The 56,517-nt window shown below is 68.6% G+C and carries 51 protein-coding genes and 1 tRNA gene (2 of these 52 only partly in view); 24 read left to right on the top strand and 28 right to left on the bottom strand.

The genetic code is table 11. From position 1 onward, the window contains the following. Both MF270_RS02305 and MF270_RS02300 read right to left on the bottom strand, forming a co-directional pair. Positions 1-495, bottom strand: partial view of a DMT family transporter gene (locus tag MF270_RS02305; RefSeq protein ID WP_238364228.1) — the 5' portion only. Its footprint begins 411 nt before the window's first position; the window shows 495 of its 906 coding nt (coding positions 1-495); it begins with the start codon at positions 493-495; the stop codon falls past the left edge of the window. Between the two features lie 76 nt (positions 496-571). Then, positions 572-1,165, bottom strand: a complete 594-nt coding sequence (locus tag MF270_RS02300) for a LysE/ArgO family amino acid transporter (protein ID WP_238364334.1) — start codon at positions 1,163-1,165, stop codon at positions 572-574. Positions 1,166-1,230: 65 nt separating this feature from the next. Between MF270_RS02300 and MF270_RS02295 the strand changes: the two genes are divergently transcribed. After that, positions 1,231-1,929, top strand: a complete 699-nt coding sequence (locus MF270_RS02295; protein WP_238364227.1) for a dienelactone hydrolase family protein — start codon at positions 1,231-1,233, stop codon at positions 1,927-1,929. A gap of 113 nt (positions 1,930-2,042) precedes the next feature. Here the strand turns inward: MF270_RS02295 and MF270_RS02290 are convergent, their stop codons facing one another. Continuing rightward, complete coding sequence (locus MF270_RS02290) at positions 2,043-2,783, bottom strand: YebC/PmpR family DNA-binding transcriptional regulator (RefSeq protein ID WP_238364226.1); 741 nt, start codon at positions 2,781-2,783, stop codon at positions 2,043-2,045. A gap of 200 nt (positions 2,784-2,983) precedes the next feature. Here MF270_RS02290 and MF270_RS02285 point away from each other — a divergent pair, with 200 nt between their 5' ends. After that, positions 2,984-4,756, top strand: a complete 1,773-nt coding sequence (locus MF270_RS02285; protein ID WP_238364225.1) for an SLC13 family permease — start codon at positions 2,984-2,986, stop codon at positions 4,754-4,756. Between the two features lie 16 nt (positions 4,757-4,772). Here MF270_RS02285 and MF270_RS02280 read toward each other — a convergent pair whose 3' ends face one another. The 5 genes from MF270_RS02280 to mgtE form a co-directional block, all read right to left on the bottom strand. After that, positions 4,773-6,551, bottom strand: a complete 1,779-nt coding sequence (locus MF270_RS02280) for an SLC13 family permease (RefSeq protein WP_238364224.1) — start codon at positions 6,549-6,551, stop codon at positions 4,773-4,775. 47 nt (positions 6,552-6,598) lie between these two features. After that, positions 6,599-7,513 carry a DMT family transporter gene (locus MF270_RS02275; protein WP_238364223.1) on the bottom strand — a complete coding sequence of 305 codons (915 nt, stop codon included), beginning with the start codon at positions 7,511-7,513 and terminating at the stop codon, positions 6,599-6,601. Continuing rightward, positions 7,506-8,327: a TIGR00282 family metallophosphoesterase gene (locus MF270_RS02270; protein ID WP_238364222.1), complete on the bottom strand. Its 822-nt coding sequence runs from the start codon at positions 8,325-8,327 to the stop codon at positions 7,506-7,508. The genes MF270_RS02275 and MF270_RS02270 overlap by 8 nt, the downstream gene beginning before the upstream one ends. Before the next feature lie 437 nt (positions 8,328-8,764). After that, complete coding sequence (locus tag MF270_RS02265) at positions 8,765-9,319, bottom strand: 5-formyltetrahydrofolate cyclo-ligase (protein WP_238364221.1); 555 nt, start codon at positions 9,317-9,319, stop codon at positions 8,765-8,767. Further along, complete coding sequence (gene mgtE, locus MF270_RS02260; protein ID WP_238364220.1) at positions 9,316-10,713, bottom strand: magnesium transporter; 1,398 nt, start codon at positions 10,711-10,713, stop codon at positions 9,316-9,318. Before mgtE ends, MF270_RS02265 begins: the two co-directional genes overlap by 4 nt. Positions 10,714-10,928: 215 nt before the next feature. Between mgtE and guaD the strand changes: the two genes are divergently transcribed. Beyond that, positions 10,929-12,215: a guanine deaminase gene (gene guaD / locus MF270_RS02255; RefSeq protein WP_238364219.1), complete on the top strand. Its 1,287-nt coding sequence runs from the start codon at positions 10,929-10,931 to the stop codon at positions 12,213-12,215. Beyond that, a complete protein-coding gene (locus MF270_RS02250; protein WP_238364218.1) occupies positions 12,215-13,426 on the top strand; it encodes a hypothetical protein in 1,212 nt (403 codons plus the stop codon). The genes guaD and MF270_RS02250 overlap by 1 nt, the downstream gene beginning before the upstream one ends. Here the strand turns inward: MF270_RS02250 and MF270_RS02245 are convergent. The 3 genes from MF270_RS02245 to MF270_RS02235 form a co-directional block, all read right to left on the bottom strand. Then, positions 13,423-14,757, bottom strand: a complete 1,335-nt coding sequence (locus tag MF270_RS02245; RefSeq protein WP_238364217.1) for an 8-oxoguanine deaminase — start codon at positions 14,755-14,757, stop codon at positions 13,423-13,425. The two genes, MF270_RS02250 and MF270_RS02245, sit on opposite strands and share 4 nt — an antisense overlap. A gap of 90 nt (positions 14,758-14,847) precedes the next feature. Continuing rightward, complete coding sequence (hisN, locus tag MF270_RS02240; protein ID WP_238364216.1) at positions 14,848-15,654, bottom strand: histidinol-phosphatase; 807 nt, start codon at positions 15,652-15,654, stop codon at positions 14,848-14,850. A gap of 59 nt (positions 15,655-15,713) precedes the next feature. Continuing rightward, complete coding sequence (locus MF270_RS02235) at positions 15,714-16,085, bottom strand: helix-turn-helix domain-containing protein (RefSeq protein WP_238364215.1); 372 nt, start codon at positions 16,083-16,085, stop codon at positions 15,714-15,716. 381 nt (positions 16,086-16,466) lie between these two features. Here MF270_RS02235 and MF270_RS02230 point away from each other — a divergent pair, with 381 nt between their 5' ends. Then, a complete protein-coding gene (locus tag MF270_RS02230) occupies positions 16,467-17,432 on the top strand; it encodes an NADPH:quinone oxidoreductase family protein (protein WP_238364214.1) in 966 nt (321 codons plus the stop codon). 366 nt (positions 17,433-17,798) lie between these two features. Here the strand turns inward: MF270_RS02230 and MF270_RS02225 are convergent, their stop codons facing one another. Continuing rightward, positions 17,799-18,677, bottom strand: coding sequence for a LysR family transcriptional regulator (locus tag MF270_RS02225; protein WP_238364213.1), 879 nt, complete (start codon positions 18,675-18,677; stop codon positions 17,799-17,801). A gap of 129 nt (positions 18,678-18,806) precedes the next feature. Here MF270_RS02225 and MF270_RS02220 point away from each other — a divergent pair, with 129 nt between their 5' ends. Together MF270_RS02220 and MF270_RS02215 are read left to right on the top strand one after the other, a co-directional pair. Then, entirely contained in the window at positions 18,807-19,010 is a 204-nt protein-coding gene (locus MF270_RS02220; protein WP_238364212.1) for a YjiS-like domain-containing protein, read from the top strand. Positions 19,011-19,186: 176 nt separating this feature from the next. Then, positions 19,187-19,924, top strand: a complete 738-nt coding sequence (locus MF270_RS02215) for a Bax inhibitor-1/YccA family protein (RefSeq protein WP_238364211.1) — start codon at positions 19,187-19,189, stop codon at positions 19,922-19,924. Positions 19,925-19,985: 61 nt separating this feature from the next. Here the strand turns inward: MF270_RS02215 and MF270_RS02210 are convergent, their stop codons facing one another. After that, a complete protein-coding gene (locus tag MF270_RS02210; protein ID WP_238364210.1) occupies positions 19,986-20,552 on the bottom strand; it encodes a hypothetical protein in 567 nt (188 codons plus the stop codon). Positions 20,553-20,859: 307 nt separating this feature from the next. Between MF270_RS02210 and MF270_RS02205 the strand changes: the two genes are divergently transcribed. Then, positions 20,860-21,273, top strand: a complete 414-nt coding sequence (locus MF270_RS02205; protein WP_238364209.1) for a globin family protein — start codon at positions 20,860-20,862, stop codon at positions 21,271-21,273. 12 nt (positions 21,274-21,285) lie between these two features. Here the strand turns inward: MF270_RS02205 and MF270_RS02200 are convergent, their stop codons facing one another. Next, the gene (locus MF270_RS02200; protein WP_238364333.1) at positions 21,286-21,816 is read right to left on the bottom strand and encodes a MarR family winged helix-turn-helix transcriptional regulator; all 531 of its coding nucleotides are present in this window, start codon (positions 21,814-21,816) and stop codon (positions 21,286-21,288) included. A 255-nt stretch (positions 21,817-22,071) separates the two neighbouring features. Between MF270_RS02200 and ectA the strand changes: the two genes are divergently transcribed. From ectA to MF270_RS02185, 3 genes are read left to right on the top strand one after another with little or no spacing between them, the layout of a single operon-like run. After that, positions 22,072-22,575 carry a diaminobutyrate acetyltransferase gene (gene ectA, locus MF270_RS02195; protein ID WP_238364208.1) on the top strand — a complete coding sequence of 168 codons (504 nt, stop codon included), beginning with the start codon at positions 22,072-22,074 and terminating at the stop codon, positions 22,573-22,575. A gap of 54 nt (positions 22,576-22,629) precedes the next feature. Next, positions 22,630-23,925: a diaminobutyrate--2-oxoglutarate transaminase gene (gene ectB, locus MF270_RS02190; RefSeq protein WP_238364207.1), complete on the top strand. Its 1,296-nt coding sequence runs from the start codon at positions 22,630-22,632 to the stop codon at positions 23,923-23,925. 4 nt (positions 23,926-23,929) lie between these two features. Further along, positions 23,930-24,319 (top strand): ectoine synthase, encoded by a 390-nt coding sequence (locus MF270_RS02185; protein WP_238364206.1) that lies wholly within the window; start codon positions 23,930-23,932, stop codon positions 24,317-24,319. Positions 24,320-24,679: 360 nt separating this feature from the next. Here the strand turns inward: MF270_RS02185 and MF270_RS02180 are convergent, their stop codons facing one another. Next, positions 24,680-26,116, bottom strand: coding sequence for a pyridoxal phosphate-dependent decarboxylase family protein (locus MF270_RS02180; RefSeq protein ID WP_238364205.1), 1,437 nt, complete (start codon positions 26,114-26,116; stop codon positions 24,680-24,682). A 151-nt stretch (positions 26,117-26,267) separates the two neighbouring features. Here MF270_RS02180 and MF270_RS02175 point away from each other — a divergent pair. From MF270_RS02175 to MF270_RS02145, 7 genes are all read left to right on the top strand, one after another. Continuing rightward, positions 26,268-26,344: transfer RNA gene (locus MF270_RS02175), tRNA-Met, on the top strand. Positions 26,345-26,460: 116 nt separating this feature from the next. Further along, complete coding sequence (locus tag MF270_RS02170; RefSeq protein WP_238364204.1) at positions 26,461-28,080, top strand: thiamine pyrophosphate-binding protein; 1,620 nt, start codon at positions 26,461-26,463, stop codon at positions 28,078-28,080. A 288-nt stretch (positions 28,081-28,368) separates the two neighbouring features. Next, positions 28,369-29,583, top strand: coding sequence for a C4-dicarboxylate TRAP transporter substrate-binding protein (locus tag MF270_RS02165; RefSeq protein WP_238364203.1), 1,215 nt, complete (start codon positions 28,369-28,371; stop codon positions 29,581-29,583). Between the two features lie 79 nt (positions 29,584-29,662). Then, on the top strand, positions 29,663-30,229 hold the full coding sequence (locus MF270_RS02160; RefSeq protein WP_238364202.1) for a TRAP transporter small permease subunit: 567 nt from the start codon (positions 29,663-29,665) through the stop codon (positions 30,227-30,229). After that, positions 30,226-31,677, top strand: coding sequence for a TRAP transporter large permease (locus MF270_RS02155; RefSeq protein WP_238364201.1), 1,452 nt, complete (start codon positions 30,226-30,228; stop codon positions 31,675-31,677). The genes MF270_RS02160 and MF270_RS02155 overlap by 4 nt, the downstream gene beginning before the upstream one ends. A 64-nt stretch (positions 31,678-31,741) precedes the next feature. Then, entirely contained in the window at positions 31,742-32,383 is a 642-nt protein-coding gene (locus MF270_RS02150) for a TetR/AcrR family transcriptional regulator (RefSeq protein WP_238364200.1), read from the top strand. Positions 32,384-32,438: 55 nt separating this feature from the next. Continuing rightward, complete coding sequence (locus tag MF270_RS02145; protein WP_238364199.1) at positions 32,439-33,572, top strand: acyl-CoA dehydrogenase family protein; 1,134 nt, start codon at positions 32,439-32,441, stop codon at positions 33,570-33,572. Here MF270_RS02145 and MF270_RS02140 read toward each other — a convergent pair. The 5 genes from MF270_RS02140 to MF270_RS02120 form a co-directional block, all read right to left on the bottom strand. Then, positions 33,569-34,342, bottom strand: coding sequence for an IclR family transcriptional regulator (locus MF270_RS02140; protein ID WP_238364198.1), 774 nt, complete (start codon positions 34,340-34,342; stop codon positions 33,569-33,571). The two genes, MF270_RS02145 and MF270_RS02140, sit on opposite strands and share 4 nt — an antisense overlap. Before the next feature lie 79 nt (positions 34,343-34,421). Then, positions 34,422-36,014, bottom strand: a complete 1,593-nt coding sequence (locus tag MF270_RS02135; RefSeq protein ID WP_238364197.1) for an AMP-binding protein — start codon at positions 36,012-36,014, stop codon at positions 34,422-34,424. After that, positions 36,011-36,796, bottom strand: a complete 786-nt coding sequence (locus MF270_RS02130) for an enoyl-CoA hydratase/isomerase family protein (RefSeq protein WP_238364196.1) — start codon at positions 36,794-36,796, stop codon at positions 36,011-36,013. The genes MF270_RS02135 and MF270_RS02130 overlap by 4 nt, the downstream gene beginning before the upstream one ends. Further along, positions 36,793-37,707 carry an acyl-CoA dehydrogenase family protein gene (locus MF270_RS02125; protein ID WP_238364195.1) on the bottom strand — a complete coding sequence of 305 codons (915 nt, stop codon included), beginning with the start codon at positions 37,705-37,707 and terminating at the stop codon, positions 36,793-36,795. Before MF270_RS02125 ends, MF270_RS02130 begins: the two co-directional genes overlap by 4 nt. 1 nt (position 37,708) lies before the next feature. Beyond that, positions 37,709-38,860 (bottom strand): acyl-CoA dehydrogenase family protein, encoded by a 1,152-nt coding sequence (locus tag MF270_RS02120; RefSeq protein ID WP_238364194.1) that lies wholly within the window; start codon positions 38,858-38,860, stop codon positions 37,709-37,711. A 214-nt stretch (positions 38,861-39,074) separates the two neighbouring features. Between MF270_RS02120 and MF270_RS02115 the strand changes: the two genes are divergently transcribed. The 4 genes from MF270_RS02115 (at position 39,075) to MF270_RS02100 (ending at position 43,132) form a co-directional block, all read left to right on the top strand. Beyond that, on the top strand, positions 39,075-40,205 hold the full coding sequence (locus MF270_RS02115) for an acyl-CoA dehydrogenase family protein (RefSeq protein WP_238364193.1): 1,131 nt from the start codon (positions 39,075-39,077) through the stop codon (positions 40,203-40,205). Next, a complete protein-coding gene (locus tag MF270_RS02110; RefSeq protein ID WP_238364192.1) occupies positions 40,202-41,179 on the top strand; it encodes an acyl-CoA dehydrogenase family protein in 978 nt (325 codons plus the stop codon). Before MF270_RS02115 ends, MF270_RS02110 begins: the two co-directional genes overlap by 4 nt. Then, positions 41,176-42,000, top strand: coding sequence for an SDR family NAD(P)-dependent oxidoreductase (locus MF270_RS02105; protein ID WP_238364191.1), 825 nt, complete (start codon positions 41,176-41,178; stop codon positions 41,998-42,000). Before MF270_RS02110 ends, MF270_RS02105 begins: the two co-directional genes overlap by 4 nt. Positions 42,001-42,061: 61 nt before the next feature. Next, positions 42,062-43,132, top strand: a complete 1,071-nt coding sequence (locus tag MF270_RS02100; protein WP_238364190.1) for a methylglyoxal synthase — start codon at positions 42,062-42,064, stop codon at positions 43,130-43,132. A gap of 297 nt (positions 43,133-43,429) precedes the next feature. Here MF270_RS02100 and MF270_RS02095 read toward each other — a convergent pair whose 3' ends face one another. Continuing rightward, positions 43,430-43,642 carry a hypothetical protein gene (locus MF270_RS02095; RefSeq protein ID WP_238364189.1) on the bottom strand — a complete coding sequence of 71 codons (213 nt, stop codon included), beginning with the start codon at positions 43,640-43,642 and terminating at the stop codon, positions 43,430-43,432. 114 nt (positions 43,643-43,756) lie between these two features. Next, positions 43,757-46,126: a Tex family protein gene (locus MF270_RS02090; protein ID WP_238364188.1), complete on the bottom strand. Its 2,370-nt coding sequence runs from the start codon at positions 46,124-46,126 to the stop codon at positions 43,757-43,759. 115 nt (positions 46,127-46,241) lie between these two features. On the opposite strand from MF270_RS02090, the gene MF270_RS02085 reads away from it, so the two are divergent. Further along, entirely contained in the window at positions 46,242-46,541 is a 300-nt protein-coding gene (locus tag MF270_RS02085; protein WP_238364187.1) for an antibiotic biosynthesis monooxygenase family protein, read from the top strand. 112 nt (positions 46,542-46,653) lie between these two features. Beyond that, positions 46,654-49,719 (top strand): calcium-binding protein, encoded by a 3,066-nt coding sequence (locus MF270_RS02080; RefSeq protein ID WP_272490641.1) that lies wholly within the window; start codon positions 46,654-46,656, stop codon positions 49,717-49,719. On the opposite strand, the gene MF270_RS02070 is transcribed toward MF270_RS02080, so the two are convergent. From MF270_RS02070 to MF270_RS02045, 6 genes are all read right to left on the bottom strand, one after another. Then, complete coding sequence (locus tag MF270_RS02070) at positions 49,709-50,878, bottom strand: acetate/propionate family kinase (RefSeq protein WP_238364186.1); 1,170 nt, start codon at positions 50,876-50,878, stop codon at positions 49,709-49,711. The two genes, MF270_RS02080 and MF270_RS02070, sit on opposite strands and share 11 nt — an antisense overlap. Next, positions 50,875-52,263 carry a bifunctional enoyl-CoA hydratase/phosphate acetyltransferase gene (locus tag MF270_RS02065; protein ID WP_238364185.1) on the bottom strand — a complete coding sequence of 463 codons (1,389 nt, stop codon included), beginning with the start codon at positions 52,261-52,263 and terminating at the stop codon, positions 50,875-50,877. The genes MF270_RS02070 and MF270_RS02065 overlap by 4 nt, the downstream gene beginning before the upstream one ends. A 236-nt stretch (positions 52,264-52,499) precedes the next feature. Next, positions 52,500-53,933 (bottom strand): mannitol dehydrogenase family protein, encoded by a 1,434-nt coding sequence (locus tag MF270_RS02060; protein WP_238364331.1) that lies wholly within the window; start codon positions 53,931-53,933, stop codon positions 52,500-52,502. Between the two features lie 46 nt (positions 53,934-53,979). Then, positions 53,980-54,753, bottom strand: coding sequence for an L-iditol 2-dehydrogenase (locus MF270_RS02055; RefSeq protein WP_238364184.1), 774 nt, complete (start codon positions 54,751-54,753; stop codon positions 53,980-53,982). After that, on the bottom strand, positions 54,750-55,754 hold the full coding sequence (locus tag MF270_RS02050) for an ABC transporter ATP-binding protein (protein WP_238364183.1): 1,005 nt from the start codon (positions 55,752-55,754) through the stop codon (positions 54,750-54,752). Before MF270_RS02050 ends, MF270_RS02055 begins: the two co-directional genes overlap by 4 nt. A 47-nt stretch (positions 55,755-55,801) precedes the next feature. Beyond that, positions 55,802-56,517: the 3' portion of a carbohydrate ABC transporter permease gene (locus MF270_RS02045; protein ID WP_238364182.1), read on the bottom strand. 115 nt of this gene lie beyond the right edge of the window; only the last 716 of its 831 coding nucleotides appear in the window; the start codon falls outside the window, past its right edge — the gene reads right to left on this strand; it ends in the stop codon at positions 55,802-55,804.

Here is a 56,517-nt window from a genome sequence, read left to right as displayed (position 1 = left end):
ACAGCCGAAGACCAGGGCGGCAAACAGCATCGCCAGGTGCCCCGCCCCCATCGCGCCCGAGCCAGGGCGCAGGATCACCAGCATGCCCACGATGGCCGCCACGACGGCAAGGATGCGGCGCAGCGCCATGCGTTCGCCAAGAAACAGCGCCGCGCCGATGGCAACGTAGATCGGCGACATGTAGTTCATCGCCGTTACGTCCGCGATCGGGATGGTCGCCATGGCGAAGAACCACAGCGCCACCCCCGCCGTATGCGTCACGCCGCGCGTCAGGAACAGCCCCCATTGCCTGCGCGTGAGCTGCGCGCGGATCACCACCGGCACGACGGGGATCATGAAGACCATGCCGATGGCATAGCGCAGGAAGGCCGCTTCGGTCGCGGGGATGTCGGTGCCAAGCCATTTGACCAGCGCCGTGACGGCCACGAACAACAGACCCGTGACGGCCATCCAGAAGATGCCCCGCACGGGGTCGCTGTGAGGTTCATCCTGCATGCCCCCGTCAAAGCGGATTTTTCGGCCCGCCGCAAGGCACGGCGCGCGGAAGTTCCGACGGGCGGAAGGCGCGGGCCTAGTGCAGGAGCAGGCCGAGGCCGATCGCCCACATGACCGCGCCCACCAGCGCGTCAAGCAGCCGCCAGGCCACCGGCCGTGCGAACAGCGGCGCCAGCAGGCGCGCCCCGTAGCCGAGCGAGAAGAAGAACACGAAACTCGCTGTCATGGCCCCCGCGGCAAACGCGGGCCGCGAGCTGGCCTGCGCTGCGATCGAGCCCAGCAGCACGACGGTATCGAGGTAGACATGCGGGTTCAGCCAGGTCAGCGCGAGGCAGGTCAGCAGCGCCGCGCGCAGGCTGCCCACCTGGCCCTCTGCCTCGAGCGCGGCGCCGCCCCGCCAGGCGGCAAGAAAGGCCCGCGCGCCGTACCAGAACAGGAACGCCGCGCCGAACAGGCGCATGCCCCATTCCAACCCCGGCACCGCCGTTGCCAGCGCGCCGAACCCCGCCACCCCGGCGGCGATCAGCACCGCGTCGGACAGCGCGCAGGTCAGGCAGATGGCAAAGACATGCGCCCGCCGCAGCCCCGCCCGCAGGACAAAGGCATTCTGCGCCCCGATGGCCAGGATCAACGAAAATCCCAGCGAAAACCCCGCGACCGCCGATTGCAGCATGTCTGCCCTTCCCTTTTGCCCGGCCCCGTTCCACCCTGCGCGCAGCAACGACAGGAGCCCTCATGCCAGAGCATATCTACGACGCCGACGGAACCCCCTGCCACGGCTACCTCGCCCTGCCGGGCGGCGACGGGCCAGCCGCCGGCGTGCTTGTGACCCCGGCCTTCTCGGGCCTGTCGGACAGCGAACGCGCCACCTGCGACCGGTTGGCGGCGCTTGGCTACGTGGCGCTGGGGGTCGATTACTACGGCCACGGCACGCTCGCCACCACGCGCGAGGAGGCCGGTGCGCTAATGGCCAAGCTGCAGGCGGACCGGGCGACTCTGGCGACCCGCATGACTGCCGCCCTCGCCGCGCTGGCTGCCATCCCCCGGGTCGACGCCGGCCGCATGGCCGCCATGGGCTACTGCTTCGGCGGCAAGGCGGTGTTGGACCTCGCCCGCTCGGGCGCCGATTTCCGCGCCGGCGTGTCGATGCACGGCGTCTACGATGCCCCGCCCTCGGGCAGCCGCAAGATGGCGCCCGCGCTGCTGATCTGCCACGGCTGGGAGGATCCGCTCTGCCCGCCCGACGCCACGGTCGCGCTGGCGCAGGAGCTGACCGAACATTGCGACGACTGGCAGATCCTGGCCCATGGCCACACCGGCCATGCCTTTACCAACCCCGGGGCCAATGCCCCCGGCATGGCCTATGCGGAAGCCGCCGACCGACGCAGCTGGGACGCTATGCTGTCCCTCTTTGCCGAAACGTTGGGCGCATAAGGGACGGTGGGCGGGGCGTCACTCCGCAGGAGTGCGCGTCGTCGCTCCGTCCCAAGGAAAACGCCCGGCACCAACCGGCGCGGGGCGTTCCCAATCCTGCAAGCACAGCCCGCTCAGAGCTGCTCCATGACCTCGTCCGAGGCTTCGAAGTTGGTGGTCACGCGCTGCACGTCGTCATCGTCCTCCAGCGCATCCACCAGCTTCATCAGCGACTGCATCCCGGCCAGGTCCAGCTCGGTGGTGGTCGAAGGCTTCCAGACCAGCTTGGTCGACGTGCTCTCGCCCAGCTCGGCCTCGAGCGCGCTGGCCACGTCGTTCAGGTCGGTGTCCGCGCACCAGATCACGTGCCCGTCCTCGCTGCTTTCCACGTCTTCGGCCCCGGCCTCGATCGCGGCCAGCATGACCGTGTCCGCATCGCCGACCTCGGCAGGATAGGTCACCTCGCCCTTGCGCTCGAACATGAAGCCGACCGACCCGGTCTCGCCAAGGTTGCCGCCGTTCTTGGAGAAGGTCGAGCGCACGTTCGACGCGGTCCGGTTGCGGTTGTCGGTCATCGCCTCGACGATCACCGCCACGCCGTTGGGGCCATAGCCCTCATAGCGGATCTCTTCGTATTCATCGCCCTCGCCGGCCTGCGATTTCTTGATCGCGCGTTCGATCACGTCCTTGGGGACCGAGCTTGCCTTGGCTTCCTTGACCGCGAGCCGCAGGCGGGGGTTCTTGTCGGGGTCCGGATCGCCCATCTTGGCGGCGACGGTGATTTCCTTCGACAGTTTCGAAAACAGCTTCGAACGGGCCGCATCCTGCCGCCCCTTGCGGTGCTGGATGTTTGCCCATTTTGAATGGCCGGCCATGGCATTCCCTCGGATCATTGCCTGATATCGCGGCCCATATAGAGCGGGAGGCCCCCCTTGTTCAAGCCAAGCCCGCGTGGCCCCCTGCGGTGGCGGCCGGGCCGCGGCGCCCCACACCGGGTGGCCAATTGCCGCCCGACATGCGTCACACCCGGGCCGGGCGCCCTTCCCCGTGGGGCCGGACACGCTATTGTCAGGGCATGACATTCGATCAAGCCTTCCTCTTCGCCCTGTTCGCCGCCGTCTTCGGAATGCTCATCTGGGGCCGCTACCGCTATGACATCGTGGCCTTTTCCGCGCTGATGGTCGGGGTGGTCGCCGGCGTCGTGCCGACCAAGGACGCCTTTTCCGGGTTCGGCCACCCGGCCACGCTGGTGGTGGCGCTGGTGCTGGTGGTCTCGGCGGGGCTGGTCCGGTCGGGCGCGGTATTCCTGATCACCCGGACGCTCGTGGACAGTTCGCGCGCCATGGGGCTGCATATCGCGATGATGGGCGGGATCGGCGGCGTGCTTTCCGCCTTCATGAACAACGTGGCGGCGCTGGCCCTCTTGATGCCCGTCGACATCCAGACGGCGCGCAAGGCGGGCCGCTCGCCCGCGCGCACGCTCATGCCGCTCAGCTTTGCCACGATCCTCGGCGGCATGGCCACGCTGATCGGCACCCCGCCCAACATCATCATCGCCTCGATCCGCGGCGAATCGCTGGGCGCGCCTTACCGGATGTTCGACTTCGCCCCCGTGGGCGGGATCGCCGCGCTGGCGGGCCTTGCCTTTGTCGCACTGGGTGGCTGGCGGCTGATCCCGGACCGGTCGGACGAGACGACCGAGGCGGGCGAGCTCAAGCCCTACACCGCCGAGCTGACCGTGCCGAGCGAGAGCAAGCTGATCGGCACCCGTGTCGGCGCGCTTTACGAGGATGCCGAGAAGGCCGATGTCGCCATCCTTGGCCTGATCCGCGACGGCAAGCGCCGCTATGGCGCGGCCCGGTCGATCCTGATCGAGGCGCAGGATGCGCTGGTGCTGGAAGCCACGCCCGAGGCGCTGGACGAGTTCCGCAGTGCCCTCAGCCTCGACTTCACCGACGAGCGGCGCGAGGAACTCTTGCGCGCCGACAGCGAAGGCCAGACCCTGACCGAGGTCGTGGTGACCGAGCAGAGCCGCCTCAATGGCCGATCGGCCCAGTCGGTGGGCCTGGCCTGGCGCCAGCGCACGGTGCTGCTGGGCATCTCGCGCCAAGGCCAGCAGATCACCCGCCACATGCGCCAGGAAACCCTGCAACCGGGCGACATCCTGCTGCTGCTCACGCCTTCCGAGACGACCCAGGCCGTGGTCGATTGGCTAAACGTGCTGCCGCTCGAGAACCGAGGGCTGGCGGTAACCCGCAACACCCGAACCTGGGCCGCCATCGGCATTTTTGCCGCTGCCGTGCTGGCGGCGAGCCTTGGCTTTGTCTACCTGCCGGTCGCGCTGGGGATCGTCGCCATGCTGTACGTGCTGACCGGGGTGCTGCCTCTGTCCGAGCTTTACGAGCATATCGAATGGCCCGTGATCGTGCTCCTGGGCTCGATGATCCCTTTGGGCGCCGCGCTCGAGACCTCGGGCGGGACGGAGCTGATCGCGGGCGCGCTGGTGTCGCTGACCTTCGGCATGCCGGCCTGGGTGGTGCTGACGGTGCTGATGGTGGTGACGATGACCCTGTCGGACGTTTTGAACAACACGGCCACGGCCATCGTCGCGGCCCCGGTGGGCATCCAGATGGCGACGACGCTGAACGTCTCGCCCGACCCGTTCCTGATGGCGGTGGCGGTGGCGGCCTCTGCGGCCTTCCTGACGCCCATCGGGCACAAGAACAACACGCTGATCCTTGGCCCCGGCGGCTACCGCTTCGGCGATTACTGGCGCATGGGCCTGCCGCTCGAGATCATCGTGATCGCCGTGTCGATCCCGACAATCCTGGTGGTCTGGCCGCTTTAGAGCCGATGAGCCTGCCTCACAGCGGCCAGATGAACGGGATCACCAGCGAGGCGACGATGCCCATCGTCAGGTTCAGCGGCATGCCGACCTTGACGAAATCGGTGAACTTGTAGCCGCCCGGCCCGTAGACCAGCATGTTCGTCTGGTAGCCGATGGGCGTGGCAAAGGCGCAAGAGGCCGCGACCATCACCGCCGCCACCAGCGGGCGCGGGTCGATGCCGACCGCGGTGCCCAGGCCGATGGCGATGGGCGTCATGACCACCGCGACGGCGTTGTTCGACACCAGCTCGGTCAGCAGCGTGGTGATCATGAAGACCACCCAGACGACCAGCGCCGGCGGCAGATCGCCCAGCAGCGGCGCCACCGCCGTCACGATCATCTCGACCGCGCCGGAATGGTCCAGCGCCGCGCCCACGGCCAGCATGGCAAAGATCATCGCCAAGAGCCGCCCGTCGATGAACGAAAATGCCTCGTCCGCGTCGATGCATCGGGTCAGCAGCACGATCGCCACGGCGAGGATCGACAGGAAAAAGATCGGCGCCACGCCAAAGGCCGCCAGCGCCACGATCCCGATCAGCGCGCCGATGGCGATGGGCGCATGGCTGCGGCGGAAGGCCCGGGCGGTGGGCTTGGACACGTCCACCAGCCCCATGTCCTGCGCCAGGCGCTGGATGTCCTCGGGCGAGCCTTCCAGCAGCAGCGTGTCGCCGACGCGCACGATCATGTTCTCGATCTGGCGGCCGATGTTCTGGTTGCGCCGGTGCACGGCCAGCACGTAGACGCCGTAGCGGCGGCGCAGGCGCAGATCGCCCAGCCGCTGGCCGATCATCCGCGCGCCCGGGGTGATCAGCACCTCGACCGTGGTGGTCTCGACCGCGCTCACCTGGTCGACGCGTTTCAGCGACTTGTTGCGCTGCAGGCTCAGCAGTTCCGTCATCTGCGTGCGCAGGATCACCCGGTCGCCCACCTCGAGCGTCACCGCCTTGAGGTCGCGCCGCAGCGACTGGTCGCCCCGCACCACGTCGATCAGCCGCACGCCCTCGCGCTTGAACAGCTGCACATCGGTGGCCTCGCGCCCGATCAGGTTCGAATCCGGCGGGATCACCGCCTCGGTGAAGAACTTCATCCGGCTGCGGTCCGACAGAAGGTCGGCCATGGAATCGCGCTCGGGCAGCAGCTTGCGGCCGATGGTCAGCAGGTAGATCATGCCCCAGGCCACGCAGACCAGACCCAGCGGCGTGATCTCGAAGATCGTGAACGGCTCGAGCCCCCGTTCGCGCGCGACGCCGTCCACCAGCAGGTTGGTCGAGGTTCCGATCAGCGTCATCGTCCCGCCAAGGATCGCCGCATAGCTCAGCGGAATCAGCAGCTTGGAGGCCGTTGTTCCCAGCGTCCGCGCCAGCTGGACGAAGACCGGGATCATCACGACCACCACGGGCGTGTTCGACACGATGGCCGAGGCCAGCAGCACGAAGCCCAGCAGCATTGCCACGGCAAGCCGCGGCCGGGTCCGCGCATAGCGGTCCGCAAGGTTGGTAAAGGCCTCGAGCGCACCGGTCCGCACCAGCGCCCCCATGACGATGAACATCGCCGCGATGGTCCAGGGCGCCGGGTTCGCCAGCACGGCCAGCCCCGCCTCGTAGGGCAGCACGCCCAGGATCAGCAGCAGCGACACGCCGGCGATGGCCACCACCTCGGTCGGGTAGACCTCTCGCAGGAACAGCAGGAACATGGCCGCGACCACGCCCAGCGTGACCCAGGCCTGCCCGGTTTGAGAGAATGCGAAAATTTCCATAAAATCTGCCTGCGTTGGTCCGACGCTTTATCTCGCAGGGCGCGGGGTCACGCAAGCGTCTCGGCGGGGCCCGGGGGGTCTTCGCCCGCGCGGGGCTGCACCAGTGCCACGCCGGTGAGCATCACGCCCAGCGCCAGCCAGACGGTCAGGGCGTAGCGTTCGCCGAGGATCAGCATGGCCCAGAGCACGCCGAATCCGGTGACAAGGTAGGCGACCTGCGCGGCAAAGACCGCGCCGGCCCGGCCGACCAGCCAGACATAGCCGGCATAGACCAGCCCATGGATCGCCGAGGACGCGACCAGGGCGCGGTCGTCCGGGCCCCAGGGCCGCGCCAGGCTGACTTGGGCGCCACTGACCAGCACAAGCGGCGCGACGATGGCCAGCCCCACCAGCGAGGCGCCAAAGAGCACCTGCACCGGGTCCAGCCCGCCAGTGCCGCGCAGCGCCACAAGGTTGCCCTCCAGCGCGTAGAAGAAGGGCGCGATCAGCGCCACGGGCAGGAAGGCGAGCATGGCGCGCTCGGGCAGGCTCGCCTCGGGCGCGGCAATGAGCGCGACGCCGGCGAGACCCAGCGCGAGGCCGACAAGGCGGGGGAGGCTGAACCGGTCCTGCCGCAGCGCCAGTGCGACCGGAAAGGCAAAGAGCGGCACCATCGAGATCACGATCGACATGATCCCCGCCGGCAGGTGCCGCGCCGCCATGTAGGAGGCGCTGTTGGGCAGCACCGTCCCCAGCAGCGCGATCATGAGGTAGAGCGCCAGGTGCTGCCGCCCGAGGTCCAGCCGCTTGCCACGGCCGTAGGTCAACGCGCCGAGAAGCAGAACCGAGATCACCAGTTGCCAGAACACCAGCCCCAGCACCGCATGGCCGCCGCTGACGGCGATCTTGGTCAGCGGCGTGGTCAGCCCCCAGCCGGCACCCAGCAGGGCAAGAATGCCCCACAGCCAGCGCCTGTCAGACATCGCCCGGCCCGGATTGCTGCAGCCGCCCGCCCTGGCGCACCATCTCGACCCGCGAGGCACGGCCCGTGCGGTCGTCGGTCTCGACGTAGATGCCCGACAGGGTCGCTTCGCCGGTCGCGGGGCTGAACCGGCCCTTGGCCATGCCGGTGACAAAGCGGCGCAGCGGCTCGGCCTTGTCCATGCCGATCACGCTCAGGTAATCGCCGCACATGCCGGCGTCGGTCAGGTAGGCCGTGCCGCCCGGCAGGATCTGTGCATCGGCGGTGGCGACATGGGTGTGCGTGCCGACGACAAGGCTGGCGCGGCCGTCGCAGTAATGGCCCATGGCCATCTTTTCGCTCGTCGCCTCGCAATGCACGTCGATGATGATGGCCTGCGCCTGCCCGCCCAGGGGGTGCGCCTTGAGGATCGATTCGATCTGGTCAAAGGGGGCCTCGAAGGCGCGCTTCATGAACACCTGGCCCAGCACCTGGGCCACAAGCACCTTGCGTCCGCGCCTGTCGGTGAACATCCGCGCGCCGCGACCGGGCGCATCCTTGGCAAAGTTCACCGGCCGCAGGATCCGGTCATCGCTGCCGATGTATTGCAGCATGTCGCGCTGGTCGAAGGCATGATCGCCCAGCGTCACGCAATCGGCCCCGGCCTCGAACAGAAGCTTGGCATGATCGCCCGACAGCCCCATCCCGTTCGAGGCGTTCTCGCCGTTCACCACCACGAAATCCAGGCCCCAGGCATCGCGCAGGGCCGGCAACCGCTCGGTCACGGCGGCCCGTCCGGCCCGCCCGACCACATCTCCGAGAAACAAGATCTTCATGGGGGAGAGTCCGTAGGCCGTTGCGCGCAAAGAGGCAAGTATGCGTGGAGGGTGGCGGGACATCCGGGGAAAAGTGGGGGCCAGCCCATCGCCATTGTCTCTCGGACCAATGGCGCGACAATGTCGACCCCCCGGGATATTTCCGGAAAGATGAAGGAGGATCGGCGCGCAAACACACAGGTCGCGCGCGGCACCCGCTGTCGGAGTGAGGGGCCAGCCCCTCACACTCCCCGGAGTTTATTGGCAAGATGAAGGGGGATCGGGGCGCCCTGGCATTCATTATTCCGCAAATACTCCCGCCGGAGGCTCTGCCCGCGCCCGGGGCGACCGGCCCGATTTTTCGGGGTCGGCCCGCCACGGGGTTCCTCCTCCCCGCGCGGGAGGAGGACAGGAGGAGGGGCCCGGCATCGTTGTCCCGCGCCAGCGGGGCCACGGGATCAGAAGCTGAGGATCTCGCGCTCGGTGACGATCATGTCGAGCGGCTGGTCCGTGGGCTCGAGCGGCAGCGCCTCCGCCTCCTGCGCCGCATAGGCAAAGCCGATGGCCAGCACCGGGCCGCGCGCGCGCAGGCGTTCCAGCGTGCGGTCGTAGAAGCCGCCGCCGTAGCCGAGGCGGTTGCCCATGCGGTCGAAGGAAACGAGCGGCACGATCAGGATTTCGGGGATCATCCAGGCGTCGGTCTCGGGCACCGAGGTGCCGAAGCCGTTGCCGCGCAGCGCAACGCCCGGCTCCCACAGCGAAAAGCGCAAGGGGCGGGCGGGACCTTCGATCACCGGCACGCCGACGAGGCCATGGGCCGCGGCTTCCTCCATAGCCGGCAGCGGAGAGATCTCTGTCCGCATCGGCAGGTAGCCGGCCAGCGGCACGCCGCGGTAGCCGGCGAGGATCTCGCTCAGGTGGCTGGCGCGGCCCGTTCCGCCCGCCTCGTGCGCGCCCTTGCGGCGGGCCAGCGCGGCCTTGCGGGCGGCGGCCTTGTCCTCTTCGAGCGTCATATCAGCACTATCGCCGCCAGGCCGAGGAAGGCGAAGAACCCGACCACGTCGGTCACCGTTGTGACGAAAGTGCCCGAGGCCAGCGCCGGGTCGATGCCGAATTTCTCGAGCAGCACCGGGATGATCGTCCCGGCCAGCCCCGCGACCACCAGGTTGACCACCATGGCCACCGCGATCACGTAGCCCAGGGTGAGCGAGCCGAACCAGATCAGCCCCACGATCCCCATGACCAGCGCGAAGACCAGCCCGTTGATCAGACCCACGGCCACCTCGCGCCGGATCACCCGCCAGACGTTGGCGCCCGTGAGGTCGCGCGTGGCGATGGCCCGCACCGCCACGGTCAGCGATTGCGTCCCGGCGTTGCCGCCCATCGAGGCGACGATGGGCATCAGCACCGCCAGCGCCACGAAGCCCGCGATGGTCTCTTCGAAGATCGAGATCACCAGCGAGGCCAGCACCGCCGTGCCCAGGTTCACCGCCAGCCAGGGCAGGCGCTGGCGCACCGTGTCGCTGACCTTGTCCGACAGCGACCCCTCGCCCACGCCGGCGAGGCGCAGGATGTCTTCCTCGTGTTCCTCGTCCAGAACGATCATCGCGTCGTCGATGGTGATGACGCCGACCAGCCGGTCCTGGTCATCGACCACGGGCGCCGAGATCAGGTGATACTGGTTGAAGGCATAGGCCACGTCGCCCTCGTATTGCGTCGCGGGGATGGTGCGAAAGAGATCCTCGGTCAGCTCTTTCAGCGGCACCTCGCGCCGGGCGCCCATCAGCTTGCCCAGTGTCACGTTGCCGACGGGCCGGTGGCGCGGGTCGACCAGCACGATATGGTAGAACTGGTCCGGCAGTTCCTCGGTCGCGCGCAGGTAGTCGATGGCCTCGCCCACGGTCCAGTGCTCGGGCGCCCAGACCACCTCGCGCTGCATCAGGCGGCCGGCGGAATATTCCGGGTAGGTCAGCGATTGCTCGACCGCGACCCGGTCGGTTTCCTCGAGCGCGCCGAGGATCGCCTCCTGCTGCGAATCCTCGAGGTCTTCGAGCAGGTCGACCACGTCGTCCGAATCGAGCTCGCGCACCGCCTCGGCCAGCACTTCGGGGTGCAGCACGGCGATGACTTCCTCGCGGATCGATTCGTCCACCTCGGACAGGATCTCGCCGTCGAACTCGGTGCCGTAGAGCTCGATCAGCCGGCGCCGGTCATAGGCGTTCACCTGTTCCAGCATGTCGGCGATGTCGGCCGCGTGCAGCGGCTCCATCAGCTCGATCAGCTTCTCGCGGTCCTGCACCTCGACGGCATAGAGAATCGCCGCCAGCGTCTTGCGGTCGAGCGCATAGGCGTCCTCGGCCTCGTCGGGGGCCGTGGTTTCTTCAACCAGGTCGTCGGTCTCGCTCATCGCTGGGCCCCCGTTTCGCGCCATTCGGGGGTGACTCATAAGGTGCATGGGCCGAAGGGCAAGGCCCCGAGGCGGCGCAGACGCCTTTTTTTGCGGCATACGGCGGTGCACCTGCCCGGTTGTCGGGCAAGACCCCGGGGCCGGACGCAAGAGAGGGCGTTGTGGCCCCTGCCCGGCGTCTCTATCGTGATCCGGGGCCCAAGGACGGAGCGCAGATGACCAAGAGATTGCTGACCGGGCAGGTGCTGAGCTTTGCCGCCGACCCGTTCCATGCCCCGCTGGACGAGGCGGTGCAGGTCGACACGGCCGGCGCCGTGCTGGTCGAGGGCGGGCGCATCGCGGCCACCGGCCCCGCCGCCGCCCTGCGCGCGGCGCACCCCGAGGCCGAAGTGACCGATTACGGCCAGGATCTGATCTGCGCGGGCTTCGTCGATGCTCATGTGCACTATCCCCAGACCGCGATCATCGCGAGCTGGGGCAAGCGGCTGATCGACTGGCTGAACAGCTATACCTTCCCCGAAGAGATCAGCTTTGTCGATCCGGACCACGCGGCCGAGATCGCCCTGCGCTACTGCGACCTGACGGCGGCGAACGGCACCACCACCTTTGTCAGCTATTGCACGATCCATCCCGCCAGCGTGGATGCGATCATGGCCGAGGCGCAGGGGCGCGGGCAGCGCATCGTCGCCGGCAAGACCTGCATGGACCGCAACGCGCCCGAGGCGCTGCAGGATACCGCGCAATCGGCCTATAACGACAGCAAGCGGCTGCTGGAGAAATGGCACGGGGTGGACCGGCTGTCCTATGCCATCACGCCGCGGTTTTCTCCGACCTCGACGCCGGAGCAGCTGGCGGCGCTGGGCGCGCTCTGGGCCGAGCATCCGGACTGCCTGATGCAGACCCACCTTTCCGAGCAGTTGGACGAAATCGCCTGGGTCCGGTCGCTTTACCCGCAAGCGCGCGATTACCTCGACACCTACGAGGCGCATGGCCTGCTGGGCCCGCGCGGGCTTTACGGCCACGCCATCCACCTCGAGCCGCGCGAACGGGCGCGGCTGGCCGAGGTGGGCGCGTCGCTGATCCATTGCCCGACGTCCAACACCTTCATCGGCTCGGGACTCTTCGACATGGCCGGGCTGATGGCCGAAGGGCAGCGCATCGGCCTTGCCACCGACACCGGCGGCGGGTCGTCGTTTTCGATGCTGCGCACCATGGCCGCCGCCTACGAGATCGGCCAGCTGCGCGGCACCCCGCTGCATCCGGCGCAGCTGATGTGGCTGGCCACACAGGGCTCGGCCCGGGCGCTGCACATGGATCACCAGATCGGCAATGTCGCCGTGGGGATGGAGGCCGACCTCGTCGTGCTCGACCTCGCCTCGACCCCCGCCATCGCGCAACGCGCGGCGCGGGCCGAGGGGGTCTGGGAGGCGATCTTTCCCACTATCATGATGGGCGACGATCGGGCAATCCGGGCTACATGGATCAACGGGAGGCCGGCCTGATGCAGCTCATTCTCCATATCGGCACGGAAAAGACCGGCAGCACCGCGTTCCAGGACTGGGGCGCGCTGAACCGCGAGGCGCTGCGCGCGCTTGGCGTCTGCTACAGCCGAGAGATGGGTTGGAACAACCACATGATCCTGTTCCCCATGGCCGGGGCCAAACCTGCGCCGGACGAGGTACAGGGCATGTTCGCCCGCACGCCCGAGGCTCTGGCGGCCGACCTGGCCACCGCCCCCGCCCGGCTCGCCGCCGAGGTGGCCCAGGCCCGCGCCGATGGCTGCCACACCTTCGTGCTGTCGAACGAGCATTGCCAGTCGCGGCTGACCACGGCCGAGCAGGTGGCCCGGCTGCGCGACCTGCTGGCGCCGCTCTTCGACCGGATCACCGTGCTCTGCTGCCTGCGCCCGCAGTTCGAGATGGGCCTGTCGCACATGTCGACCCTGCTGCGCTACGCGCCGCCTGTCCGGTCGGGCTACCTGGACGGCATCCGGCCCGGCACGCCCTATTTCGACTACCTTGCGCTCTACGACCGCTGGACCGCTGTGTTCGGCGTCGAGACTGTCGAGATCATGCCCTACCGGCGTGGTCCGAACCTCTTTGACCGCGTGGCCGCGCTTGGCGGGTTCGAGCTGGCGGGCCTTGCGCTGCCGCCCCGGTCCAATTCGGCGCTGGACCTCGCCGCCTTCCGGCTGCGCAACGCGCTGCATGCGCTGCACGGCCCGCTGGACCCGGCGCTGCGCCGCCCGGTGAACCGGATGCTCAACAGCATGGAGGTCCGCACCCGGCTCGAGCCCGGCCGCGCGCGGGCCGAAGAGATCCAGCAGCGGTTCGCGACGGACAACGCGGCGCTGGTCGCCAGGGTCCCGGGGCTCGTCGCCGCCGATCTCGAGATCGACCCGACCCGCTATGCCGTCGAGGGGAACCTCGGCGCCCTCGACACCGACGACGACGCGGCGCTGGTGATGGCGGGGGCGGCCTGGTCCCTGCTGGGCGAGACGCTTCTGGCCCAGGCCCAGCAAGCGCTGGCCGAGGCCGAGCGTGCCATCGCCCGCGCCAATCCCGACTGGGCCGTGACCTATGCCGACAGGAGCCGGCAGGTCCTGCCGCTGCTGTCACAGTTTCCGCAGGCACTGCCGCCCAAGCTGGAAAGCCGCCTCGAGACGGTCGAGACGCGCGCCCGGAGCCTCGCGCGCAAGGCCGCTCGGGTCTAGCCCGCCAGCGCCCGCGCGAGCTGGTTCTGCCGCGCCACCACGGCGCCGAGGTCGATGGTCGTGACATGGCCATCCCGCACCACCTGCCGCCCCTCGACGAAGAGGTCCCGCACCCGGGTCGGCCCGGCCAGCAGCAGCGCCGCCGGGTCCCAGCTGCCCGCGCTTTCCACGCCCGAGACGTCCCAGATCGCGATATCCGCCCGTTTGCCCACCGCGATGCGCCCGCAATCGGGCCGGCCCAGCACATCCGCCCCGCCCCGCGTTGCAATCTCGAGCGCCTCGCGCGCGCTCATGGCATCCGCGCCTCGCGCCACCCGTTGCAGCAGCATCGCCTGCCGCGCCTCGAGCACGAGGTTGCCGGCATCGTTGCTGGCCGATCCGTCCACCCCCAGCGCCACCTTGACGCCCGCATCGCGCATCGCGCGCACCGGCGCGATGCCCGACCCCAGCCGGCAGTTCGAACAGGGGCAATGCGCCACGCCGGTGCCGCTTTTGGCAAAGAGATCAATCTCCTGCCCGTCGAGCTTGACGCAATGGGCGTGCCAGACATCGGCCCCGGTCCAGCCCAGTTCCTCGGCATATTGCCCGGGGCGGCAGCCGAACTGCGCCTGCGAATAAGCGATGTCCTCGTCGTTTTCGGCCAGGTGCGTGTGCAGCATCACGCCCTTGTGCCGCGCCAGCAGCGCCGCGTCGCGCATCAGCTCGCGGCTGACGGAAAACGGCGAACAGGGCGCCACGCCCACCCGCACCATCGCCCCTTCGGAGGCATCATGAAAGGCGTCGATCACCCGGATACAATCGTCGAGGATCGCCGCCTCGCGTTCGACCAGGGCATCCGGCGGCAGGCCCCCGGCGCTTTCGCCAATGCTCATCGCCCCACGCGTGGGATGAAACCGCAGCCCGACCGCGCGCGCCGCCTCGATCGTGTCGTCAAGCCGCGCGCCGTTCGGGTAGAGGTACAGGTGATCGGAACTCAGCGTGCAGCCCGACAGCGCCAGCTCGGCCAGCCCGACCATGGCCGAGACGCGCATTTCCTCCGGGCCGAAACGCGCCCAGATCGGGTAGAGCGTCTTGAGCCAGCCGAACAGCAGCGCATCCTGCCCGCCCGGCACGGCGCGGGTCAGCGTCTGGTAAAGGTGGTGATGGGTGTTCACCAGCCCCGGCGTGACCACGCAGCCCGTCGCCCGCACGACCTCCCCGGTGGTCTCCAGCCCCTGCCCCACGGCGACGATCACGCCATCGCGCATCAACACGTCGGCGCCCGCAAGCTCGCGCCGTTCGTCATCCATGGTCAGGACCCGTTCGGCCCCCTGGATCAGCACTTCGGTCATCAGCGCGCCCCCGCTTTCATTATTCCCAAAATACTCCCGCCGGAGGCAGGCCTGCTGGCCTACCGCCTTCGGCTGATTGAGGCAGCCGCCTCACGGAACCTGCGACAGGATCTCGAGCGCGGCGGCATGAACCGCCGGATCGCCCGCCGCGAGGGCCCGCCCGCCGTGATGCGCCGGTCCACCCTGCCAGTCGGTGACCACGCCGCCGGCGGCCTCGATCACGCCGATGGGCCCCTGGATGTCATAGGCGTTCAGCCCCGCCTCGATCACCAGGTCGGCCTGGCCGGCGGCGATCAGCGCGTAGGCGTAGCAATCCATGCCATAGCGCACGAGCCGGACGCGCGCGGCCACGGCCTCGAACCCGGCGCGCTCGGCCGGGGTGCCGACCTCGGGAAATGTGGTGAAGAGGGTGGCGCTTGCGAGGTCAGCGCAGTCGCGGCTACGCAGCGCGCGGCGCCCGGCCGGGCCGGTGGTCTCGGCCAGGCCAAGCCCGCCGATGAAACGTTCGCCGATATAGGGCTGGTCGACGATGCCCAGCAGCGGTCCGGCTGCATTGGACACCGCGATCAACACGCCCCAGGTCGGAGCGCCGCTGATGAAGGCGCGGGTGCCGTCGATCGGGTCAAGCACCCAGGTCAGCCCGCTGGTTCCCGCGCTGCGCCCCATCTCTTCGCCGAGGATGGCGTCCGCCGGGCGGCGGATCGCGAGGATGTCACGCATCGCCGCCTCGGCCGCGCGATCGGCCTCGGTCACCGGGTCGAACCCGGAGGCCAGCTTGTTCTCGGCCTTGAGACCGGCCTGTCGGAAATACGGCAACACCGCCGCGCGGGCCGCGTCGGCCAGCGCATGGGCGGTGTCGATCAGATCGGAGCGGAGGTGCGGATCGAGCCCTGTCATGACCTTCCCTTGCCACCGGCAGAGGGCAAGGTCAATCGCAGGGCCCGATGCGACAGTCGTCAGGCCACGTCGCTCAGGACGCGGGCCAGTTCGAACAGGCGGCGGCGCTGGTTTTCCGGGATCGCGTAATACGACCGGACGAGGTCCAGCGCTTCCTTGTCGCCCATGATGTCGGCGGGCACCGACTCGTTGACCGGATGCTCGTCCTGTGCGGTCTCGAGGTTCTCGAAGAAAAAGCTGACCGGGACTTCGAGCGCGTAGGCGATATCCCACAGGCGCGACGCACTGACGCGGTTCGCGCCGGTCTCGTATTTCTGGATCTGCTGAAACTTGATACCGACCTGTTCGGCAAGCTGCTGCTGAGTCATGCCGACCAGCCAGCGTCGATGCCGAATCCGCTTGCCCACGTGCACGTCTACAGGGTGCGTCATTGTCGCGTTCCTTTGTATTTGGCCCGGCTCATCCCGTCCGGGCATAGCTCTGAAGTGCCTCGCGGCACGGCTCATGATGCGCTGCGCATCCCTTCAGCGCGAGGGCAGAATACCGCAAATGCGATGCCCCGCAAGGGCCGTCACAAAATTTATGGATGAACGCGACGGCACAATTCAATCTATGCGAGTTTCAACTCCTTGTTGCAACGGGAAATTATTTTCCCGGATGGTCAAAAACTAGGTGTGCCATCAAGATGATCGCGTACCACAACAGGATGGGGCGGGACTTCCGCATGACGAGAATCACCCGTCCTTGGTGCAATTGACACGCCCTGTCATTCTTGACAGGTCCAGGCCCGGGCAGACGCGAAGGAGACATTTGTGCAGGCTTTTCAGATCACCGAGTCGGGCGCGGCGCCGGCTCTTGTCGACATCCCCGTTCCCGCCCCGGCCCCGGGCGAGCTGCGGCTGAAGATCGCCGCCTGCGGGTTGAATTTCGCCGACCTGCTGATGACCAGGGGCACCTACCAGGACATGCCGGCGGTGCCGTTCTCTCTCGGGATGGAGGTCGCGGGCGTGGTCGACGCCCTGGGCGACGGGGTGAGCGGGATCGCCGTCGGTGACCGGGTCGCGGTCTTCGGCGGCCATGGCGGGCTGGCCGAGTACGGCTGCTTTCCGGCCGAGCGCGCGGTGCCCCTGCCCGCTGCCATGAGCTTCGAGCACGCCGCCGCGTTCCAGGTCGCCTATGGCACCAGCCACGTGGCGCTGGACCACCGCGCCCGGCTGCAGCCGGGTGAACGGCTCGTCGTGCTGGGCGCCGCGGGTGGCGTCGGCCTCACGGCGGTCGAGCTGGGCAAGCTGATGGGCGCCGAGGTGATCGCCGTGGCCCGCGGCGCCGACAAGCTCGCCGTCGCCAAGGCCGCCGGCGCCGATCACCTGCTGGACGCGACCGAGATCGACCTGCGCGCCGAGATCAAGGCGCTTGGCGGCGCCGACGTGGTCTATGACGCGGTCGGCGGGCAGCAGTTCACCGACGCCTTCCGCGCCTGCCGCCCCGAGGCGCGGATCCTCGCCATCGGTTTCGCCAGCGGGGAGGTGCCGCAGATCAAGGCCAACCACCTGCTGGTCAAGAACATTTCCGTCCTGGGTCTTTACTGGGGCGGCTACCTGGCGTTCCGCCCGAAGGTCGTGACCGACAGCCTGGCGCAGCTGTTCCGCTGGTACGTGGACGGCCGGATCAAGCCCCACGTCAGCCACGTGCTGCCGCTGTCGCAGGCCGCCGAGGGGCTGGAGCTGCTGCGCAGCCGCGCCTCGACCGGCAAGGTCGTGATCCGCGTTCCGGGTTGAGAGGACGGGATGCGAGGGGCCAGCCCCTCGCGCCGAAGGCGCGGCACCCAGCCAAGCGAGGGGCCAGCCCCTCGCGCCGAAGGCGCGGCACCCGGCCATGCGAGGGGCCAGCCCCTCGCGCTCCCCGGAGTTTATGGGCAAGATGAAGAGGGATCCGGGTCCGCGTCCTTTCTTCATTCTCCCAATATGCCCGCCGGGAACAGGCGCTCTGGCGGACACGGCGTCAGATATCGAAATGAGGGGCGCTGCCCCTCAAACGCCCCGGGATATTTCTGGCAAGATGAACGGGGAATTGGCGCCCCTGCTTTCATTATTCCATAAATACTCTCGCCCAAGGCATCCGCGCTGCAGGCGCGGGTCGCGGCCCTACTCGGCCGCCTCGGCCGGCCGGTCGTAGCTGGCAAGGTAGGCCTGCCGGATCATGTCGGCCAGCTTGGGCGCAAGACCGCCGGCATCGGCATGCGAGACATAGAGGTTGATCAGCTGCAGGCCCAGATCGGGCAGCCCGCTTTGCGCGCCCAGGCGGATCAGGTGCGGCGGCTCGGTCCCTTCCAGCATCGCGCCCACGGCGAGGTCGGCGCTGACCGTCGCCTCGATTGTGCGGTCGGATTCGGATTCGACCGCCATCTCCCACGGGATACCCGCCACCTCGAGTTCGCGCAGCGCGATGGGGCGGAAGCGGCAGCGGCGGCCGAAGGCCACGCGCAGCGGCCGGCTGCGCCAGGCCTGCCCGTCCGGCGCCGCGATCCAGCGCAGCGGCATCTCGGCGAGGCGGACGCCACCTTCGTCGAGACCATATTCCGTGGTCAGGATGATGTCGCACTCGCCCTGTTCGAACTGCACCTTCAGGTCGGCCGTGTAGGAGGCGATGAGGTTCACCTTGACCCGCGGATATTCGGCGTTGAAGCGCTGCAGCACCTTGGGGATCACCGGGTAGACGATGTCATGCGGCACGCCCAGCACGATCTCGCCCTCGTGGGAGGGCTCGGTCAGGCGGGCGAAGACCTCGTCGTTCAGCTCGACCATCCGGCGGGCGTAACCGAGGAACTGCTCGCCCGCGGGCGTCAGCGACACGCGGCGCGCCGAACGGTCGAGCAGGTCGAGGCCCAACAGGTCTTCGAGCCGCTTGACCTGCATCGAGACCGCCGATTGCGTCAGGTTCAGGTACCCGGCCGCCCGGGTGACGCCGCCATTCTGCGCCACGGCGACAAAGCTGCGCAGGGTCGTGATGTCGAGATTTCTCATTTCATCACCTCTCGTGATGTTTTGCATGACAAACATTCGTTTTCATCATGCGCCCGAATGGACCATAACATCAAGCATCGAAATAAGACAACGCCGACATATCACGATCCGACACGAAAGGTACATCACATGTCCCGCTCCCTCGCCCTCCTTGCCCCCGCCCGCGCCCCCCGCCGCATGGGCCTGATCGCCATGCTGGCCCTGCACCGGCAGCGCCGCCAGCTGGCAAAGCTCGACGCGGCCGCCCTGCGCGACATCGGCGTCAGCCGGGAAGCCGCGAAGGCCGAGGCGACTCGCGCCCCCTGGGATGCCCCCGCCCATTGGCGCGGCTGAGCGCCCGCGCCTCCCCCGGCTCTCCCCGCCGGTCTTTCCCCGGGAAACGCACCGTTTCCCGGGGATTTTTTGTGCATCTCAGGCACTTGAAATGCGGGACAGGTCTGCCAATATCTGGTCCCAAAGACCTTGGCGGGAGGGACCCCGCCTGCATCTGACCCTTATCGGAGGACCAAATGGCAGATTTCAATACAATCCGGACGGGCGTCGGCGCGCGTGCTGCCCAGATTGACGAGGGCTTGCGCGCTCACATGAACAAGGTCTACGGGACCATGTCCGTCGGCACGCTTTTGACCTTCCTGGTGGCCTGGGCCGTCGGGTCGAGCCCCCAGCTTCTGTCGATCTTCCGTGACCCGATCACCCTGTCGCCCAACATCCTGGGCTGGATCGTCATGTTCGCCCCGCTGATCATGGTCTTCGCCTTCGGCGCGGCCATCAACCGGCTGTCGGCGGCGGGCGCGCAGCTGTTCTTCTTCGCCTTCGCGGCCGTCATGGGCCTGTCGATGTCGTGGATCTTCGTCGCCTTCACCGGCATGTCGATCGCGCAGGTGTTCCTGGTGACCTCTATCGCCTTCGCGGGCCTGTCGCTGTATGGCTACACCACCAAGCGGGACATCTCGGCCTGGGGGTCGTTCCTGATCATGGGCGTGATCGGCCTGATCGTGGCTTCGATCATCAACATCTTCCTGGGCAGCCCGGCGATTGCCTTCGCCGTGTCGATCCTGGGCGTGCTGATCTTTGCCGGCCTGACCGCCTATGACACGCAGAAGATCAAGATCGAGTACCTCGCCCACGCCCACCACGGCGACAGCGAGTGGCTGGCCAAATCGGCGATCATGGGCGCGCTGTCGCTCTACCTCGACTTCATCAACATGTTCATGTTCCTGCTGCAGCTCTTCGGCAACCGCGAATGACGCGCGGCGCATGACACAAAGATCGGGGCCGTCCTTCGGGGCGGCCCTTTTCTTTTGCCCCTCAGGCTTCGGGCTGCGGGGCCAACTGGCGGACGGGAAAGGTGATCTCGGGCCGCCAGGGATGGAAATGCCAGGCGATCCAGCCGCCGAACAAGGACATCACGGCCAGCGGCAGCCCCGCCTCTTCCAGCCGGCCATTGCCGGCCGCGGCGATGGCCATGCCGCCCGCAAACAGCAGCGACAGCGCACCGATGCCGAACATGATGCCGCGGTTGCGCGGGGTCTCGCCGAGGTACACGGGGGTCTCGGGCCGCACCTGGGCCACGCCGTCCAACAAGCTGGCGGTCAGCGCGGTCCAGCCCTGGCGGGCCGGGTCCTCGGCCGTCACGCGGGCGTCCAGCGTCTGGCTGATCGCCTGGACGCGCCCGCCGGGCAGCGCCAGGTCGATCCGCGCCAACCGGTGCCCATCGATCACGAGCTCGACGATGCGCAGCCCCTCGACCTGCGAAAACGGCAGCTGCCACTGGGGGGTGCCGCCCTTTTCGGCGGACACGCCCGTGGCATCGACCCGGTAGGTCACCGGGCCGCGCAGCAGGGCCGGCTTGATCTCGAACACGGCGTCTTTCATGGCGCGACGATAGACCGGCCCCGCACCAGGCCGCAACTGCCGGGCGCATTTTGCACCCGCAGCAAAAATAATGTTGCATGCGCAGAAAACGTGAGTCACGCTGATGCCACCGCCGGGTCGCATCGGACCCCGGGCGGTTGCAGGCCCGGGGCCGCGTGACCCGCCGTGCCGCTGCCCCTGCCCTCCGAGCGCCGGTCGGGACCGACCGTCGGAGAGGCGCGGCCAGGTCTGGCCTCAAGCTCTTTGCCGGAAACCGCGACCGCCCTGTGGCGGAGCAAAGGTGCAAGAGCAGAAGGAACCAAAGGCCATGACCCCCCGCCAGATCGATCTTGTCCAGTCGACATTCCGCCGGATTGCGCCGCTTCAGGACGTCGCCGCCGACATGTTCTATGCAAGATTGTTCGAGATCGCGCCGCAGCTGCGACCGCTGTTTCCCGAAGACATGCGCAGCCAGAAGACGATGCTGATGCAGATGCTGTCGGCCGCGGTCACCGGCCTGCGCGACATGGACAGTATCCTGCCCGCGCTGACCGACCTGGGCGCGCGCCACCAGCACTACAAGGTGCAGCCGCAGCATTACGATTTCGTCGGGGCCGCCCTGCTGGAAACGCTGCGCGAGGCGCTCGGGCCCGATTTCACCCCCGAGGTCGAGGATGCCTGGGCCGAGACCTATGCCCTTCTGGCCGGCGTCATGAAAGGCGCGCAACGCGCCGCGGCCTGACTTGGGCGCCGGTCACCCGGCCACGGGCTTGGGGCCGGGCCGCTGGGCCGGATGCCCGGCCACGCCATCGTCCGGGCCATGGATATGGCCCGTCGCAAGCACTGGGGACGCGTCCAGCTCCTCTGCGTCCAGCATGGCGGCGACCCGTTCCAGCGTGGCGACGATCTGCGCCTGCTCCCAGTCGGCCAGCGCCTCGAACTTGCGCACGTAGCGCTGCTGCAGCGCGTCGGGCGCTTCCTCCACCGTTCTCTGGCCGGCCGCCGTCGGCACGATGTTGACCTGCCGCCGGTCGGTCTGCGAGGGCTGGCGTTCCACCATCCCCTGCCGCACCAGCCGGTCGATCAGCGCCGTCACCGTCGCCTGGGTCACGCCCATGCGGGTGGCGATCGCCTTGGCCGTCGCGCTGCCCGTCTCGGCCACGATCTGGAGCGCGCGGAACTGCACGGCCGTGAGCCCGGCCGCCTGGGCCAGCTCCTTCCCGTGCAGCTCGGTCGCGCGCAGGATGCGGCGCAGGGCGATGAGGCTGGTATCGGTGCGATCCATCAAGAAACCTTCGAACACGTTCTCCTCCTATTCTGCGCAAGCGCCGGGGCTTTCGCAACACGACCCGACACCTTTGCTTAGCTAAGCGAATAAAATAAGACTCAAACGGGCCACATATGCGCTCATGGCGCATATTCAATCATTTCATGACGTGACAAACGGAACCCTTGATCCGTCAGCGACGTTACACTACTTAGTAACACGAAGCAAATTTGGAGGATCTGGACAGTGCCCACCCGAAAGGATGCAAAACCCATGACTGACGTCACGTTGCGCAAGCCCACGAAAGAGGACGGCGCGGCGGTCTACGAGCTTGTCAAAAGCTGCAAGCCGCTTGACGAGAACTCCATGTATTGCAACCTGATCCAGTGCGATCATTTCGCCGACCGCTGCATCCTGGCAGAGGTGGACGGCGAGATCGTGGGCTGGATCTCGGGCTACATCCTGCCCGATGCGGACGACACGTTCTTCGTCTGGCAAGTGGCTGTTGGCGCAAAGGCGCGTGGCCTCGGCCTTGGCACACGGATGCTGGGCGCCCTGCTTGACCGCGACGGGCACGAGCACGTCAACCACCTGCAGACCACCATCACCGCCGACAACGACGCCAGCTGGGCGCTGTTCCGCAAGTTCGCGCGCAGCCGCGGCGCGGAGGTGACGAGCGAACGTCACTTCGCCAAGGAAGACCACTTCAACGGCGAACACGACTGCGAACACATGGTGACGCTGTCCTTCCCCGCACAGCTCAGGGCCGTGGCCTGACCCGCCGCCCCGCCGCTTTCCCCATTCCCAGAAGACCCCAGAGAGGATCTCCCCATGCCGACTGACATGTCAGCCGACAAGACCATCTTTACCCGCCGTGAATCGGAAGCCCGCAGCTACTGCCGTGGCCTCGACACGGTGTTCACCGAAGCCCGTGGCTCGGAAATGATCGACGCAGAGGGGCGCCGCTACATCGACTTCCTGGCCGGCTGCTCGTCGCTGAACTACGGGCACAACGACCCGGACATGAAGGCCGCGCTGATGGACCACATCGCCGGCGACGGTCCGGCCCATATGCTGGACCTGCACACCGACGTGAAAGGCGACTTCCTGCGCGCCTTCGAAGAGCACATCCTGACCCCGCGCGACCTTGACCACAAGGTGATGTTCACCGGACCGACCGGTGCCAATGCGGTCGAGGCCGCGCTGAAGATCGCGCGCAAAAAGACCGGCCGCACCAACGTGATCGCCTTTACCAACGGCTTTCACGGCGTGACCCTGGGCGCGCTGGCCGCGACCGCCAACGGCTATCACCGCGGCGGCGCCGGCACCACGCTGAACGGCGTGACGCGGATGCCCTTCGACCGCTACATGGGCGGCAACATGGACACCGGCGACCTGCTCGAGGCGATGCTGGAAGACGGTTCTTCGGGCATCGACGCCCCGGCCGCGATCCTGCTCGAGACCGTGCAGGGCGAAGGCGGGCTGAACGTCGCCTCGGCCGAGTGGGTCCAGCGCATCGCCGATCTGGCCAAGCGTCACGGCGCGCTGCTGATCATCGACGACATCCAGGCCGGCTGCGGCCGGACCGGCACGTTCTTTTCCTTCGAAGAGATGGGCGTGACCCCGGATATCGTGACCATGGCCAAGTCGGTCTCGGGCTACGGTCTGCCGATGGCGCTGATGCTGGTGCGCCCCGAGCATGACATCTTCGGGCCCGCCGAGCACAACGGCACGTTCCGCGGCAACACCCATGCCTTCGTCACGGCCCGCGTCGCGATCGAGAAATTCTGGTCTGACGGTGCGTTCCAGGCCGAGATTGCCGAGAAATCGGACCTGCTCGAGGAACGTCTGGGCGAGCTGGCCTGCCTTGTCCCCGGCGCCTTCCTCAAGGGCCGCGGCATGATGCGCGGCGTTGATGTCGGCACAGGCGAACTGGCCGGTGCCATCTGCGCCCGCGCCTTCGAAAAGGGCCTCGTGATCGAGACCTCGGGGTCCGACGACCAGGTGGTCAAGGTGCTGGCGCCGCTGACGACCTCGCAAGAGATGCTGAACAAGGGGTTCGACATCCTGCTCGAGGCCGCGCGCGAAGTGACCATGGCCGAACCGATGAAGATCGCAGCGGAGTGACACCATGATCGTGCGAGATTTCGACGAGATCACCAGGAACGACCGCGACCGCGTCGTGTCGGATGCCAACTGGACGTCCGTGAGGATGCTGCTGGCCGACGACAACATGGGCTTTTCGTTCCACATCACCTTTCTCGAGGCCGGCTCGGAGCACACGTTCGAGTACAAGAACCACTTCGAGAGCGTCTACTGCATGCAGGGCAAGGGGTCGATCACGGACCTTGCCACGGGCGAGACCCACGCGATCAAGCCGGGCACCATGTATGCGCTGGACCAGCACGACCGCCACGTGCTGCGGGCCGAGGAAGAGCTGGTCATGGCCTGCTGCTTCAACCCGCCTGTGACGGGGACCGAAGTGCACCAGGCGGACGGCAGCTACGCCCCCGCCGACTGATCCGCCGGGGTCCACAGGGAGTTTCGGATCGCTGCGCGATCCGACCGGCCGGGGCCGCGCCGACGCGCGGCCCCGTCTGCGCGTCGTGAGGGGCCAAAGCCAATCCCACGCCCGTCTGGTGGATGCCGTCGGAGCGAGGGGCCAGCCCCTCGCGCTCCCCGGAGTTTATTGGCAAGGTGAAGGGGGGAACGTTGCTATTGGGCTTTCATCCTTCTGAAAATATGCCCGCCGGAGGCGATCCCGCCGCGTCACCAGGGCGATGATATCGGACCGAGGGGCGCTGCCCCTCACACTCCCCGGGATATTCATGCAAAGGTGAACAGGGGAGTGGCGCCCCTGCTTTCACTATTCCTCAAATACTCAAACGGACGCGCCCTCTGCATCCCGAGCACCCGCAACGGCGGAAGTGACGGCATCGACATCCTCCGGCCGCGTGCGGTGGTTGGTGATGGCGGCGCGCAGGCAGGTGACGCCGCCGACCTGCGTGGTCGAGAAGACGCCCTGCCCCGAGAGCTGGAGGTCGGCGGCGATGCGGGTGTTGAGCGCGGATTGCGCGTCCGGTGGCAGCCGGTCGTCGGCGGTGAAGACGCAGAGGTTCGACACCACCGGAGCGGCCAGCGCCATGTGCGGCGTCGCCGTCACGCGCGCGCCCATGCGGGCAGCGAGGCGGCAGTTCTCCGTTATCGCGGCACCGAACCGTTCAGGGCCGTAGAGGCGGATCGCCGACCAGACCTTGAGCGCGCGATTGCCCCGCGACAGGTCGATCCCGTAGTCGCAGAACCAGGGCTCGCCGCCAGCGAGCCCGCGCGCCTGGCCGGCGAGGTAGGAAGGGCGCGCGGCGAAGGCGGCGCGGTGGGCGGCCTCGTCCCGGATCAGCACGAGGCCGCAATCGTAGGGCACGTACATCCACTTGTGGAAGTCGCAGGCGAGGCTGTCGGCGCGCTCGATCCCCCGGCCAAGATCGCGCCAGGGCGCATCGGCGAGGCGGATCCAGGCACCGAAGGCGCCGTCGACGTGGAACCAGAGGCCTTCGTACAGCGCGAGATCCGCCAGCGCGGGCAGGTCGTCGAAGCGGCCGAGGTCGACAGAGCCGGCAGTGGCGACCACCGCAAGCGGCACCCGGCCCGCCGCCCGGTCGGCGGCGATGGCGGCGCGGATCGTATCCGGGTCCGGTCCGCGCGGGCCGTCGTCAAAAAGCACCAGGTTGTCGTGGCCGATGCCCAGCAGCTCGACCGCCTTGCGCAGGGCGTTGTGCGCGGCGCGTCCCGCGTAGACGCGCAAGCACCGGTCGCCCTGCCCCGCCGCACGCACGTCGCCCAGCGCCCGCACCCGGGCCGCCGCCAGCGCGATCACCGTCGCCTGCGAGGTGCCGGCGACCAGCACGCCGCTGGCGCCCTCCGGGAAGCCCATCACGCGGCGCGTCCAGTCGATCACCGCCCGCTCCATCCGCATCGCCGCGTGGTCGCGCCCGCCGAGGTTGGCATTGACCGTGGCCGCGACCATCTCGGACATCAGGCCCGAGGCAAGCCCCGTGCCATGCACCCAGCCGAAGAAGGTCGGATGGGTGTTGCCGGTCCCATGGGACAGCACATCCGCGGCCAGCGCGGCGCCCAGCGCGGCCTCGTCCGCCAGCGGCGGGGTGTCCAGCGCATAAGCCGCCTCCAGCCGTTCGGGCACCGGGTGCCAGGGCCGCGCCCGCGCATCGGCCAACTGGTCCACGCAGGCGTCGAGCAGGTCATGCGCGGCGCGGCGGAACGCCTCCCAATCCTGCGGATCGAGGCTATCATGATCGGTCATCGCATCCCTCCCGGCGACATCGCCCGAGTGCATCCGCAGCGCGCCGCGAGGTCAAGCCGCCAAGGCGACAAACACCCGCGAAAAAATGCCCGCGCGCCGAATTTCCCGCTTGACCCCCGGCCGGGCTTTGCCTAATTCCCCCGCACGGTTTGGCGGAGTAGCTCAGCTGGTTAGAGCAGCGGAATCATAATCCGCGTGTCGGGGGTTCAAGTCCCTCCTCCGCTACCAAACCCCTCCTTCACATGATGGATCCACAAGGCCCCCAGCGCGGGGCCTTTTGCGTTCCTGTTGCGATGTGCTGCGCCAATGGCTAACCATGGAGCAAGCGACTGGAGGAGACGCCCGTGAAGACCCACGAAGCTCTGGCCAAGGCCCTGCGCGATGGCGGCGCGCATCCGCTCTTTGGCGTGGTCGGCGACGCGAATGCCTACATGGTCGACGCCTACGCGCGGCAAATGGGCGGGCGTTATGTCGCGATGGCCAACGAATCCGGCGCTGTACTGGCGGCTCTTGGCGCGGCGCAACTGAGCGGCGGGACGGGCTTTGCCACCGTCACCCACGGCCCCGCGCTGACCAATTGCGTGACCGCGCTGGTCGAGGCAGTGAAGTCGAACACGCCCCTCGTCCTGCTCTGCGGCGACACTCCGGCGACCGACCGCGAGAACCTGCAGAACGTCGACCAGCACGCGGTGATCCGGTCCACCGGCACTGGCCTTGAACAGATGCGCTCGCCGGCCACGGCCGTTGCCGACCTGGCCCGCGCCGTGCGGCGGGCGCGGGCCGAACGACGGCCCATCGCCTTCAACATGCCGGCCGAAATGCAGTGGGAGGAGGCGGACGGCACGCCCGTCTCGTGGGATGTGCCGCCGCTGGTCTCGCCCCGGATCGAAGGCGCGGGGCTCGACGACGCCATCGGCATCATCGCCGCCGCCCGCGCGCCGGTGGTGCTGGCCGGGCGCGGCGCGGTGGACGGTGCCAGCCGCGACGCGCTGACCCGCCTTGCGCAAAGGATCGAGGCACCGTTGGCCACCACAATGCGTGCGCGCCACCTGTTCGCGGGCGAAGACCACGTGCTGGGCGTGCACGGCACCGTCAGCGCGCCCGGCGCAAGCGACGCCCTGATGCGGGCCGATTGCCTCATTGCCTTCGGCGCCTCGCTGAACTTCCACACCACGGCGCAGGGGTCGTTTCTCAAGGGCAAACGGGTGATCCAGGTAATGGACCGGGCGCAGGATATCGGCGCCAACGCGGTGCCCGATGTCGGCATCCTTGGAAACCCGAGCGACGTGGCCGAGACCTTCCTTTACTGGCTGGACGAGGCCGAGATCCCCGCCTCGGGCTTTACCCGCGATCTCGCCCCGCACGGGCTGGACACGCCCGACATGGGTCAGCCCAAGCCCGTGCGCGACGGCTGCGTCGATTTCCTGACGGCGCTCGACCGGCTCGACGCGATCCTGCCGGCGGACCGCAGCCTTGTCACAGATGCTGGCCGCTGGATGGTGCGCAGCTATGGCCGGCTGACCGCGCCCGGCCCGCTCGATCATGTGACCACGGCCAGCTTCGGCTCGATTGGGCTGGGCATGGCGGCGGCGATCGGCGCGGCGGCGACGCGGCCCGAGCGGCCCACGGTGCTGTTCTGCGGCGACGGCGGCTTCATGCTGGGCAACCTGGCCGAGCTCAACACCGCCACGCGCGAAGGGCTCGGCATCATTTGCGTGATCTTCAACGATGGCAGCTACGGGGCCGAGCATATCCAGTTCCGGGACCGTCAGATCGACCCCGCCATCACGCTCTTCGACTGGCCGGATTTCGTGACCGTGGCGCGGGCGCTTGGCGGCGACGGGCATGTCGTGGCCAGCCTCGCCGAGCTCGAGGCCCTGCCTGCCGCGCTCGACGCGCGCCGCCACGACCGGCCGTTCCTGGTCGACGTGAAACTGGACCCGGACCAGGTGACGACGTGGTGATCCACATTCCGGGACACCCAAACGTCCCATTATACGGGACAACCAAGAAAAACAGGGGCTCGAGATGAGACGGGTCAACAGCCACGGCGCACATTGCCTTTTCCACCTTTTCTCGTGAAAATCGCGCATAACGACAGGTTTTCACCCAGGTTCACGAGGAACCACGCCCCAAGGCGCACGGAATGTCGCAGAAAGGATTGTCCCACAAAGTAGGAGATGCTAGCGTCCACCCCAGGACGGGCGAAGGGACGCCCGAACGGATTGCCGCAATGGCAAAGGGAGGAAATGATGACCGCATACGCAACATGGGCGCGCATCTCGGCCGCGACCCTCGTGACGGCGAGCCTTGGCAGCGCCGCGCTGGCCCAGGACGCCTGGCTCGACACCCTCGAGCCGATGACGCTGAAGCTCGCCGATTTCTCGGGCGACCAGAACGCCAATTTCGGCAAGGCCATGGTGGCCTGGGAAGAATCGATCACCGAGTTCACGCAGGGCAAGATCACCTTTGAAAACTACTGGTCCTCGTCCCTGCTGGGCGCGCTCGACACGCTCGAAGGGGTGGGCGACGGGGTGGCCGACATCGGCCTGATCATCCCGTCCTACATGCCGCAGAAACTGCCCGTCGCCTCCTGGATGTTCGGCATGGGCGCCGCGCTTTCGGGCTCGACCGTGCATGACGTGGCCGCCGGCGGCGCCACCGCGCTGGAAACCCTGCTGACCTACGAGCCGGTGACGCAGGAATACGCATCGCACAATGTCGTCGTGCTGCAGGCCACCGCCACACCCGCCTATAACCTCTTGTGCAACAAGCCCATCGCCTCGCTCGACGATGCCAAGGGCATCCGCGCCCGCGCCATCGGCGCCGTCTGGTCGACCACGGCCGAGGCGCTTGGCATGACGCCGGTAAGCATCTCCTGGGGAGAGGCCTACGAGGGGCTGCAGCGCGGCGTCTTCGACTGCATGGTCATCAACCCGAACCAATACGCGGACGGGCTGACGCTCAAGGACGTGGCGCCGGAATACGTGCCGGTGACCATGGCGCAGCTGCAGGCCTCGACCTGGGTGATGAACAAGGACATCTGGGACGGCTTCCCGGTCGAATTGCAGAACTTCATCACCGAGGCGAACCTGAAGGCCGCCGCCGACATCTGGCAGGGCTACATGGAGATCGAGGCCAAGGCCGGCGACCTGATCGCGGGTGGCGAGGTGATCCACACCAACGACATCGCGGCGTTGGAACCCGTCGCCGCCGCGCAGCGGGCGGAATTCGTCAAGGCGCTGCCGGGCACCGCCCCCGCCGCGGTGACCGATGCTGCCGGGTTCGTGGCCGATTACCAAGCCCGTATCGCCTACTGGACCGACAAGCTTGAGGCCGAGGGCTATGCCGTCGCCGAACGCACGCCCGAGGCGATCATGCAGGCTTTCGCGGGCCTGTCGGACGTGGATCTCACGTCCTTCGCCGACAGCTTCAAGGCCGAGGTCGCCCCCGGCCTGATGAAGTAACCAACGCGCAGTCAAGGGGGCCCGTCCAACGCGGCGGGCCCCGTACCGCCATCTGGCGGATCGTGATACAGGTCACCCCATGACGGACACCCCCCGGACGCCCCCCGCGCGCCCCGATCCGGCCCTGCTGGCCTGGATCGACCGGCTGGCCCTTGGCCTTGCGCTGGTCGCCGGCCTCGCGCTGTGCCTCTTGGCGCTCAACGTCTTTGTCGACGTGATCGGGCGCGCCTTTTTCAAGACGCCCCTGCGCGGCACGCTCGAGATGACCGCGCAATGGTGGATGCCCGCGCTTACCCTGCTGGCCTTTGCCTATACCGAACGGCGCCAGGACCACATCAAGGTGACCATCCTTCTTGACACCCTGCCCGCGCGGATGCGGGCCTGGGTCGAGGGGTGTTTCGGCCTGATCGCCACCGCCCTGCTGGTGGGCCTCGCCTGGCACGCCTGGCACGAGGCGATGGACAGTTTCGGCTACCGCGAGACGACCTCCTCCCTGCCCCCGGTCGCCATCTGGCCGGTCAAGTTCGTCGCCGTGATCGGCGTCGCCGCGTTGGCCCTGCAGACCGCCGCGACCAGTTTCCGCCATTTCACCGGCCGGTTGCCCGGCGGCGCGGCCGACACTCAAGGCGAAGGGGAGGCCGCATGACCCCCCGCGCCCAGCGCCTTGGCATCGCGGTCTTCATCCTTGGCCTCGTCATCGCCATCGCCGCCTCCGGCGCGATGCTCTACGCGGACCTTCCGAAACAGGTCATCGGCATCCTGATCGTGGTCCTGTCCATCGTGCTGCTGCTCATGGGCATCCCCGTCGGGGTCGCCATGTTCGGCGCGGCGCTCTTGGGGCTCTACGCGCTCAGCGGGCTGCGGGTGGTCAAATCGACGATGGAGGGGGTGGCCTATGACGCCGCCGCGTCCTGGTCGCTCAGCGTGATCCCGATGTTCATCCTCATGGGCATGATCATGTGGAAGACGGGGCTGACCACCTCCGCCTTCGAGGCCGCGCGCCGCTGGCTGGGCTGGATGCCCGGCGGGCTGGCGGTCGCCACGAATTTCGCCGGCGCGGCGCTGGCGGCCTCAAGCGGCAGCACCATCGGCATCACCTACGCGCTGGGGCGGGTGTCGATCCCCGAGATGCTGAAATCGGGCTACCATCCGCAGCTGGCCGTCGGATCGGTCGCGGCCGCCGGGACGCTGGGGCAGATCATCCCGCCCAGCCTGCTGCTGGTCGTCTATGCCGGCGCCGCTTCGCTGCCCGTGGGCCAGCAGCTGCTGGCCGGCGTCATTCCCGGCCTGATGCTGGCCTTTGCCTTTGCTGCGATGATCGTCGCGCAGGCGATGCTGCGCCCCTCGCTCGCCCCGCGCGTGGACATGAGCGGGATCACCTGGGCCATGCGCTGGCGCTCTCTGGCGGGGGTCATGCCGATTGCCGTGGTCATCCTGATCGTGATCGGCGGGCTGTTCGCCGGCATCTTCACCGCGACCGAGGCCGGGGTCTTCGGCATGATCGCGGCGCTGATCTTTGGCGTGGCGCACCAGCTTGGCCAAGGCAACGCCCTGCGCGAGATCGGCGTCATGCTGCGCGAATCGCTGATCGGCACGCTGACCGGCACCGCCTCGGTCTTCCTGCTGATCATCGGCGTGGCGGTGCTGACCCGCGCCATGGCGCTGAGCCAGGTACCGAACTTCATCGCGTCAGAAGTGGCCGCGCTGGGGCTGGGCCGGGTCGAGCTGCTGCTGATCCTGATCATCGCCTACCTGATCCTTGGCATGTTCATGGACACGCTGGCGATGATGCTGTTGACTATCCCGGTGCTGATGAAGCCGCTGGAATCGGTCGGCGTGGACCCGCTGTGGTTCGGAGTCTTCCTCGTGGTCATGGCCGAGGTCGGGCTGCTGACGCCGCCGCTTGGCATCCTGACCTTCATCGTCCATCGCATCGCCTCGGACCCCGAGGCGAACCTGGGGCGCGAGATCAGCCTGGGCACCGTCTTTCTGGGCGTGCTGCCCTTCGCGCTGACGGCGCTGGTGGTGGTGCTGATCCTGATCTCCTTTCCCGGCATCGTGACCTGGCTGCCCGAGGGCAGCGTGGCGCGTTAGGCCCCGTCTGGCCACGGCGCGCCCAGCCGCTATGATCGCCGCAACGCCCGCAGGAGACCCGCCCTTGACCGCGACACCCGATGCCAGCCCCGTCCTCGGCCCCAAGCACCAGCGCCGGGCCGAGTCGGACCGCAAGATGCTGCGCGCGGCCATCGCGCTGATCGGGCGCAAGGGCACGGCCGGGGCCAACCTGGCGCAGATCGGGCTGGACGCGGGCTATTCGCGCGGGCTGCCGGTGCAGCGCTTCGGCACCAAGCTGGCGCTGCTCGAGGCGGTGCTGGACGCGATTGAAGAGCGGTTCCTGCGCCAGGTAGCCGAGCGGGTCGGCGACAGGCGCGGCTGCGCGGCGCTGGCCGAGCGCATCCGCTTCCAGATGGAGGCGGTGCGCGACATGCCCGACAGCGCCGTGGCGCTCTACCAGTTGATCGTGGATTCAAGCGGCTCGGTCCCCGAGCTGAAGCCGCGCGTCCAGGCCCTGCAGCGCGCCTATCGCGACAACCTGCGCGGCTACATGCAAGAGGCGCAGTCGATGGGAGAGCTGCGCGAGGGCGTCGATATCGACCAGTCCGTGCGCGCCGTCTCGGGCACGATTTCCGGCATCTGCATCCAGGCCATCGTGGACGGCACGACCGACCGTCTGGGCCGCGATGCCGACTATATCGCCGACATGTTCCTGGCCCGCGTGACCGGGAAGATCCCCGACTGACCCCGCCGCTTGTCCCGCCGGGTGGCGGGCCGCGCCCCCACCGAAAGGCCCCGACATGATCCTCGACGACACCCAGGAAATGGTCCGCGACATGGCCCGCCGCTTCGCGGCCGAGCGGCTGGCGCCCCAGGCCGCCGAATGGGACCGCAGCGGCGCCTTCCCCAGGGCCGAGCTGGCCGAGATGGGCGCGCTTGGCCTCATGGGCATGCTGGTGCCCGAGGACTGGGACGGCGCCATGACCGACCACGTGGCCTATGCCCTCGCGCTGGAAGAGATCGCGGGCGGGGATGGCGCGGTGTCCACCATTATGTCGGTGCACAATTCCGTCGGCTGCGTGCCGATCCTGAAGTTCGGCACCGACGCGCAGAAAGAGCAGTTCCTGCGCCCCATGGCCCGCGGCGAAAAGCTGGGCGCCTTCTGCCTGACCGAGCCGCACGCGGGATCGGACGCCGCGGCGCTGAAGACGCGGGCGGTGCGCACCAACGCGGGGTACAAGCTGAACGGGGTCAAGCAGTTCATCACCTCGGGGCAGAACGCCGATGTCGCCATCGTCTTTGCCGTGACCGACCCCGAGGCGGGGAAGAAGGGAATTTCCGCCTTCATCGTGCCCACGGATACGCCCGGCTACCGCGTCGCCTCGCTTGAGAAAAAGCTGGGGCAAACGCTGTCGGACACGGCGCAGATCGCGTTCGAGGACCTCGAGATCCCGGCCGAGAACCTCCTGGGCGAGGAAGGCCAGGGCTACCGCATCGCCCTGTCGAACCTCGAGGGCGGGCGCATCGGCATCGCCGCGCAATCGGTCGGCATGGCCCGCGCGGCGCTGGATCACGCCGTGGCCTATGCCAACGAACGCGAGAGCATGGGGGCCAAGCTGATGGGCCACCAGGCCGTCGCCTTCCGCCTTGCGGACATGGCCACCAAGGTCGAGGTGGCGCACCAGATGGTGCTGCATGCCGCCACCCTGCGCGACGCGGGCCGCCCTGCCCTCAAGGAGGCGTCGATGGCCAAGCTCTTCGCGTCGGAGATCGCCGAGGAGGTCTGTTCCGGCGCGATCCAGACCTTCGGCGGCTACGGCTATACCCGCGATTTTCCGGTGGAAAAGATCTACCGCGACGTCCGCGTCTGCCAGATCTACGAGGGCACCAGCGACATCCAGCGCCTGGTGATCGCCCGCGCGCTGGCGGGCTAGGCGCGCGCCGGCAGCGCCTTTTGCGTGGCGGCGATTTCCTCGCGGATGATCGCCTTCCACTCGGCGATGCGGGCATCGTCCACCTCGGGCGCATGGGCGGCGATCGAGATGGCGATGTCGGGTTCGGCCGCATGGGCCGCGACACCCATCCCGAGGCCGTAGATCGACCGGTAGGCGCGCCCCTGGCTTTCCGCGAACCCGGTGCGGCGCGCCTCGGCCACCGCCTCGCGGATACGCTCGGGGCTGAGGTCGGCAAAGGCCGCCAGTTCGGGCGCGATGGCCGTGATGATCTGGTCGACACCCGAATCCGGCAGCCCGGCCAGCAGCGCCGTGGCCCCGGCCCCGACGCCAAGGTAGCGGCGCTGGCCGACCTCGACCGGGATTACCCGGATCACATTGCGCCCCTCGGCCTTGTGGACGCAGACCGCCTCCATCCCCGAGCGCCGCATGAGATAGGTCGTGACATTGGCCCGCTGCGCCACCCGGTCGGCAGCCGAGGCCCAGGGCGCCAGTTGCAGCACCCGGTCGGTCACGGCCAGCCCCAGCTCGTAGCTGAGCATCCCGATCTCGTAGCGGCGCGAGGCTTCGTCGTAGGCGACAAGCCCCTCTTCGGTCAGGCATTTCAGGATCCGGTGCGTGGTCGAACGCGGCAGGTCCACCGCCTGGCTGAGGCTGCGCAGCGTTGGCGGTTGCCCGTCCGACACATGCGCGATCTGTTGCAGGATCGCGGCCGCGCGCCGGATCGCCTGGGTGCCGTCCTGTTTGGTCATGCCTGCCCCTTGCCTCGGTTGCGTCCAGTATAGCGGGACATGTGACCGACACCATCCCGCATCACGGGACCCCAGGCGATCAGGCGTCCTGCCGGACCAGCCTGGCCGCGATGCGGCGCAGCTCGGGCTTCTGCACCTTGCCGACGGCGTTCATCGGCAGCGCCTCGACCAGTTCCAGCCGCTCGGGGAACTTCTGTCGCGCCAGCCCCGCGTCTTCGAGGTGGTCGCGCATCGCAACCATGTCGAAGCCGGGGCGTGCCACGACGAAGGCGACGGCGATTTCGCCCCGCTCGGCATCCGGCGCGCCGACGATGGACACGGCCAAGACGTCCGGATGGGTCAGCAGCGCGTTCTCGATCTCGAGCGGGGCAATGTTTTCGCCCTTGCGGATGATGATGTCCTTGGTGCGGCCGGTGATGGTGATATAGCGCCCCTCGGTCAACCGGCCGAGGTCGCCCATGACAAAGAACCCGTCCTCGGTAAAGCTTCCGATATCGTCGGCAGGGTCGAGGTAGCCGATGAACATCTGCGGCCCGCGCAGGGCGATCTCGCCCTCCGCCCCCGGCTGCACTTCGGCGCCGACGCTGTCCAGCAGGCGCACCTCGACCGCCGCCTCGCCGTCCGTGTCGGCATGGGCCTCGGCCCCCGCGCGGGTCTGGATGCCCGGAAAGGCCAGCGGCACCTCGGAGGAGCCATAGGCGCGGCTGACCACCGCATTGGGAAAGGCCGCGAGGCCCCGGCGCACCAGCTCGGGCGGCACGCTGGCCCCGCCGCAGACAAAGCGTCTGAGCCCCGGCAGGGCGCTGCCCGCCGCCTCGGCCGCCGCGAGCAGCCCCGCCAGGAAGGGCGTCGCGCCCGCCATGAAGGTGGCGCCGTGGTCGTCTATGGCCCGCACCGCGCGGGCCGGGTCCCACTGGTCGTCCAGGATCGTGCGGCAGCCGGTGATCCAGGGAAACTCGAAGGCGTAGATCGACCCGCCGATATGGCCGACGGGCGACGGGACGTAGAGCACGTCGCCTTCGCCCGTGTCCCAGGTATCGGCGGTCTGCCGCACCACGGCGTCGAGCGAGGCATGGGTGTGCAGCACCCCCTTGGGCCGCCCGGTGCTGCCCGAGGTGAAGATGATCAACTTGGCATCGGTGCAGGGCGGCAGCGCAGGCTCGGCCGGCGCATGGCGCAAGAGATCGTCGAACCCGCCCGGCGCATCGCCCCTCAGGGTGAAGATATGCGGCGGCGGGCTGTCGAGCCCCTCGACCGTGGCGCGGTAGTCGCGGCCCGGGGTGGCGGGCGGCAGAAAGATCGCCTGCACCGCGCAGGCGGGCAGGATCGCGCGCAGCTCGGCCGCGCGGTAGATCGGCAGGAGCGGCACGATGCGCCAGCCGAAGAGCGCACAGGCGAGGTTGATGACCGTCGCCTCCCACCAGTTCGGCAGCTGGAAGGCGACGCTGGCGCCGGGCTGGAGCCCCCGCGCGATCAGCGCGCCGCCAAGGCGCAGGGCCATGTCCAGCATCTGCCCGCGGGTGACATCCCGGCCGCCCTGGCTGACCACGACGCGGTCCGGGTCCTCGGCCGCGAGCGCCAGGGCCAGGTCGCCAAGGCCGGGGCGCTCGGGCGCGCGGTGACGACCGCCGGCCGCGAGGTCAGCAAGGCGGGGGCCAAGCGGGTCGGTCATGGCTTGCGCGCCTTTGCGGCGAAGGCTTGGACGCGGGCGCGATGCTCTTCGGTGCGAACCGAGAGGGATTCGTAGGCCATGCCGGGGTCCATCAACGCATGGGCCAGCCGCTTGAGTTCGAGGTTCATGGTCACCTTGGTCCAGCGGATCGCCGGCTGCGACCCCGCCAGCAGCTTGGCGCAGAAGGCATCGACGGCGGTGTCCAGCGCGTCATCAGGCAGGACATGGTTGATGAGGCCGATTTCGGCGGCGCGGGCGGCGGTCAGCAGCTCGCCGGTCAGCAGGAATTCCTTGGCGCGGTGCATCCCCACCAGCTGCGGCCAGATCACCGCCCCGCCGTCCCCGGCGACAAGGCCGATAGCCACGTGGGGATCGCCGATCTTCGCCGTTTCGCTGGCAAAGGTCACGTCGCAGAAGAGCGCGATGGTGGCCCCCAGCCCCACGGCGGGGCCGTTGATGCGGGCGACCAGGGGCTTGTCGATCTCCAAGAGGGCATAGATCAGCCGCTTGGCGCCCTCGGCCTCGGCGGCGAAATCGTCCGGGTGGTCGACGAAATGCTGCATCCGGGCGATGTCGCCGCCCGCCGAAAACGCCCGCCCCGCCCCGGTCAGCACGATCACGTCGGACCCGGGATCGGCGGCGGCGAACACCAGCGCCTCGGTGATCTCGCGGTGCATGGCCGCGCCGAAAGCGTTCAGCACCTCGGGCTGGTTGAAGGTGATCGTCAGCCGCCGCCCGGCGCGGGTCAGCAGCAGCGTCTCGTATGTCGGCAGATCGCTCATGGCGCCCCCCAGCGGTCGGTGGCGTAGGAGAGGTAGGCCGCGCCCATGCCGCCCATCTCGGCCTTGAGCAGCTTGGCGCGATAGGTCCAGCGGTGCAACGGATGTTCCAGCGTCAGGCCCATGGCGCCCATGAATTGGTGCAGGTCATAGGTGATCGCGTTGGTGATCTCCTGCGCGCGGCCCAGCGCGAGGGCGGCATCCCCGGGCGCCTGCCGCTGCGCGGCGCGGAGCATCATGAGCCGGGCGCCTTCGATCTCGACCGCCGCATTGGCCAGGCGGTGCTGGACGCCCTGAAAGGCGCCGAGCGGTTGGCCGAATTGCCGCCGGTCGCGGACATGGGCCAGCACCGCGTCGAGGCCCGCGCGCAGCACGCCGGTCAGCTCGGCCGCCGTGGCCACCTGCCAGAGGGCACGCAGTTTCGCGGGGTCGGCGTCGAGGGTCTGCCAGTCCAGCGCCTCGGGGTCGGTCAATTCCCCCATCGGGTAGGCATAAAGGCTGTCGACGGGTTGCGCAGCGCCGTCGGGCAGGTCGGCATAGCGCACGGTCTCGCCAATCTCGACGATGCCCCGGGCCTGCGGCAGGTAGCGCAGCGCGCCGGGCTGGCCGTCCACGCGAACGGCCAGCGGGCGCGGCACGTCGCGGCCAAGGAAAGGCCGGATGAGCGCCGAGGCCGCGAGCTCGAAACAGACGGGTACGCCGGCCACGTCATGCACCATCAGCGCCGCCGCCACGGGGCCCAGATCGGGCTCGGCGGCGGCATCGAAGAAGCCGCCTGCGTCGAACTGCGCCTCGAGCGCGGTGCCGAGGTCGTAGCGGCCCCACCCCTCGACCGGCGCGAAAGCCGCGCCTTGCAGCATCTGGCCCAGCACGGTGGCAAAAGTCTGCTGGTCCACGTTCAGGTCGAACCGCATCTCAGGCCCCTTTCGGCAGGTTCAGGTGCTGCCGTGCGACCAGGTTCAACTGGATCTCGGTCGCGCCGGCCGCGATGCCGGTGACGATGGCCCGCTCGTGATGCGACAGCAGGGCATCATGGCCCGAGCCCGAGAAGGCATCGGGCAAGAAATCCATCCCGAAATCGGCCACCGCGCGTTCGGCCCCGACCACCGCGACGCGGGCGAGGTTCGATTCCGTCCCCGGCGCCTGGCCGCGCGACCGGCCGTCGACCACGCGGTAGACCTGCAGCCGCGCCGCCTCGCAGGCCGCAGCCGCTTGGGCCGCGCGGGACCGGACGATGCTGTCCGAAAACTGCCCCCGCGCCTGCAATTCGGCCACCATGGTGTCAAGCGTCGCCGCCCCCATCTCGTAGCGCGGGATGCCGACCCGTTCATTGGCCAGGGCGTAGGAAATGATCGTCCAGCCCTCGCCCTCCGCCCCCAGCCGCGCCGTGGCGGGCACGCGCACGTCGGTGAAAAAGACCTCGTGGATGTCGCCATGGCCGATCAGGCTGGGGATCGCGCGCACCTCGATCCCGGGCGTGTCCATCGGCACCAGGAAGATGGCGATCCCGGCGCGCCCGCCGTCGGCCCCGCCGGTCTGCGCCAGCAGGAAACAGGTCGAGGCGAGCCCGGCATAGGAGGTCCAGATCTTCTGCCCGTTGATGACGTAATCAGCCCCGTCGCGGATCGCGCGGGTGCGCAGGCTGGCAAGGTCTGACCCGGCGTTCGGTTCGGAAAACCCCTGGCACCAGATCGCGCGCCCCTCGGCCATGGGCGGGATATACTGCGCCTTTTGCGCGTCGGACCCGTAGCGCATCAGCACCGGGCCGATCCAGTTGACGTTCATGTATTGCGCGCCGCGCGGCTCGCCGGCGCGCCACATCTCTTCGCCAAGGATGAAATGCTCCCACGGCGGTCGATCCGCGCCGCCCCAGTCTGCGGGCCAATGCGGGACCAGCAGGCCTTCGTCGGCCAGTTTGGGGCAGAACGTAAGGCTGAACTCCGTCTGCTCGGGCGAGCCAGGACCGTGGCGCGCGATCTCGTCCCAATTGGCGGGAAGCGTGCGCGCAAGGAAGTCGCGGATGCGCGCCCGGTAGGCCGCATCCTCTTCGGTCCAGTCGAAATCCATCTACGCCTTCTCCCACATGATGGGACTCATGCCTCCCTCAAGCATGGGCCGAACATGACCGCCGCGGGAGGGGCTGTCAACTCCGCCATTCTTGACCCATGGCGCTATCTGCTTATAAAGTCCGCACAAGCGGGCCGATCCGGCCCAGGGGAGGGCGAGACATGAGATCGGACTATTGTTCCACAATGTGGACTTTTTTGGGTACCGACCCCGCATGAGACTCCAGCTCTCGCCCGAGGATATCGCCTTTCGCGACGCGGCCCGCGCCTGGCTGCTGGACAACAAGCCCGCCACCCGTGCGCCCGAAGACGGGTCCGAGTCCCGCGCCTTTGCGCTGGACTGGCTGGCAAAGCTCTACGACGGCGGCTGGGGCGGCCTTGCCTGGCCGAAGGACTACGGCGGCCAGGGGCTGCCCCCGGCGCGCCTTCTGCTCTGGTACGAGGAATACGTGCGCGCCCGCGCGCCCTCGACGCTGGATTGCAGCTTTGTCGCCCTCAACCACGCCGGCCCGACGCTGATCGCCTGCGGGACCGAGGCGCAGAAGGCCACGCACCTGCCCCGCATCCTGAAAGGGCAGTCGATCTGGTGCCAGGGTTTTTCCGAGCCCGGCGCCGGATCGGACCTTGCCAGCTTGCGCACCACCGGCCGTGTCGAGGGCGACATGCTGATCGTCAACGGCCAGAAGATCTGGTCGAGCTATGCCGACATCGCCGATTTCCAGGAGCTGCTGATCCGCACCGAGCCGGGATCGAAACGCCACAAGGGCCTCAGCTGGGTCATCTGCGACATGTCCCTGCCCGGCATCACCATCCGCCCGATCCGCAACATGGCCGGGGCGACGCATTTCGCGGAAGTGTTCTATGATGACGTGCGCATCCCCCTGACACAGGTCGTCGGCGGGCTGCATGACGGCTGGACGACCGCCATGACCACGTTGGGCTTCGAGCGGCGCACCGCCGCCATGGCGCTGCAGCTGGACCTGTCGGTGCAGGTCGAGGACCTGATCGACCTCGCCCGCCCCACGCCGGGGTCCGCCATGGCCGAGCGGCTGTCGGACCTGCGGGCCGAGGCGGCGGCGATCCGCGCGATGACCTACCGCGTGGCCCTGCGCGAGCCCGCGACGCCCTTTGACGGCTCGCTCGTGCGGCTGTCCTTTGCCGAGCTCGAACAACGCATCCGCCGCGCCGCCATGGACATCCTCGGGCCTGCGGCGCTGGTCCATTCGGGGCGCGTGGCCGACTACCTTGAAAGCTATTCCGAGACGATCGCCGGCGGTACGGCCGAGATCCAGCGCAACATCATCGGCGAGCGGATCCTGGGCCTGCCGCGGGAGGCGCGGCCATGACGCTTGATCTGACGTTGACCGAAGAGCTGCGGCAGGTGCTGGACGCCGCCCAGCAGATGCTGGACACGCATTACCCCGTCTCGCGGCTGCGCGAGGGCGCCGCCGACCCCATGGCCCCGCTGGCTGAATTCGGCACCTTCCTGCTGGGCTTTCCCGAGGATGCGGGCGGCGCCGGCCTCGGCCGGGTCGAAGAAGCGCAGCTGCACAGCCTGCTCGGCCGCCACTTGGTCTCTCCCTCGGCCGTTGCAGTCAGCATCGCCGCCCGCATCGCGCTTGGCGCCGAGGACGTGGACCTCGCGCTCGCCATCGCGGGCGGAGAGGTCGCGGTCTGCGCGGGCGTGACCACGCCGGACGGTCCCCTGCTGATCGACGCGGGCGGCGCGGCCCATGCGGTGCTTCGCGACGGCGCAACGCTCAGCCTCGTCCCGCTCGCCGGCCTCGCCACCGAGGACGCGCCGATGATGGGCCACGGCCGCGCGCTGGCGCGCGTCACCAGCGCCCTGCCCGCCGGACCCGAAGCGCTGCCTGAGGTCGCCCTGCTGCATGACCTCCTCGTCTCCGCCCAACTGCTGGGCGTGGCCGAGGCCGCGCGCGACCTTGCCGTGGACTACGCCAGGACACGCGAGCAATTCGGCCGGCCCATCGGCGCCTTCCAGGCCATCAAGCACCACGGCGCCAACATGGCGCTCGGGGCGGAAATGCTCTCGGCCCAGCTCGACATGGCGGCGCTGACGCTTGATGCCCGCGCGCCCGATGCCGGGTTCCAAGTGGCCGCGCTGGCGCGCCTCGCGCCGCGTATCGCGCTGGAAAACGCGCGGCTTGGTATCCAGGTCCATGGCGGCATCGGCTTCTCGGCCGAGGCCGACGCGCAGCTCTATCTCAAACAGGCACATCTCTTGCGGGCGCTGCTCGGGCCACATGATATGCTGAGCTTTGACGCCCCCATGGCCCCGACCGGAAAGGCCCCGTCATGACCGACCAACGCGTTGCCCTCATCACCGGCGCCTCGAGCGGCATTGGCCTTGCCACCGCCCGCCTCTTCCTGGAACGCGGCGTGGCCGTGGTCGGCGTCGCTCGCGACCCGGCCAAGCTGCACGCCGCCGCCGAAAGCCTCGCGGGCCTGCCCGCCCCGTTCGAACCCTTCGCCGCCGACATCACCGCAGACACGGCGCCGGACGACGCGGTCGCCCATGCCATGGCCCGCTTCGGCCGCCTCGACCACCTCGTCAACAACGCCGGAATCGGCAGCCCCGCGCCGGTGCATGACACCGACGACGCCACGCTCGACCTGTTCCTCGACATCATGCTGCGCGCCCCCTTCCGCCTCGCCCGCGCCGCCCTGACCGCGTTCAAAGACGAGGCGACCATCGTCAACATCTCCTCGACCTACGCGATCCTCGGCGGGCTGCGCGGCGGCGCCTATTCCGCCGCCAAGGCCGGCCTCAACGGGCTGACCCTGCACATGGCCGCGCAATACGGCGCCGCGGGCATCCGGTCGAACGCCGTGGCGCCCGGCGTCATCCCGACCCCGATGACCGAACACCGGCTCGAGGTCGAAGCCTTCCGCCGCATGAACCACGACATGACCCCCGCCGCGCGCTGGGGCACGCCCGGCGACGTGGCCGAGGCGATCTGGTTCCTGTCGTCCCCCGCCTCGGGCTGGATCAACGGGCAGGTGCTGGCGGTGGACGGCGGCTGGACCTCGACGAAATACCTGTCCGAAGAGGCGCTGACCGCCCCGCGCGAAGCCGTCACACCCGACTGGACCCATTCAGGCCGCAAACCGCGCGGCTAGCCTTGGCTTGCAGCCCCCGCCCCGGCGCGCCACACTAGGCGCAACCAGACGGGAACGCGCCATGGCCTTCGATTTCATCCTGATGCTCACGGCGGATGACCGCACCATCCCCGACGCCCGCGCCCGGCTGGCCGAGGCGCTGGAAGGCGGCGTGCGCCACATCGGCTTCAAGGATGTCGGCCTGCCGCTTGCCGACCTCAAGGGCCTCGCGGACGAGATCCGCGCGGCGGGCGGGCGCTCCTATCTCGAGGTGGTCAGCCTCGACGCGGAAAGCGAGCTTGCCTCCGCCCGCGCCGCCATCACGCTCGAGGTCGACGTGCTGCTGGGCGGGACGCGGGCCGAGGAGGTGACGCAACTCACCCGCTGGCACCCGCTGCGCTACTACCCCTTCCCCGGCCGGATCACCGGGCATCCCTCGGTGCTGGAAGGGCCGGCCTCGGACATTGTCGCCTCGGCCAAACGCCTGACAGAACTGGAACATGTCCACGGGCTTGACCTGCTGGCCTATCGCTTCGACGGCGACGTCGAATCCCTCATGACCCAGGTCTGCACGGCCGTGGACAAGCCGGTCATCATGGCCGGCAGCATCGACAGCGCGGCGCGGGTCGAGGCGACGGCCCGTTCCGGCGCGGCGGGCTTCACCGTGGGCACGGCGGCACTGGCCGGGGCCTTCCCGGCGGCAGGGCCGGGGTTCGCCGAACAGGTCCGGTCGATCCTCGCGATCACCACCCAGGCCCGGCGCCTCTCGACCGCGCCGCGCCGCGTGGCGCTGGCGGCGCATGACAGCCGCAAGGCGCAGCTGCGCGCCTGGATCTCGCGCCATGCCGGCGCCCTGCACGGGCATCAGCTCTTCTGCACCGGCGGCACGGGGCGCATGATCGCCGCCGATCATCCGGACCTCACCATCCGCCGGTTGCAACGCGGCGCGCGGGGCGGCGACCAGCAGCTGGGCGCGTTGATCGCGACCGGAGAGCTTGACGCCGTGATCTTCTTTGCCGACCCTCTGCTGCCCCATGGCGGCGATGCGGACACCCAGGCGCTCACCCGGCTTGCCATGCTGCACGACACGCCCATGGCGCTCAGCCCCTCGGCCGCCGACATGGTGGCGGCCAGCCTGCTGGCCCCGCGCTGATCCGCTCTTCATTGTGCCCATAAACTCCGGGGGAGTCCGCCCAAGGGGCGGACGGGGGCAGCGCCCCCTTGCGCGGCCGCCGTCAGTCCAGCCGCTGCCGGAGATAGCGCCACAGCCGCATCGTCACCCCGTCGCGCCGCGGCACGAAGAGGCAATCCAGCACGAAATGCACGGCATTGAGTTCGGTCATGGCCCTGTCCCCCGATCACGACGCATCCCGGTGGATGCGGGATCCGCATACAGGCCCCATACGTCAGCCGCGTGACAGCGCGGCGCCGTCACCGAACCGTCACGGGATCAGGCCAGCCGCTCGAAGGGCGCGGGCACGAAGGACTCGGCCCAGGCGCGCAGCCCGGCGCGGTCGGCGCCATGGATCTCGGCCCGGTCCATCAGGCCCAGCACGTCGCGTGGGTCCCGCACCGGATGCGCCGCGCGGGCGTCGGCGGCGCGGGTCCAGACCGCGCGCACGCGGCCGGTCTCATCGGTCTCTGCAATCAGCATCGGCTTCATTGGCGCATCCCCTACGACTCACGCGATGTAATGAAATCTTAACAGTTTCGCGGCCCTTGAACGACAGGCAATGCCTGCGCGCAAGACACCGACGCTGCGTCGCGGCATCGGACCTTAGTCCTTCTTGCGCATGGCATCGAGCAGCGCAGCGCCGAGCGCCCCCGTGCCTGGCCCGGATTTCTCCTGCAATCCCGAGGATTTAGCCCCCCGCCTCTGGTCCTGCCGCTCATCCTGTCCCCGGCCTCGACCCGGCCCGCCCTTCGGCGCTGCGGCACGATCCTCGCGCTGGCCGCCGCGCGCCTCGCCCTTGGGCTGGGTCCCTGCGTCCTTGCGCATCGACAGGCCGATCCGCTTGCGCGGAATGTCGACCTCCATCACCGTGACCTGCACCACGTCGCCCGCCTTGACCACCTCGTGTGGGTCCTTGACGAAGCGGTCGGCCAGCTGGCTGATGTGCACCAGCCCATCCTGGTGCACGCCCACGTCGACAAAGGCACCGAAGGCCGCGACGTTGGTCACCGTCCCTTCAAGCCGCATCCCGGGTTTCAGGTCGCCGATCTCTTCGACCCCGTCGGTGAAGCTGGCGGTCTTGAAGCTGGGGCGCGGGTCGCGGCCGGGTTTTTCGAGTTCCGACAGGATGTCGCGCACGGTCGGCAGGCCAAAGCTCTCGTCCACGAAATCCTGCGCGTTCAGGCGCTTGAGCGCCGCACCGTCGCCCATCAGCGCGCGCAGGTCGCGCCCGCAGGCCTGCACGATGCGGCGTGCCACGCCGTAGGCCTCGGGGTGGACGGCCGAGGCATCCAGCGGCTCGTCGCCATCGCGGATGCGCAGGAAGCCGGCGGCCTGCTCATAGGCCTTCGGCCCCAGCCCCGGCACCTTGAGCAGCGCCTTGCGGCTGGGGAAGGCTCCGCTTGCATCACGGTGAAAGACAATCGCCTGCGCCAGCGACGGGCCAAGGCCCGCCACATGCGCCAGCAGCGGCGCGGAGGCGGTGTTGAGGTCCACGCCCACGGCGTTCACCGCGTCCTCGACCACGCCTTCCAGCGCCTTGGCCAGCCGCCGCTGGTCCACGTCGTGCTGGTACTGGCCGACACCGATGCTTTGCGGTTCGATCTTCACCAGTTCGGCCAGCGGATCCTGCAGGCGGCGGGCAATCGACACCGCGCCGCGAAGCGAGACGTCGAGGTCCGGGAATTCCCGCGCCGCCGTTTCCGAGGCGGAATAGACCGAGGCGCCCGCCTCGCTCACCACCACCTTGGTGGGCTTGGGCGCACCTGCGGGGAGCAGTTTCAGCACATCGGCCACCAACGCGTCGGTCTCGCGGCTGGCGGTGCCGTTGCCGATGGCGATCAGGTCCACCTTGTGCCTGGCGATCAGTCCCAGCAGCGTGGCCTCGGCCCCGCGCACATCGCGTTTGGGCTGGAACGGGTAGATCGTGGCCGTGTCGACCAGCTTGCCCGTGGCATCGACCACGGCGCATTTCACCCCCGTGCGAATGCCGGGATCAAGGCCCAGCGTCGCCTTGGCCCCCGCAGGGGCGGCCAGCAGCAAGTCCTTGAGGTTGCGGGCAAAGACGTCGATGGCCTCTTCATGCGCCCGCGCCCGCAGCTCTCCTAGAAGGTCCATGTACATGGACAGGCTCAGCTTGACGCGCCAGGTCCAGCCGGCGGCGTCACGCAGCCAGGCATCGCCGGGCCCGTCGCCCGCAACGCCGATGGTGGCGGCCACGATCCCCTCGGCCCGGCCCTTGTGCAGTTCGGGGTCGGGGGCGATCTCGATGCTTACGATCTCTTCCTTCGACGCGCGCAGGATCGCCAGCGCACGGTGCGAGGGGATGTCCTTCCACTGCTCGCGGTGGTCGAAGTAGTCGGAGAACTTGGCGCCCGCCTGTTCCTTGCCCGGCTGCACCTTGGCGGCGATCACCGCCTCGGCGCGCATGAACGCGCGCAATCGGCCCAGGAGGTCGGCGTTCTCGGACAGCTCTTCGGCCAGGATGTCGCGGGCGCCGGTCAGGGCGGCTTTCACATCGGCCACGTTCTCGGACACATAGCCTGCCGCCAGTGCCTCGGGGCTGGCCCTGCGGTCGTCGCGGATCGCGGTCAAAAGCGGCTCCAGCCCGTTCTCGCGGGCGATCATCGCCTTGGTGCGCCGCTTGGGCTTGTAGGGCAGGTAGATGTCCTCGAGCGTCGCCTTGGTCTCGGCCCCGGCAATGGATTTCGCCAGCTCGGGCGTCATCTTGCCCTGCTTGGTGATCTCGTCCGCAATCGAGCTGCGCCGCGCCTCGAGCTCACGCAGGTAGACCATCCGGTCGGCCAGGGTGCGCAGCTGTGTGTCGTCCAGCCCGCCCGTGACCTCTTTGCGGTACCGCGCGACGAAGGGCACGGTCGCGCCCCCGTCCAGCAGGCCGACCGCGGCCTGGACCTGGGTTGCGCTGGCGCCGATCTCGGTGGCGATGGTGCGGGCGATGCGGGCGGCTGTGTCCATGAGATCCTCCTGTCCGGGCCGCCGGTGTAGCCGCCCCGCGCGCCTCCGCGCAAGAGGGGATGGCGGGCTGCGGCGGATCATGGCAAGACAGGGTACGGAGTGGAGGAGTAGGACCATGATCCGCGAGATCGCAGAACTGACCATCAAGCCCGGCAGCGATGCCGCTTTTCAGGCGGCCGTCGCGCAAGCGGTGCCGCATTTCCAATCGGCCAAGGGCTGCCAGTCGATGAAGCTGGAAAAGGTGCTGGAACGCCCCGATACCTACCGGCTGATGGTCCTGTGGGACACGCTCGAGGCGCATACGGTGGATTTTCGCGACAGCCAGGGCTTTGCCGACTGGCGCGCGCTGGCCGGGCCGTTCTTTGCCGCCCCGCCGAACGTCTACCACACCGAGGTGGTGGTCGAGGGGTTCTGAGCCCCGCGCATTCCCCGTTCGAATCCCTTTGGGATCGCGCCGGACCGGCGTAGACTGACCGCATTTCAACGCGGGCCGTCGCGTCCGCGCGCATTGTGAAGGGGGTGGTCGCATGGCCTACATTCCGGGGACATCGAGCGGCGAGACGCTGCTGGGCACCAACTCTGCCGACACCATCGAGGGGTTCGAAGGTGACGATTCCCTCAGGGGCGAGAACGGCAACGACAGCCTCGACGGCGGCGACGACAACGACACGATCGAGGGCGGGCTGGGGCGCGACACGCTGATCGGCGGGCTCGGGATCGACTTTCTTTACGGCCAGGGCAGCAACGACCTGCTCAAGGGCGGCGCGGACAACGACTGGCTTTACGGCAATGCCGGCAACGACACGCTGCGCGGCGGCTCGGGCGACGACGTGTTGACCGGCGGCTATGGCAACGACAGCCTGCTGGGCCTCCTGGGCAACGACAGCTTCTACGTCCATAACGACGGCTACCAGGACACGATCGACGGCGGCGAGGACCACGACACCGTCTATTTCGACCTGGCCGACAGCGCCTGGCAGATATTCCTCGACCTTGGCTACGCCGCCGATATCGGCGGCAACGGGTCCTACGTGTTCCTGTCGAATGTCGAAGAGATCTGGGGCTCGTATTTCGACGACTACATCGTCACCACGGACGACGCGACGACCATCGTCAGCAACACCGGCAACGACACGGTGATCGGCGGCGACGGCGACAATTCGATCTCGGGCGGATCGGGGACGGATTTCCTGGTCGCGGGCGGCGGCGACACCACCGTCAACGGCCAATGGGGCAACGACACGATCCTCGTGGGCGGGCAGGACAACAAGCTGTACGGCGGCGAGGATGACGACCTTTTCGTGATCGAGCTGGCCGAGGCCGGGATGACCGGCCCGGACACCCTGTGGGGCGAGGCCGGCACCGACACCGTGCGCTTTCTGCTCGACGACACGCTGACCGAGTCCGCCTTCACCTATGGCAATGCCTTCTTCCAAACCGTCGAGGTGATCGAGGTCGCGCTGGCCCCCGGCGCCGCGCCGCAGGACCAGTTCCGCATCGCCACCCTGCGGTTCGACGCGCTGACCGAGATTCGCGGCACGGCCGATCTGGCCGACCTGACCCTGTCGGGCTGGCAGCTGTCGGCGACCGCCCTGCCTGCCGACCTGCGCGACATCGTGCTGGTCGACGTGAATGCGGGCGATTTCCTGTTCGAGCTGACGCTGACCTCGGCCGACACCGAGCTTGACGGTTCGGACGTGGGCGACTCCATCGACGGCTGGAGCGGTCAGGACACGATCCGGGGCCGGCAGGGCAACGACCTGCTGCTGAACGGCGTTCACCTCGAGGGCGGCGGCGGCGACGATACGGTCTGGGGCTCGACCGACCGCAATCCCAGCGACGAAGGCAACGCGATCTACATCTCGGGCGACTGGGGCGATGACGAGCTTGTGCTGGAACGCTCGGGCAGCTCAGGCGACACCTTCGGTTTTGGCGCCGACACGATCGATGGCGGCAGCGGGACCGATACGCTGGTGCTGATCACCGGCAGCACGGGCAACACCTTCGACATGCGCAGCGCGGACATTTCGGGCATCGAGGCGCTGGAGCATCGCGGCACGCTGACCCTGTCGAACCGCGGCATCCGGGCGCTCTTCGACGCCGACCAGTACCGGCTGGGGTCGCTCGCCACCGACCTGGTGCTGACCGGGCTTTACGAGGGCGGCGCGCCCGACACCTTCGCGCTGGAGCTCGACGCGGGCAGCGCGGACCAGGACATCGACGTTTCGGCGCTGCAATTCGATGGCTGGGGCGACGAGAGCTGGGTCGAGCTGATCGGGACGGCCAGCGCCAACCTCTTCACCGGCTCGGACGGGGCCGACCTGATGGAGGGCTCGGGCGGCAACGACACGCTCAAGGGCCGCGCGGGCAGCGACAGCCTGACGGGCGGCTACGGTGCCGACCTGCTGGAAGGCGGCGCGCAGTTCGACACCCTGGATGGCGGCAGCGGGAACGACACGCTGGTGGGCGGCTACGGCGCCGACAGCCTGATCGGCGGCGATCACGACGACCTGTTGCAGGGCGAATACCAGGCCGACACGCTGGACGGCGGCGACGGGTCGGACACGCTCGAAGGGGGCGATGGCGACGACAGCCTGCTGGGCGGCACCGGGGAAGACTGGCTTTACGGCGGGGACGGCCACGACACGCTCGACGGGCAATACGGCGCCGACCATATCGAAGGCGGGGAAGGCGACGACCTGATCCGCGACGCGGTGCAGGACGGCCCGGACGGCAACGACAGCTTTTACGGCGACGCGGGCGCGGACACGATCCTTGGCGATGGCGGCGACGACCTGGTCGAGGGCGGGTCCGAGGACGACAGCCTCGAGGGCGGCACCGGCAACGACACGCTGCGCGGCAACCAGCAGAACGACACGATCCGGGGCGGCGACGGCAACGACCTGATCGAGGGCGGGCTGCATGACGACCTGATCCATGGCGGCGCACAGGGCGACACGATCTACGGCGGTGACGGGGCCGACACGATCTATTCCGAGGGCGGGATCGACATCGTCTACGGCGGCACGGGCAACGATTCGATCTACGACGACGGGCAATCGGGCACCTACGGCGCCGACAGCTTCTACGGCCAGGGCGGGGACGACCTGATCTCGTCCGGGTCGGACCAGGGCGCGTCGAACCTGCTGGACGGCGGGATCGGCAACGACACGCTGTCGGGCGGCGCGGGCGACGACACGCTGCTGGGCGGCGACAACGACGACGAGTTGACCGACTGGGGCGGCGACGACGTGATGGAGGGCGGCGCGGGGCTGGACCTGTTCCACATCCGCGCCGGGCAGGACACGATCACCGGCGGCGCGGATCACGACACCTTCCGGTTCTATTTCACGGGGACCGAGCCCGAGACATTCAACGTCATCACCGATTTCGACCTCGGCGATGGCGAGGCGCTTGGCCTGTTCACCTACGACCTGCCCGCGATGCCGACATTTGCCGACGTGGCACAGGCGGATGTAGGGGGCGATCTGCAGGTCACTTTCCTCGGTGACCACATCATCCTGCTCGAGGGGGTCGCGGGGACTGTGCTGGACGCGGGGGATGTCTACTTCGACAATTTCATCAGCATGTGACGGCGGCGGCCGCGCGGGCGATCACCAGCTCTTCGTTCGTGGGGATGACCAGCGCTGTCACGGCGCTCGTCTCGGTGCTGATCCGCCCCCGCCCCGCCGCGTTGGCGGCGGCGTCGAAGTCGAGCCCCAGCCAGCCGAGGCCCGCGCAAACCTGCGCCCGGATCGGGGCGGCGTTCTCCCCGATCCCGCCGGTAAACACCAGCGCGTCGAGGCCGCCAAGCGCCGCCGCGAGGCTGCCGGTCTCGCGGATGATCCGGTGGCAGAAGTAGTCGACCGCCGCGCTAGCCGGCGCGCTGCCGTCCTCCAGCAGCGTCCGCATGTCCCGGCTGACGCCCGACAGGCCCAGAAGGCCGGACTTGCTGTAAAGCAGGTCCGAGATCTGGTCGGCGCTCATCCCTTCCTGCTGCATGAGATACAGCAGCACCCCGGGGTCGATCTGCCCGACCCGCGTGCCCATCGGCAAACCGTCCAGTGCCGTGAACCCCATGGTCGAGGCGACGGATGTGCCGCCCTTCATCGCACACATCGACGCGCCATTGCCAAGATGCGCGACGATCACACGACCCTGCGCCAGGTCCGGCGCGTCCTCGGCCAGTTTCCCGGCGATGTAATCATAGCTGAGCCCGTGGAACCCGTAGCGTCGCACGCCCTTGTTGTAGAACGCCTTCGGCAGACCGTAGGTGTCGTTGACGAAGGGCTGGCCCCGGTGGAACGCCGTGTCGAAACACCCGACCTGCCGCGCCTTCGGGAACGCCGCCAGCGCCGCCTGCACGCCCGCAAGGTTATGCGGCTGGTGCAGGGGGGCGAACGGGATCAGCCGTTCGAGATGAGCGATCACCTCGGGTGTCAGCTCGGCCGGGTCGCCAAAGGTCATGCCGCCATGCACGATCCGATGCCCGACCGCGCCGATCCGCGCCTCGGGGCAGCGCGCCTCGATCTGGGCCAGCGCGGCGCTCAGGGCGCCCGCGTGGCTGGGCGCATCCGTTTCGGACAGGTCGATGCGGACGGTCTCTCCGCCCTGCTCCAGCTTCATCGCCGCCGCGCCGCCGATGCGCTCGACCAGCCCCGTCAGCTCCGCCTCCGGGTCGCCCGTGCCAACCCGGAACAGCCCGAACTTCAGCGACGAGCTCCCGGCGTTCAGCGTCAGCACATGGCTCATGCGGCCCCCGTGAGGCGCGCGTGGTGCAGCGCCGCGACGGCGCAGGAGGCGAGGCGCGACATCTCGTCATCGGACCGCGAATTGAGGATGATCGGCACCTTTGCCCCCAGCACCAGCCCCGCCGCCTCGGCGTGGGAGATATAGGCCAGCTGTTTCGCCAGCATGTTCCCCGCGTCGAGGTTCGGCACCACGAGGATCTCGGCCCGCCCCGCCACGGGCGACACGATCCCCTTGGTCCGCGCGGCGGCAAGATCCACCGCGTTGTCCATCGCCAGCGGCCCGTCGACCAGCCCGCCGGTGATCTGCCCCCGTTCCGCCATCTTGGACAAAAGCGCCGCGTCGATGGAGCTGGGGATGTCCGGGTTCACCGTCTCGGTGGCCGACAGCACCCCCACCTTGGGCTCGGCGATGCCGATGCTCAGCGCCAGGTCGATGGCGTTCTGGGTGATGTCCACCTTGGTCTTGAGGTCCGGCGCGATGTTGATCGCCGCGTCGGTGACGAGGATCGGGTGCATCACTCCCGGCACATCCATCACGAAGACATGGGTAAAGCGCCGCCCCATCCGCAGCCCCGTTTCCTTGTCGAGCGCGGGACGCAGCAGCATGTCTGTGTGCAGGTGCCCCTTCATCAGGGCCTGCGCGCGCCCCTCGGTCACCAGCGCGACCGCGCGGCGGGCGGCGGCGTGGTGGTCCATCTCCTCCACGATCTCGATACCGTCGAGGTTGACTCCCAGCTCGGCCGCCGCCGCCGCGATCCTGGCCGGGTCGCCCACCAGGATCGGCTCGATGATCGTGTGTTCGCGGGCCTTCAGCGCCCCGCCCAGCGAATTGGGTTCCTCGGGGCAGACCACGGCGGTCACCAGCGCGGGCAGCGGGGCGGCCTGTTTCAGGATCTTTTCGAAATGGCGGTGGCGCTGGACGATCAAGCCGGGCAGGTCATGGCTGTTCAGCACGATCTTGCGGCGCGGCGCCTCGACCTCGGCCACGCCGGACAGGATCAGCGCGCCATCGGCGGGCCGCGTCACCTCGGTCGCCAGCGTCACCGTGGCATCGCGGTCGTTCTTGCCGGTCACGGTCACGGCGGCGAGCAGGTCGTCCCCCGCATGGGCGCGGTTGTGAAAGACGAAGCTTTGCGCGCGGTAGAGCGTTCCCGCCCCCGGCATCACGTTGCCCAGCACGGCCGAGATCAGCGCCCCGACGAACATGCCCGGCACGATCGCCTCGGGCTGGCCATCGCCGTCGCCATCCTGGTCGTACAGGTGCATCGGGTTGTGATTGCCCGAGACATTGGCAAAGACCAGAAGGTCGTCCTGCGTGCAGAGCCGACGAAGCTCTTCGCGGTCGCCCACCTTGATTTCGTCGAAGGTGCGGTTCTCGATGATCATGCCCAATTCCCGTCTGCCACGCCGTGCACTCCGGCCCCTTGTGCCATGGGGCCATGACCGCACCGTGAAATCAATGACATGGCCGGGCATGTGGCGCAACGTCGGGCCCGGACACCCGGTTTGCGGGCCGTGCCGGGCGAAAAGGCGCCCCGAACAGTCACGGCCGGGGCGCCAAGGGGGCGGCAGGGCCTGTCCTGCCGGTCGGCCCGCCCTTCTTGCTGGGCGGGCGGGTTGGGTCAGGCGAGGTAGGCGCGCAGCGTCGCGGCGGTGCCGTCCTGCCAGAGCATGGTCAGCCAGCGGCCGAAGGCCTCGGCAAAGCCCGCATCCTTGCCGGTCGCGCCGTAGATGTCGGCCTGCGCCAGCCAGGTTGACGGATCGTCCCTGGCGGCCAGTGCGCGCGGCACCAGCTTGTCCCAGCTGGGATCGTTCGGCGCGATCTCGGTCCCGTCGTCCAGCGTGCCGGCGCAGTACCGGCACCAGAGCGCGCTTTCCAGCGCCAGCCCTTCGATGGACGCGCCGCTCGCCAGCGCATCCGCCACCGCGGGCACGATGAACTTGGGTTGCCGGTTCGACCCGTCGAGGCAAAGCCGCCGCGTGGTGTCCAGCACGGCCGGGTTCGAGAACCGCTCGACGATCAGCTCGAGATAGGCGGCGGGGGTGAATTCCGGCACCGGGTGGACATGCGGCAGCACCTCGGTCTCTTCGACCTTGCGCAGAAAGCCCGAGACCAGCGGATCGGCCATCGCCTCGTGCACGAACTCGATCCCCATGAGCGCCGCCGGGTAGGCGATGATCGCGTGACCGCCGTTGAGGATGCGGATCTTCATCCGCTCGTAGGTGTGCACGTCGTCGGTGAAGGTCACGCCGACCTTTTCCAGCGCCGGGCGCCCGGTGGGGAACTTGTCCTCGACCACCCATTGGCGGAAGGGCTCGCAGGTCACGGGGACCGGGTCGTCGATCCCGTGCTTGGCGGCAATCGCGCGCTCGCGGTCGCCGGTGGCGGGGGTGATGCGGTCGACCATGGCGTTGGGAAAGGCCACCTGCCCCTCGATCCAGTCCGCCAGCTCGAGGTCCACGAGCTGGGCGAAACCGACGACCGCGTCGCGGGTCACATCGCCATTGCCCGGCAGGTTATCGCAGGACATGACGGTGAACGGGTCCACCCCGGCCGCGCGGCGGGCGCGCAGGGCGGCGACGATGGCGCCGAAGACCGTCGCGGGCGCGTCGGGCCGCGTGGCATCGGCGCGGATGTCGGGGTGATTGGGGTCGAAGGTGCCGGTTTCGGCGCTGACGAAATAGCCGCCCTCGGTCACGGTCAGCGACACGATGCGGATGGCCGGGTCGGTCATCGCGGCGATCAGCGGGCCGTTGCCCTCGGCCACCTCGACAAAGTCGATCATGGCGCCGATGATGCGGGGCGCCTCGCCCGCCGCCGACATCTCGATCACCGTCGACAGGCAATCCTGCGCCTTGAGCGCATCGCGCATCTTCGCATCCGGCGCGCGGACCCCGGCGCCGACCAGCGCCCAGTCATGATCTTCGCCCAAGGCAAAGAGGTCGTCGAGATAGACCGCCTGGTGGGCCCGGTGAAAGTTGCCAAGGCCCACGTGCAGGATGCCGGGCGTCAGCGCGGACCGGTCATAGCCCGGCCGCGCCACCGCATCCGGCAGCGCGTCCAGCGTGGCAGTGGAAAGGTGCGAGGTCATCTGTGTCTCCTCAGCTCATCCAGTTGCCGCCGTCGACGTTGTACGTCTGGGCGACGATGTAATCGGCCTCGGGCGTGGCAAGAAAGATCGCCATGCCGGTGAGGTCCGCGGCCGTGCCCATCCGGCCGAAGGGGACGGCGGCGCCGACCTCGGCCTTCTTCTGGCCCAGCGGCTTGTTCTCGTACTTGGCAAAGAAGGCATCGACGCCGTCCCAGTGTTCGCCATCCACCACGCCGGGGGCGATGGCGTTGACGTTGATCCCGTGGGCGATCAGGTTCAGCCCGGCCGATTGGGTCAGGCTGATCACGGCGGCCTTGGTGGCGCAGTAGACGGCGACAAGGGCTTCCCCGCGCCGCCCCGCCTGGCTGGCCATGTTGATGATCTTGCCCCCCTGCCCCTGCGCGATCATCTGCCTGGCAACCGCCTGCATGGTGAACAGCGTGCCCGAGACGTTGACGGCGAAGAGCCGGTCGAAATCCTCGCGCGTGATCTCGGTGATGGGCGCGGCAGTGAACAATGCGGCGTTGTTCACAAGGATATCGAGTCCGCCCATGGCCGAGACGGCCGCCGCCACGCCCGCGTCGATGCTGGACTGGTCGGTCACGTTCATCTCGACCGCGTGGCAGCCCGCCCCCAGCGCCGCCGCCGTGTCCCGGGCGGCGGCCAGGTTGATGTCGGCAATCGCGACCTCTGCCCCCTCGGCCATGTAGGCTTCGGCAATGGCCCGCCCGATGCCGCGGGCGGCGCCGGTGATCAGCGCGCGTTTTCCAGCCAGCCGTGTCATTCGATCCGCAGCCCCTTGGCGTCGAACTTGTGCAGCTTGGAAAGGTCCGGCGTCATGTAGACCGTGTCGCCGTGGCGCAGCCCGACCTCGCCATCGGCGCGGATGGTCATGGTCTCGGCCAGCCCGGTATCATGGACATGGATGAAGGTGTCGGAGCCAAGGTGCTCGGCCACGCCCACCCGGCCGCGCCAGGTGCCGCTTTCCGTCGAGACGGCGATATGCTCGGGCCGGACGCCGATGGTATGGGCGTTGTGCTCGGCCGCGGTGGGCCCTTCGATGAAGTTCATCTTGGGGCTGCCGATGAAGCCGGCCACGAACTTGTTGCGCGGGCGCGAATAGAGCTCGAGCGGCGCGCCGACCTGTTCGATAAGCCCGGCCTGCAGCACCACGATCTTGTCGGCCATGGTCATGGCTTCGACCTGGTCGTGGGTCACGTAGATCATCGTCGTCGCAAGGCGGTTGTGCAGCTCGGAGATTTCCAGCCGCATGCCCACCCGCAGCGCCGCGTCGAGGTTCGACAGCGGTTCGTCAAAGAGGAAGGCCGCCGGTTCGCGCACGATGGCGCGGCCGATGGCGACCCGCTGGCGCTGGCCGCCCGACAGCTGGCCCGGCCGGCGTTCCAGATAATCCGTCAGGTTCAGCGCGGCGGCGGCATTGGCGATCCGCCGCTCCTGTTCGTCCTGCGGCACGCCGGCCATCCGCATCGGGAAAGCGATGTTCTTCTTCACCGACATGTGCGGGTAAAGCGCGTAGCTCTGGAACACCATAGCGAGGCCGCGTTTCGCGGGCGGCACCATTGTCGCGTCCTTGCCGTCGATCTCGATATGGCCCGAGCTCACGTCCTCGAGCCCGGCGATCAGGCGCAGGAGCGTGGACTTGCCGCAGCCCGACGGGCCGACGAAGACCACGAATTCGCCATCGTTGATCTCGAGATCGAGGGGCGGGATCACCTGCACGTCCCCGAAGGCCTTTGTGACCTGCTTGAGATGGATACGTCCCATAGTTCTTTTCTCCCTTTAACCTTCAGCCCGGTCGCGACGCGCGGGCGTTACTTCACGGCGCCGAAGGTCAGGCCGCGGACGAGTTGCTTCTGGCTGAACCAGCCAAGGATGAGGATCGGGGCGATGGCCATGACGGACGCCGCCGAGAGTTTCGCGTAGAACAGCCCCTCGGGCGAGGAATAGCTGGCGATGAAGGCCGTGAGCGGAGCCGCGTTGGCCGCGGTCAGGTTCAGCGTCCAGAACGCCTCGTTCCAGGCCAGGATGACGTTCAAGAGCAGGGTCGAGGCAATGCCCGGCACCGCCATCGGCGTCAGCACGTAGAGGATCTCTTCCTTCAGCGTGGCACCGTCCATCCGCGCGGCTTCCAGGATCTCGCCCGGGATTTCGCGGAAGTAGGTGTACAGCATCCAGACGATGATCGGCAGGTTGATCAGCATCAGCACGATCACCAGGCCGAACCGGCTGTCCAGCAGCCCCAGCTTGATGAACAGCAGGTAGATCGGGTAAAGCACCCCCACCGCCGGCAGCATCTTGGTCGAGAGCATCCACAGCAGGATGTCCTTGGTCCGCTTGGATGGGACAAAGGCCATGGACCAGGCGGCGGGGATCGCGATGATCACGCCCAGAACGGTGGACCCGCCCGCGATGATGATCGAGTTCCACAGGTACCGCATGTAGTCCGAGCGTTCCTGAACGACCGCGTAGTTCTCGAGCGTCCAGTCGAAGAAGAACCAGACGGGCGGATCGGCGATGGCCTGCCCTT

Source organism: Mesobacterium pallidum (assembly GCF_019966535.1).
Lineage (GTDB): Bacteria > Pseudomonadota > Alphaproteobacteria > Rhodobacterales > Rhodobacteraceae > Mesobacterium > Mesobacterium pallidum.
This window is presented reverse-complemented; position numbering and strand designations above follow the sequence as displayed.

Coding starts and splice junctions, on each gene's coding strand:
- MF270_RS02110 (WP_238364192.1), top strand. CDS start 40,202: ATGACGCTTGATCTGACGTTGACCGAAGAGCTGCGGCAGGTGCTGGAC.
- MF270_RS02220 (WP_238364212.1), top strand. CDS start 18,807: ATGTCCCGCTCCCTCGCCCTCCTTGCCCCCGCCCGCGCCCCCCGCCGC.
- MF270_RS02135 (WP_238364197.1), bottom strand. CDS start 36,014: ATGACCGACCCGCTTGGCCCCCGCCTTGCTGACCTCGCGGCCGGCGGT.
- MF270_RS02095 (WP_238364189.1), bottom strand. CDS start 43,642: ATGAAGCCGATGCTGATTGCAGAGACCGATGAGACCGGCCGCGTGCGC.
- mgtE (WP_238364220.1), bottom strand. CDS start 10,713: ATGAGCGAGACCGACGACCTGGTTGAAGAAACCACGGCCCCCGACGAG.
- MF270_RS02055 (WP_238364184.1), bottom strand. CDS start 54,753: ATGACACGGCTGGCTGGAAAACGCGCGCTGATCACCGGCGCCGCCCGC.
- MF270_RS02285 (WP_238364225.1), top strand. CDS start 2,984: ATGACATTCGATCAAGCCTTCCTCTTCGCCCTGTTCGCCGCCGTCTTC.
- MF270_RS02065 (WP_238364185.1), bottom strand. CDS start 52,263: ATGATCATCGAGAACCGCACCTTCGACGAAATCAAGGTGGGCGACCGC.
- MF270_RS02155 (WP_238364201.1), top strand. CDS start 30,226: ATGACCCCCCGCGCCCAGCGCCTTGGCATCGCGGTCTTCATCCTTGGC.
- MF270_RS02125 (WP_238364195.1), bottom strand. CDS start 37,707: ATGCGGTTCGACCTGAACGTGGACCAGCAGACTTTTGCCACCGTGCTG.
- MF270_RS02295 (WP_238364227.1), top strand. CDS start 1,231: ATGCCAGAGCATATCTACGACGCCGACGGAACCCCCTGCCACGGCTAC.
- MF270_RS02050 (WP_238364183.1), bottom strand. CDS start 55,754: ATGGGACGTATCCATCTCAAGCAGGTCACAAAGGCCTTCGGGGACGTG.
- MF270_RS02265 (WP_238364221.1), bottom strand. CDS start 9,319: ATGACGCTCGAAGAGGACAAGGCCGCCGCCCGCAAGGCCGCGCTGGCC.
- MF270_RS02100 (WP_238364190.1), top strand. CDS start 42,062: ATGGCCTTCGATTTCATCCTGATGCTCACGGCGGATGACCGCACCATC.
- MF270_RS02275 (WP_238364223.1), bottom strand. CDS start 7,513: ATGTCTGACAGGCGCTGGCTGTGGGGCATTCTTGCCCTGCTGGGTGCC.
- MF270_RS02080 (WP_272490641.1), top strand. CDS start 46,654: ATGGCCTACATTCCGGGGACATCGAGCGGCGAGACGCTGCTGGGCACC.
- MF270_RS02290 (WP_238364226.1), bottom strand. CDS start 2,783: ATGGCCGGCCATTCAAAATGGGCAAACATCCAGCACCGCAAGGGGCGG.
- MF270_RS02085 (WP_238364187.1), top strand. CDS start 46,242: ATGATCCGCGAGATCGCAGAACTGACCATCAAGCCCGGCAGCGATGCC.
- ectA (WP_238364208.1), top strand. CDS start 22,072: ATGACTGACGTCACGTTGCGCAAGCCCACGAAAGAGGACGGCGCGGCG.
- MF270_RS02200 (WP_238364333.1), bottom strand. CDS start 21,816: ATGGATCGCACCGATACCAGCCTCATCGCCCTGCGCCGCATCCTGCGC.
- MF270_RS02145 (WP_238364199.1), top strand. CDS start 32,439: ATGATCCTCGACGACACCCAGGAAATGGTCCGCGACATGGCCCGCCGC.
- hisN (WP_238364216.1), bottom strand. CDS start 15,654: ATGACAGGGCTCGATCCGCACCTCCGCTCCGATCTGATCGACACCGCC.
- MF270_RS02210 (WP_238364210.1), bottom strand. CDS start 20,552: ATGAAAGACGCCGTGTTCGAGATCAAGCCGGCCCTGCTGCGCGGCCCG.
- MF270_RS02205 (WP_238364209.1), top strand. CDS start 20,860: ATGACCCCCCGCCAGATCGATCTTGTCCAGTCGACATTCCGCCGGATT.
- MF270_RS02090 (WP_238364188.1), bottom strand. CDS start 46,126: ATGGACACAGCCGCCCGCATCGCCCGCACCATCGCCACCGAGATCGGC.
- MF270_RS02225 (WP_238364213.1), bottom strand. CDS start 18,677: ATGAGAAATCTCGACATCACGACCCTGCGCAGCTTTGTCGCCGTGGCG.
- MF270_RS02130 (WP_238364196.1), bottom strand. CDS start 36,796: ATGAGCGATCTGCCGACATACGAGACGCTGCTGCTGACCCGCGCCGGG.
- MF270_RS02185 (WP_238364206.1), top strand. CDS start 23,930: ATGATCGTGCGAGATTTCGACGAGATCACCAGGAACGACCGCGACCGC.
- MF270_RS02165 (WP_238364203.1), top strand. CDS start 28,369: ATGACCGCATACGCAACATGGGCGCGCATCTCGGCCGCGACCCTCGTG.
- guaD (WP_238364219.1), top strand. CDS start 10,929: ATGACCAAGAGATTGCTGACCGGGCAGGTGCTGAGCTTTGCCGCCGAC.
- MF270_RS02245 (WP_238364217.1), bottom strand. CDS start 14,757: ATGACCGAAGTGCTGATCCAGGGGGCCGAACGGGTCCTGACCATGGAT.
- MF270_RS02160 (WP_238364202.1), top strand. CDS start 29,663: ATGACGGACACCCCCCGGACGCCCCCCGCGCGCCCCGATCCGGCCCTG.
- ectB (WP_238364207.1), top strand. CDS start 22,630: ATGCCGACTGACATGTCAGCCGACAAGACCATCTTTACCCGCCGTGAA.
- MF270_RS02120 (WP_238364194.1), bottom strand. CDS start 38,860: ATGGATTTCGACTGGACCGAAGAGGATGCGGCCTACCGGGCGCGCATC.
- MF270_RS02280 (WP_238364224.1), bottom strand. CDS start 6,551: ATGGAAATTTTCGCATTCTCTCAAACCGGGCAGGCCTGGGTCACGCTG.
- MF270_RS02270 (WP_238364222.1), bottom strand. CDS start 8,327: ATGAAGATCTTGTTTCTCGGAGATGTGGTCGGGCGGGCCGGACGGGCC.
- MF270_RS02235 (WP_238364215.1), bottom strand. CDS start 16,085: ATGACGCACCCTGTAGACGTGCACGTGGGCAAGCGGATTCGGCATCGA.
- MF270_RS02070 (WP_238364186.1), bottom strand. CDS start 50,878: ATGAGCCATGTGCTGACGCTGAACGCCGGGAGCTCGTCGCTGAAGTTC.
- MF270_RS02180 (WP_238364205.1), bottom strand. CDS start 26,116: ATGACCGATCATGATAGCCTCGATCCGCAGGATTGGGAGGCGTTCCGC.
- MF270_RS02215 (WP_238364211.1), top strand. CDS start 19,187: ATGGCAGATTTCAATACAATCCGGACGGGCGTCGGCGCGCGTGCTGCC.
- MF270_RS02250 (WP_238364218.1), top strand. CDS start 12,215: ATGCAGCTCATTCTCCATATCGGCACGGAAAAGACCGGCAGCACCGCG.
- MF270_RS02140 (WP_238364198.1), bottom strand. CDS start 34,342: ATGACCAAACAGGACGGCACCCAGGCGATCCGGCGCGCGGCCGCGATC.
- MF270_RS02105 (WP_238364191.1), top strand. CDS start 41,176: ATGACCGACCAACGCGTTGCCCTCATCACCGGCGCCTCGAGCGGCATT.
- MF270_RS02115 (WP_238364193.1), top strand. CDS start 39,075: ATGAGACTCCAGCTCTCGCCCGAGGATATCGCCTTTCGCGACGCGGCC.